The 47,073-nt window shown below is 63.4% G+C and carries 39 protein-coding genes; 16 read left to right on the top strand and 23 right to left on the bottom strand.

What is annotated here, in order from left to right:
- On the top strand, positions 1–198 hold a 198-nt coding region (locus DK261_RS30240), incomplete at its 5' end, for a helix-turn-helix domain-containing protein (protein ID WP_146218565.1).
- Here DK261_RS30240 and DK261_RS30235 read toward each other — a convergent pair.
- From DK261_RS30235 to DK261_RS30200, 8 genes are all read right to left on the bottom strand, one after another.
- Positions 179–547: a glyoxalase superfamily protein gene (locus DK261_RS30235; RefSeq protein WP_009046877.1), complete on the bottom strand. Its 369-nt coding sequence runs from the start codon at positions 545–547 to the stop codon at positions 179–181. The two genes, DK261_RS30240 and DK261_RS30235, sit on opposite strands and share 20 nt — an antisense overlap.
- A 131-nt stretch (positions 548–678) precedes the next feature.
- Entirely contained in the window at positions 679–2,139 is a 1,461-nt protein-coding gene (locus tag DK261_RS30230; protein WP_110177273.1) for an amidohydrolase family protein, read from the bottom strand.
- A gap of 1 nt (position 2,140) precedes the next feature.
- Positions 2,141–3,001 carry a MurR/RpiR family transcriptional regulator gene (locus tag DK261_RS30225; RefSeq protein WP_016704176.1) on the bottom strand — a complete coding sequence of 287 codons (861 nt, stop codon included), beginning with the start codon at positions 2,999–3,001 and terminating at the stop codon, positions 2,141–2,143.
- A gap of 15 nt (positions 3,002–3,016) precedes the next feature.
- Entirely contained in the window at positions 3,017–4,366 is a 1,350-nt protein-coding gene (locus DK261_RS30220; protein ID WP_110177271.1) for a gluconate:H+ symporter, read from the bottom strand.
- Between the two features lie 433 nt (positions 4,367–4,799).
- A complete protein-coding gene (ggt, locus tag DK261_RS30215) occupies positions 4,800–6,467 on the bottom strand; it encodes a gamma-glutamyltransferase (RefSeq protein ID WP_110177268.1) in 1,668 nt (555 codons plus the stop codon).
- Positions 6,468–6,845: 378 nt separating this feature from the next.
- Positions 6,846–7,739: an NAD-dependent epimerase/dehydratase family protein gene (locus tag DK261_RS30210; protein WP_009046871.1), complete on the bottom strand. Its 894-nt coding sequence runs from the start codon at positions 7,737–7,739 to the stop codon at positions 6,846–6,848.
- A 214-nt stretch (positions 7,740–7,953) separates the two neighbouring features.
- Positions 7,954–8,865, bottom strand: a complete 912-nt coding sequence (locus tag DK261_RS30205) for a LysR family transcriptional regulator (protein ID WP_028681613.1) — start codon at positions 8,863–8,865, stop codon at positions 7,954–7,956.
- Positions 8,866–9,038: 173 nt separating this feature from the next.
- Positions 9,039–9,629 carry an NAD(P)H-dependent oxidoreductase gene (locus DK261_RS30200; protein ID WP_009046869.1) on the bottom strand — a complete coding sequence of 197 codons (591 nt, stop codon included), beginning with the start codon at positions 9,627–9,629 and terminating at the stop codon, positions 9,039–9,041.
- 203 nt (positions 9,630–9,832) lie between these two features.
- Between DK261_RS30200 and DK261_RS30195 the strand changes: the two genes are divergently transcribed.
- Positions 9,833–10,147 carry a putative quinol monooxygenase gene (locus DK261_RS30195; protein WP_009046868.1) on the top strand — a complete coding sequence of 105 codons (315 nt, stop codon included), beginning with the start codon at positions 9,833–9,835 and terminating at the stop codon, positions 10,145–10,147.
- Here DK261_RS30195 and DK261_RS30190 read toward each other — a convergent pair.
- Positions 10,137–10,901 carry a sulfite exporter TauE/SafE family protein gene (locus DK261_RS30190; RefSeq protein WP_101281772.1) on the bottom strand — a complete coding sequence of 255 codons (765 nt, stop codon included), beginning with the start codon at positions 10,899–10,901 and terminating at the stop codon, positions 10,137–10,139. The genes DK261_RS30195 and DK261_RS30190 overlap by 11 nt on opposite strands.
- Positions 10,902–11,105: 204 nt before the next feature.
- Here DK261_RS30190 and DK261_RS30185 point away from each other — a divergent pair, with 204 nt between their 5' ends.
- Positions 11,106–11,990, top strand: a complete 885-nt coding sequence (locus DK261_RS30185) for a LysR substrate-binding domain-containing protein (RefSeq protein ID WP_110177266.1) — start codon at positions 11,106–11,108, stop codon at positions 11,988–11,990.
- Positions 11,991–12,096: 106 nt separating this feature from the next.
- On the opposite strand, the gene DK261_RS30180 is transcribed toward DK261_RS30185, so the two are convergent.
- Positions 12,097–13,509: an amino acid permease gene (locus DK261_RS30180; protein WP_162473254.1), complete on the bottom strand. Its 1,413-nt coding sequence runs from the start codon at positions 13,507–13,509 to the stop codon at positions 12,097–12,099.
- A 215-nt stretch (positions 13,510–13,724) separates the two neighbouring features.
- On the bottom strand, positions 13,725–14,975 hold the full coding sequence (gene kynU, locus DK261_RS30175; protein ID WP_110177264.1) for a kynureninase: 1,251 nt from the start codon (positions 14,973–14,975) through the stop codon (positions 13,725–13,727).
- A gap of 186 nt (positions 14,976–15,161) precedes the next feature.
- On the opposite strand from kynU, the gene DK261_RS30170 reads away from it, so the two are divergent.
- Positions 15,162–15,635 carry an Lrp/AsnC family transcriptional regulator gene (locus DK261_RS30170; protein ID WP_009046863.1) on the top strand — a complete coding sequence of 158 codons (474 nt, stop codon included), beginning with the start codon at positions 15,162–15,164 and terminating at the stop codon, positions 15,633–15,635.
- Between the two features lie 26 nt (positions 15,636–15,661).
- On the opposite strand, the gene DK261_RS30165 is transcribed toward DK261_RS30170, so the two are convergent.
- Positions 15,662–16,675 (bottom strand): helix-turn-helix domain-containing protein, encoded by a 1,014-nt coding sequence (locus tag DK261_RS30165; protein ID WP_016704186.1) that lies wholly within the window; start codon positions 16,673–16,675, stop codon positions 15,662–15,664.
- 499 nt (positions 16,676–17,174) lie between these two features.
- On the opposite strand from DK261_RS30165, the gene antA reads away from it, so the two are divergent.
- The 4 genes from antA (at position 17,175) to DK261_RS30145 (ending at position 21,557) form a co-directional block, all read left to right on the top strand.
- On the top strand, positions 17,175–18,560 hold the full coding sequence (gene antA, locus DK261_RS30160; RefSeq protein ID WP_009046861.1) for an anthranilate 1,2-dioxygenase large subunit: 1,386 nt from the start codon (positions 17,175–17,177) through the stop codon (positions 18,558–18,560).
- Positions 18,561–18,562: 2 nt separating this feature from the next.
- Entirely contained in the window at positions 18,563–19,054 is a 492-nt protein-coding gene (gene antB, locus DK261_RS30155) for an anthranilate 1,2-dioxygenase small subunit (protein ID WP_009046860.1), read from the top strand.
- A gap of 12 nt (positions 19,055–19,066) precedes the next feature.
- On the top strand, positions 19,067–20,086 hold the full coding sequence (gene antC, locus DK261_RS30150; RefSeq protein WP_110177262.1) for an anthranilate 1,2-dioxygenase electron transfer component AntC: 1,020 nt from the start codon (positions 19,067–19,069) through the stop codon (positions 20,084–20,086).
- A gap of 73 nt (positions 20,087–20,159) precedes the next feature.
- Positions 20,160–21,557: an amino acid permease gene (locus DK261_RS30145; RefSeq protein WP_009046858.1), complete on the top strand. Its 1,398-nt coding sequence runs from the start codon at positions 20,160–20,162 to the stop codon at positions 21,555–21,557.
- Positions 21,558–21,754: 197 nt separating this feature from the next.
- Here the strand turns inward: DK261_RS30145 and kynA are convergent, their stop codons facing one another.
- Together kynA and kynB are read right to left on the bottom strand one after the other, a co-directional pair.
- Positions 21,755–22,609 (bottom strand): tryptophan 2,3-dioxygenase, encoded by an 855-nt coding sequence (gene kynA, locus DK261_RS30140; RefSeq protein ID WP_016704190.1) that lies wholly within the window; start codon positions 22,607–22,609, stop codon positions 21,755–21,757.
- A 107-nt stretch (positions 22,610–22,716) separates the two neighbouring features.
- The gene (gene kynB, locus DK261_RS30135; RefSeq protein ID WP_009046856.1) at positions 22,717–23,358 is read right to left on the bottom strand and encodes an arylformamidase; all 642 of its coding nucleotides are present in this window, start codon (positions 23,356–23,358) and stop codon (positions 22,717–22,719) included.
- Between the two features lie 266 nt (positions 23,359–23,624).
- On the opposite strand from kynB, the gene DK261_RS30130 reads away from it, so the two are divergent.
- Positions 23,625–23,975 carry a cupin domain-containing protein gene (locus DK261_RS30130; protein WP_007922165.1) on the top strand — a complete coding sequence of 117 codons (351 nt, stop codon included), beginning with the start codon at positions 23,625–23,627 and terminating at the stop codon, positions 23,973–23,975.
- Positions 23,976–24,340: 365 nt separating this feature from the next.
- On the opposite strand, the gene DK261_RS33725 is transcribed toward DK261_RS30130, so the two are convergent.
- From DK261_RS33725 to DK261_RS30115, 3 genes are all read right to left on the bottom strand, one after another.
- The gene (locus DK261_RS33725; protein WP_028681603.1) at positions 24,341–24,907 is read right to left on the bottom strand and encodes a hypothetical protein; all 567 of its coding nucleotides are present in this window, start codon (positions 24,905–24,907) and stop codon (positions 24,341–24,343) included.
- A gap of 367 nt (positions 24,908–25,274) precedes the next feature.
- The gene (mmsB, locus tag DK261_RS30120; protein WP_038630543.1) at positions 25,275–26,162 is read right to left on the bottom strand and encodes a 3-hydroxyisobutyrate dehydrogenase; all 888 of its coding nucleotides are present in this window, start codon (positions 26,160–26,162) and stop codon (positions 25,275–25,277) included.
- 11 nt (positions 26,163–26,173) lie between these two features.
- On the bottom strand, positions 26,174–27,700 hold the full coding sequence (locus DK261_RS30115) for a CoA-acylating methylmalonate-semialdehyde dehydrogenase (protein WP_009046853.1): 1,527 nt from the start codon (positions 27,698–27,700) through the stop codon (positions 26,174–26,176).
- A 153-nt stretch (positions 27,701–27,853) separates the two neighbouring features.
- Here DK261_RS30115 and DK261_RS30110 point away from each other — a divergent pair, with 153 nt between their 5' ends.
- From DK261_RS30110 to DK261_RS30100, 3 genes are all read left to right on the top strand, one after another.
- A complete protein-coding gene (locus DK261_RS30110; protein WP_009046852.1) occupies positions 27,854–28,804 on the top strand; it encodes a LysR family transcriptional regulator in 951 nt (316 codons plus the stop codon).
- Between the two features lie 181 nt (positions 28,805–28,985).
- A complete protein-coding gene (locus DK261_RS30105) occupies positions 28,986–30,149 on the top strand; it encodes a polymorphic toxin type 44 domain-containing protein (RefSeq protein WP_110177260.1) in 1,164 nt (387 codons plus the stop codon).
- A complete protein-coding gene (locus DK261_RS30100; RefSeq protein ID WP_080710473.1) occupies positions 30,130–30,540 on the top strand; it encodes a hypothetical protein in 411 nt (136 codons plus the stop codon). The genes DK261_RS30105 and DK261_RS30100 overlap by 20 nt, the downstream gene beginning before the upstream one ends.
- 100 nt (positions 30,541–30,640) lie before the next feature.
- Here the strand turns inward: DK261_RS30100 and DK261_RS30095 are convergent, their stop codons facing one another.
- From DK261_RS30095 to DK261_RS30085, 3 genes are read right to left on the bottom strand one after another with little or no spacing between them, the layout of a single operon-like run.
- Positions 30,641–31,120: an OmpA family protein gene (locus DK261_RS30095; RefSeq protein WP_151263569.1), complete on the bottom strand. Its 480-nt coding sequence runs from the start codon at positions 31,118–31,120 to the stop codon at positions 30,641–30,643.
- Between the two features lie 28 nt (positions 31,121–31,148).
- A complete protein-coding gene (locus DK261_RS30090) occupies positions 31,149–32,417 on the bottom strand; it encodes a diguanylate cyclase domain-containing protein (protein WP_009046849.1) in 1,269 nt (422 codons plus the stop codon).
- Positions 32,414–32,992: a YfiR family protein gene (locus DK261_RS30085; RefSeq protein ID WP_028681599.1), complete on the bottom strand. Its 579-nt coding sequence runs from the start codon at positions 32,990–32,992 to the stop codon at positions 32,414–32,416. Before DK261_RS30085 ends, DK261_RS30090 begins: the two co-directional genes overlap by 4 nt.
- A gap of 321 nt (positions 32,993–33,313) precedes the next feature.
- Here DK261_RS30085 and DK261_RS30080 point away from each other — a divergent pair, with 321 nt between their 5' ends.
- The 4 genes from DK261_RS30080 (at position 33,314) to DK261_RS30065 (ending at position 37,717) form a co-directional block, all read left to right on the top strand.
- Entirely contained in the window at positions 33,314–34,165 is an 852-nt protein-coding gene (locus DK261_RS30080) for a sugar phosphate isomerase/epimerase (RefSeq protein ID WP_028681598.1), read from the top strand.
- A gap of 12 nt (positions 34,166–34,177) precedes the next feature.
- Positions 34,178–35,236: an isopenicillin N synthase family oxygenase gene (locus DK261_RS30075; protein ID WP_016704198.1), complete on the top strand. Its 1,059-nt coding sequence runs from the start codon at positions 34,178–34,180 to the stop codon at positions 35,234–35,236.
- A 43-nt stretch (positions 35,237–35,279) separates the two neighbouring features.
- On the top strand, positions 35,280–36,077 hold the full coding sequence (locus DK261_RS30070) for an ABC transporter substrate-binding protein (protein ID WP_016704199.1): 798 nt from the start codon (positions 35,280–35,282) through the stop codon (positions 36,075–36,077).
- Between the two features lie 98 nt (positions 36,078–36,175).
- Complete coding sequence (locus DK261_RS30065) at positions 36,176–37,717, top strand: amino acid ABC transporter permease/ATP-binding protein (protein ID WP_110177258.1); 1,542 nt, start codon at positions 36,176–36,178, stop codon at positions 37,715–37,717.
- Positions 37,718–37,746: 29 nt separating this feature from the next.
- Here DK261_RS30065 and recD read toward each other — a convergent pair whose 3' ends face one another.
- The 3 genes from recD to recC are packed head-to-tail and all read right to left on the bottom strand — an operon-like array spanning position 37,747 to position 46,960.
- A complete protein-coding gene (gene recD, locus DK261_RS30060) occupies positions 37,747–39,822 on the bottom strand; it encodes an exodeoxyribonuclease V subunit alpha (RefSeq protein ID WP_028681596.1) in 2,076 nt (691 codons plus the stop codon).
- Entirely contained in the window at positions 39,819–43,511 is a 3,693-nt protein-coding gene (gene recB / locus DK261_RS30055) for an exodeoxyribonuclease V subunit beta (protein ID WP_028681595.1), read from the bottom strand. The genes recD and recB overlap by 4 nt, the downstream gene beginning before the upstream one ends.
- The gene (gene recC, locus DK261_RS30050; RefSeq protein WP_028681594.1) at positions 43,508–46,960 is read right to left on the bottom strand and encodes an exodeoxyribonuclease V subunit gamma; all 3,453 of its coding nucleotides are present in this window, start codon (positions 46,958–46,960) and stop codon (positions 43,508–43,510) included. The genes recB and recC overlap by 4 nt, the downstream gene beginning before the upstream one ends.
- Positions 46,961–47,073: the final 113 nt, after the last annotated feature.

The raw sequence follows: 47,073 nt of genomic DNA, 5'->3' as shown, positions 1-47,073 counted from the left end.
CTGCGCCAGGAACTGGCCGAGCATTACCTGCTGCACAGCGACCTGCCGATCCAGGACATTTCCTATTACCTGGGCTTTACCGAACCACGCTCGTTTCACCGCACGTTCAAGGGCCGGACCGGGATGACGCCGGGGGAATTTCGGCAGCGGCTACAAGATGCAGGATGCAGGGCGCAGGTCAGACGCAGATGGCGTTAGTGAACACCAGCCGGTTACCGAACGGATCGAGCACTGTCATGTCCTGGCTACCCCAGGGCATGGCCTGGATCTGCGGGTGGGCGAAGCGGTAATCCTTGGCCAGCAACTGCTGCTGGAAGGCTTCCAGCTCGTCGGTCTCGATGCGTAACGCGGAGCCCGGCGTGCTGTCGCCGTGGTGCTCCGACAGGTGCAGCACGCACTCCCCGCGCGACACCTGCATATACAGCGGGAAGTTGTCTTCGAAGCGGTGCTGCCAGTCGAGCGTGAAGCCCAGGAAGTCGATATAAAACTCCCGCGCCTTGGCCTCGTCGAAGATCCGCAGGATGGGGGTGGTTTTGCCAAAGCTCATTGCGCGACTCCCTGATGAAAGATGTCCACGGTATAGCAGGTGGATGTCAGCACTTCGGCTAGGCCAAGGCTTTCTTTAATATCATCAGGCCATCACTGTGACGGCGTTCACCTATTCGGCGCCGCGCACCTTCAGCCGTTGAACCCTTCGCGCAAATCCCCTTCCCGCGCCAGGAAGCGCCCTTGCCTGCGGCCATTGGCCTGGCCTTCGGCATAGCTGCGCACGCCGTTGACCCACACGCTCTCGATACCCTCGGCGGCCTGTTGCGGGCTTTTGAAGTCGGCGACATCGCGGACCCGCGCCGGGTCGAACAGCACCAGGTCGGCCCAATACCCTTCGCGGATTTCGCCGCGCTGCTTGAGGCCGAAACGCGCCGCCGACAGGCCGGTCATCTTGTGCACCGCGGTGTGCAGCGGGAACAGGCCGAGGTCGCGGCTGAAGTGCCCGAGCACCCGCGGGAAGGCGCCCCACAACCGTGGATGGGGGAACGGGTCTTCCGGCAGGCCGTCGGAACCGATCATCGACAAGGGGTGGGAAAGGATGCGCCGCACATCGGCCTCATCCATGCCGTAGTACACCGCGCCGGCCGGTTGCAGGCGCCGTGCGGCGTCCAGCAGGGTCGTGCCCCACTCGGCGGCGATGTCCATCAGGTCGCGGCCGCCCAGTTCCGGGTGCGGGGTGGACCAGGTGATGGTGATGCGAAAAGCATCGGTGACCTGCTTGAGGTCGAGGGTCGAGGAACTGGCCGCGTAGGGATAGCAATCGCAGCCCACTGGATGGTCTTTCGCCGCCTGTTCCAGGGACGCCAGCAACTGTGGACTGCGCCCCCAGTTACCCGCCCCCGCGCATTTGAGGTGGGAAATGATCACCGGCGCCTTGGCGTGGCGGCCAATCAGGAACGCCTCGCCCATGGCCTCCAGCACCGGCTCGAATTCACTGCGCAGGTGGGTGGTGTACACCGCACCGAAGGCGCTCAGTTCCTCGGCCAGTTGCAGCACCTCGTCGGTCTCGGCCGAGAAGGCGCTGGCGTAGGCCAGGCCGGTGGATAAGCCCAGGGCACCGTCTTCCAGGCTGGCCCTCAGTTGCTCGCGCATGGCGGCGATTTCATCCGCCGTGGCGGTGCGATACAGGTCGTCCAGGTGGTTGCTGCGCAGCGCCGTGTGGCCGATCAGCGCCGCCACGTTGACCGCCGGTTGCGCGGCGTCCACCGCGTCGCGGTAGTCGCGAAAACGCGGGTAGACGAAGGCCGCCTGGCTGCCCAGCAGGTTCATCGGGTCGGGTGGGTCGGCGCGCAGACTCACCGGCGAGGCACTGATGCCGCAGTTGCCGACGATCACCGTGGTCACGCCCTGGCTGAGCTTGGGCAGCATCTGCGGCTGGCGGATCACCACGGTGTCGTCGTGGGTGTGCACATCGATAAAGCCGGGGGCCAGCACCTGCCCGGCGGCGTCGATTTCTTCAGTGGCGCGGGCGCCTTGCAGGTCGCCGATGCGGGCGATGCGGCCATCGAGCAGGGCGACATCGGCGGGGTAAGCCGGGCGGTCGCTGCCGTCGATCACCAGGGCGTTGCGGATCAGGGTGTCGTAAAGCATGTCAGTCTCCCAGCGGCAGGCAATCGTCGCCGCCGCGGTAATCGTCCAGGGCCAGTTTGATCCGGCGCAGGCGTTCCTGGTTGTCTTCGGGCAGGGCCAGCGCCAGCTCGGTGGCCAGTACATCGATGGCCAGCAGCATGCCGTAGCGCGCGGCCGTGGGTTTGTAGATGAAGGAGGTCTCGGCGCTTTGCAGCGGCAGCAGCACGTCCGCCAGCTGCGCCAGCGGCGAGTCGGCCAGGGTGATGGCGAGCACGCTGGCGCCGTAGCTGCGGGCCAGTTCGACGGTCTCCAGCAATTCGGGGGTGATGCCGGTCAGGGAGCAGGCGATCAGCGCATGTTGCGGGCCCAACGCCGCGGCGGTCACGCGCATCATCACCGGGTCGTGGCAGGCGGCGATGGGGTAGCCGAGGCGCACCAGGCGCACCTGCAATTCGTCGCTGCACAGGGTGGAACAGCCGCCCATGCCGAAGGCGTGAATCATCTGCGCCTTGCCCAGCAAGCGCACCGCGTCGCGAAAACGCGACTCGTCGAACCCCGCCAGATGCTGGTGCAGGGTCGACTCGATATCACCGACGATCTGCCGGTAGAAGCCCGACTGCTCCGGCGCGTCCGCCGGGTCGAGAAAACGGCTGCCGACCCCACTGGCCTGGGCCAGTTGCAGGCGCAGGTCGCGCAGGTCGCGACAGCCCACGCTGCGGGCAAAACGCGACAGGGTGGCGGCGCTGACTTCCGCCTGCTGCGCCAGCTCTTCCAGGCTGGCCGAGGCGGCGAAACCGACGTCATCCAGCATCAAGCGGGCGATGCGGCCCTCGCCGGCGCTGAAGGAATCCTGGCGGGAACGGATCTGGTAGAGGATGTCCATGGACGGCACCTGGGTTCAAAGCAGTTGGGCAAGACCGACGGTCAGGGCGAAGGCGACCACCGAGATCAGGGTCTCCAGCACCGTCCAGGTCTTGAAGGTCTGGGTCACGGTCATATTGAAGTATTCCTTGATCAGCCAAAAGCCGCCGTCGTTGACGTGGGAGAAGATCACCGAGCCGGCGCCGGTGGCCAGCACCAGCAGTTCCGGGTGGGGATAACCCAGGCCGATGGCCACCGGCGCCACCACGCCCGAGGCGGTGGTCATGGCCACGGTGGCCGAACCGGTGGCGATGCGCATCAGCGCGGCGAACAGCCAGCCCATCAGCAGCGGCGACAAATGGAATTCATGGGCCAGGCCGACAATCTGGTCGGTGACCCCGGCGTCTACCAGGATCCGGTTCAGGCCGCCACCGGCGCCCACCAGCAGGGTGATACTGGCGGTCGGCGCCAGGCATTCGTTGGTGAACCTGAGGATCGATTCGCGGTTGAAGCCCTGGGCCAGGCCGAGGGTCCAGAAGCTCAGCAGGGTCGCCAGCAACAGGGCGATCACCGAGTTGCCGATAAACAGCAGGAACTGGTTGAGGCCGCTGCCCGGGGTGGAAATCAGGTTGGCCCAGCCGCCGATCAGCATCAGCACCACCGGCAACAGAATGGTGGCCATGGTGATCGCAAAACTGGGCAGGCGGGTGCGTGGCTCACGGTCGAGGAACTGACGCGCCAGCGGGTTCTCCGCCGGCAGCTGGATACGCGGCACGATGAATTTGGCGTACACGGGGCCGGCGATGATCGCCGTGGGAATGCCGATCAGGATCGCGTACAGCAGGGTCTGCCCCACCGACGCCTGATAGGCCTGCACCGCCAGCATCGCCGCCGGGTGCGGCGGCACCAGGGCATGCACCACCGACAGGCCGGCGACCATCGGCAGGCCGACCATCAGGATCGACACGCCGACACGCTTCGCCACGGTGAAGGCGATCGGCACCAACAACACGAAACCGACCTCGAAGAACAGCGGCAGGCCCACCAGGAAGGCGATGCAGACCATCGCCCAGTGCGCGTTGCGCTCGCCGAAACGGTCGATCAGGGTCCGCGCCACCTGCTCCGCGCCACCGGACTCGGCCATCATCTTGCCGAGCATGGTGCCCAGGGCCACCACCAGGGCGATGTGCCCCAGGGTCTTGCCGACACCCGCCTCGTAGGCCCCGATCACCCCCGACGGCGGCATCCCGGCCGTCAGCGCCAGGCCCACCGAGACCAGGGTGATGACAATGAACGGATTGATCCGGTAACGCGCGATCAGGACGATCAGCGCGATGATGGCGATGGCGGCATAGCCCAGCAGCCAGTAGCCCGATGCAGGTGTCATGCGGTACTCCTCGAAAAAGGGTCACGTCGAATGCTTGTGAAACTCATAAATCATTTCGTGACCGGTTTTTCAAACCGCATGAAAGTAACTTTCGTATAGAGACAAGCTTTGTCGCGGACAGACAAGTCGTGTCGCGAATAATGAAAATCGACGAGGGGTATTTTCATCCGCCGTAGCGGAAGAGATAGAGCTTCTGGGGGGACAGGTGAAGGTTGAGTGCGGTTCTGTAGGAGCGAGGCTTGCCCGCGATGGCGTCGTATCTGACCCACCGCGTGGCCCCAATCGCGAGCAAGCTTCGCTCCTACAGAAGCTTGCTCGTCCCGGGGGTGATACGGCTGACCCATTGTAGGAGCGAGGCTTGCCCGCGATAGCGTCGTCCCTGACTCACCGCGGTGGCCCAATCGCGAGCAAGCTTCGCTCCTACAAAGGCAGGTTATTTGACGACTTTGCCCACGCCACGCCCACGTGGGTCGGAGGCCGTTTCCAGCTGGCTGCCGGTGACCCGGATCGCCTGGATATCGCCCATCTCCCAGCCCTGGTCTTCCAGGGTGTAGCCCATGGCTTTCAGCTCGTCGGCGACCTTGCCGCTGAGCGGTGCGTAGGCGTCGTAGTAGATGGTGTCCTTGGGCAGCAACTGGTGATGCACGCGCTGCGCGGCCACGGCTTTTTCCAGCGGCAGGTTGAAGTCGTAGAGGTTGTTCAGCACCTGGAAGATCGAGGTGAAGATCCGCGACCCGCCTGGCGTGCCCAGCACCAGGGTGACCTTGCCGTCGCGGGTCACCAGGCTCGGGCTCATGGAGGACAGCATGCGCTTGCCCGGCGCGATGGCGTTGGCATCGCCGCCGACCACGCCAAAGGCGTTGGCCACCCCGGGCTTGGCGCTGAAGTCGTCCATTTCGTCGTTGAGCAGGAACCCCGCGCCCTTGACCACCACGCCGCTGCCGTAGTCCCAGTTGAGGGTGTAGGTATTGCTCACCGCGTTGCCATCGGCATCGACGATGGAGAAGTGGGTGGTCTGGTGCCGCTCCAGGCCCGGGCGGACTTTTTCGGTGGGCGAGATGGCTGTCGGGTTGATCTCGGCGGCGCGTTTTTTCAGGTAGGCCAGGTCGATCAGTTGCTTGACCGGCACCTCGGAGAACGCCGGGTCGCCGAGGTAATCGGCGCGGTCGGCGAACACGCGCTTTTCGATTTCCGCCAGCAGGTGGATGTACTTGGCCGAGTTCAGCTCGACGCCCTTGAAGTCCGCCGTGCGCTCTTCCTTGATGGTCATCAGCTGCGCCAGGGCCACACCGCCGGAGCTGGGCGGCGGCGCGGTGTACAGGGTGTTGCCGCGCCAGTTGACCTGCAGCGGCTCACGCCAGGCGACCTTGTAGTCCTGCAGGTCCTGCTTGGTGATCAGGCCTTTGTCGGCCTGCATCTGCGCCACCAGCAGGTCGGCGGTCTTGCCTTCGTAGAATTCCTTGACGCCCTGGTCGGCGATGCGCTCCAGGGTCGCGGCCAGCTCTGGCTGGCGGAAGGTTTCGCCGGATTTCATGCTGCCGAAATAGTCGCCGAAGTTGGTGCTGTCCTTGAACAGCTTCAGCGCATCCTCGCGATACTGATACTGCTTGTCGGCGACCTTGAAGCCGTTTTTCGCATAGCCCACCGCCGGGGTGATCAGCTCGCTCCAGGGCAGCTTGCCGAACTTCTTGTGCGCCTCCCACAGGCCCATCACCGTGCCCGGCACCCCCGCGGCGCGCGCGCCGACCAGGCTGAGGTTCTCGATGACCTCGCCTTTTTCGTTCAGGTACATGTCGCGGGTCGCGGCCTTGGGCGCGGTTTCGCGGTAGTCGAGGAAGTAGGGTTTGCCGTCGATGAACAGGGTCATGAAACCGCCGCCACCAATGTTGCCAGCCTCGGGGTAGGTCACCGCCAGGGTGAAGGCGGTGGCGACCGCGGCATCCACCGCGTTGCCGCCCTTCTTGAGAATCTGCGCCGCGACGTCGGCGCCATACTGGTTCGGCGCGGCGACCGCGCCACCTTCCAGCAACGCGGCGAAGGCCGGCGAGCTGGCGGCGATGGCCGCTGTCAGAGCCAGGGTCTTAAACAGAACAATGCGCATAAGGTCCGTCCTTTTATTGTTTTTTGGCAGGTCGAACGATAGGGGCAAGATCGGGGGCGGAGCAATCGGCAAATAAAAACGGCCGCTTGAAGCGGCCGTCTGGCGAGGGGAGGAGTGACGGTGGCTACGGTGCCGCGCTTGAGGTCGTCACGACCGTACCGGTCGATCGTCCGAACGCGGCCCGAGCCTGCAGCAGCGGCTACAGGATCACGCTGCCCGTGTAGCCGCTGCCGAGCCTGCGAGGCTGCGATCGGCAACGCCGTTGCCGCAAAACCTGAATCCGCGAACTGCCTGGAAAAACGCGCCAGCCGGTTTACGACGGCTACGCCGCCGAGCGCAGCCTCGCTGGCGCTCGACAGCGGCTACAGGGATAGCGAGTCAGACCATCTCGTGGCGAATCCACTCCAGCACCGAGGTGCGCCGCGGTACCCAACCCAGCCGTTCGCGGGCGTTCTTGCCGCGCACGCGGCTGTTGGAGCCCAGGCCGTAGTTGGCCATTTCATAGCCCCACTCGGCTTCGGCGTCGGCCAGCGGCCAGTCCTGCGGCGCGCCGAGGTGCAGGGCCTGGGCCATGGCGGTGGTCATGTCGATGAACGAGGCTTCACCGCTTTCGACGAAGTAGAAGGTGCCCGGGATGTTGCGGGTCAGCGCCAGCAGGTACAGCGCCACCACGTCTTCGATATGCACGTTGGACCAGATGTTCTGCCCCGGACCGACATGCCGCACCACGCCACTGTTGCGCGCCTGCTTGAGCAGCCGCGGCAGCTGCACGCTGTCGCGTTTCACCCCGAGGCTGTGGCCGTAGATCAGGGTATTGCAGAGCACCGCCGAGTTGACCCCGTCCCTGGCCGCGGCCAGCACCAGGTTGTCGATGGCCACGCGCGCGGCCTTGTCGACGGTGGGCTCTGGCAGGTTGTTTTCCTGATAGACGACTTCGCTGACCTTGCCGCCCGAAGCGTCGCCGACAATGCTCGAACCGCTGGTGTGCAGGAAGACTTTATTGGAGCCCTTGAGGGCCGCGATCAGGACTTCCACCGCGCCACGATGGTCGCTGCTGGCGGCGTTGATCACCGCGTCGGCGGCACGCGCCTGTTCGGTCAGCACGGCGCTGTCGTCCAGGCTGCCGAGCACCGGCTTGATGCCCAGGGCAGTGAGTTCGGCGGCCTGTTCGGCGCTGCGCACCAGGCCGGTGACTTGATGGCCAGCCTGGACCAGGCCGGTGGCGATGGAGCCGCCGATAAAACCCGCGGCGCCGGTAACGAATACATTCATGGAGAAACTCCCTGGGTGGATAAGTGATGGCGCCAGTATCGGCGGGCGACTCCTGCCGAAACAGGCAGGCTGGCCCAAATCACTCTTGCGCAGGGATCACGAATCAGGGATCAGCCTTCCCACGGGAATTGATCGCTGCAGGAGCTGGCTTGCCAGCGATGGCATCTGCCCGGGCGGTGCAAGGCAAGCCGGCTCCTCCTACAGCAGAAAGGCCTCAGCCTTCGAACAGCGGGTTGGCGTAATCGGCCAGCTTGCCCTGGATAAAGTCGAGGAAGCACTGGATGCGCAGAGCCAGCTGCGAGTTGCGGTAGTAGACGGCGTTGATCGGCTGGCGATAGCCGCTGTTGAACTCCGAGAGGATCGGCGTGAGGCGCCCGGCGCGGATGTCGTCGATGGTCATGAAGTGCGACAGGCAGGCAATGCCCTGCCCTTCCAGCGCCAGGTGGCGCACCGTCTCACCGCTGGAGGCGCTGATGCCCGGCTGGATCGGCCAGCGGTCGCCGTGCACATGGCGCAACGGCCAGTGGTTGAGGGTTTCGGTCTGGGTGAAACCCAGCAAGGTATGTTCGCTCAGCTCGGCCACGGTGCCGGGTGTGCCGTGCTGCTTCAGGTAGGCGGGGCTGGCGAGGATATGCAGCGGGCTGCAACCGAGCGAGCGCGCATGCAGGGTCGAGTCCGCCAGGGTGCCGATGCGGATCGCGATATCGGTGCTCTGTTCCAGCAGGTCGATGATCAGGTCGTTGCTGTTGAGCTCCAGCTGGATGTCCGGGTACAGGCTACGGAACTCGGCGATGTAGGGCACGATGGCGTGCAGCATGAACGGCGAAGCGGCGTTGATCCGCAGGCGCCCGGATGGGGTCTGCTGGCGGGACGACAGGCGTTCTTCGAGTTCGTCCATCTGGTCGAGGATCAGCTTGGCCTGCTCGAAGAAGTACTTGCCCTCTTCGGTCAGGTCCATGCGCCGCGTGGTGCGGTTGATCAGCGTGGTATCGAGCTTGGCTTCCAGGCGCGACAGGGTGCGGCTGACCGCCGACGGCGTCTGCCCGACCTGCTCGGCCGCCGCGGAAATCGAACCGCATTCGATGACGCAGACGAAGATCTGGAGTTCGTCGGATCTGGCTTTCACGTAAGTCCTCTATCTCGGTTGGGCGCCCTGTAGCCGCTGCCGCAGGCTGCGATAAGGCCGAAGGCCTTCAGCGATCTCACGACCTTGCGCCCCCTTCGGTGGCGATCGCAGCCTGCGGCAGCGGCTACAGGTTCCGCATCGGGCTCGCGGCACGACACCGATAGTAGCCGGATTTACGCGGGGAGGTTGAACACCGCCTTGAGGTGTTCTTCGTAGCGCTGCACATCGGCTTCGATGTTCGGCCGCTTCATCACGTCGACGCAGAGGAAGGTCGGCAGGCCGCGCATGCCGAGGAACTGGTTGGCCTTGTGGAACGGGAAGTACACCGCGTCCACGCCCTTGGCTTCGAAGAAGTCGGTCGGGTCGTCGAAGGCTTGCTGCGGCGCGTTCCAGGTCAGCGACAGCATGTACTGCTTGTCGTGGATCAGGCCGCCGCTGCCGTATTTCTGCGAGGCGTCGGAGCGGGTGCGGCCGTCGCTGGCGTAGAGGCTGCCGTGGCCCTCGGTGAAGACTTCGTCGATGTACTTTTTCACGATCCAGGGCGCGCCCATCCACCAGCCCGGCATCTGGTAGACGATCACGTCGGCCCAGAGGAACTTGGCCACTTCTTCCTTGATGTCGTAGCCCTCGTCGATGTGGGTGACTTTGACGTCCACGCCGCCACGGTCCAGCACCGACACGGCGGCTTCATGCAGGGTCGCGTTGTAGCGGCCATCGGAGTGGGCGAACTTCTTGCCACCGTTGAGCAACAGTACTTTTTTCATGATCCAGCCTCATCAGGGACAACCCTTTGGCGCTGCGCTGCAGGGCCGGGTCGAGAAGATTAAAAACGATGGGGCGGAGAATATCGTTGAAAGACGATATGAATAAGCGCGATCCAGGCAAAAAACATTTGACCAATACGCACGAATAGACGGCGGATTCGTGTCGTAGAATTTTTAAAACTCCCTTACCCAGGAACCGCCCCATGTCCGAACAGCACGGCTTTATCCTCCACGCCAAGACCCGCCCGGAAATGTCCGAGGCCTTCGAAGCGCTGTTTCGCGCCTATGTCGAGCCAAGCCGCGCCGAGCCCGGCTGCATCGAGTACCACATGCTGCGCGACCAGCAGGACCCGAGCCTGTTCATCTTCTACGAGATCTGGGAATCCCAGGCGCACCTGGACGTGCACGCCAACCTGCCGCACATGAAGGCGTTCTTCGACAAGCGCATGGATTACCTGGAACGCGACTTCGATATCCGCCGCATCGACATGCTCAGCCCGTCGTCCGCTAGCCGCTGATCAGCAGGTGAGCACCAAGCAGGCCCAGGCCGCTGAAAAACACCCGTTTGAACAGCACGGCACTGATGCGCTGGCGCAGCACCTGGCCCAACCACATGCCGAGTAACGCCGGGATCAGCGCCAGCAGCGAGGCGCTGAGTTCGCCGCCGCCCAGGGCGCCGCGCCAGTACAGGCCGGCCGCCAGGGCCAGGGTCGAAACGGTGAACGACAGCCCCAGGGCCTGCACCAGTTCGTCCTTGTGCAGCCCCAGCGCCTGCAGATAAGGCACCGCCGGAATCACGAACACCCCGGTGGCCGAGGTGATGACGCCCGTCACCAGGCCACAGGCCGGGCCCAGCCAGGCTTCCATTCGCGGCCGCAGCCGCAGGGTCGGCAGCAGCAAGCCGCTCAGGGCATAGAGCAATAACGCCGCCCCCAGCGCCCGCACCACCCAGCGCCCACCGTCGATCCCCAGCCACAGGCTGCCCAGGCCGGTGCCGATAAAGATCGCCAGCAGCATCGGCCACAAGCGCTTGAGCAAGCCTCGCAAATGCCCGCCAAACGCCAGTTGCCAGACATTGGTCAGGGTCGCCGGAATGATCAGCAAGGCCGCAGCCTGCGTCGGCGCCATAGCCAGGCCGAGCAGGCCCATGGCGATGGTCGGCAGGCCGAGGCCGATCACGCCCTTGATCATGCCGGCCAGGACAAAGGTGCCGATCACCAGCAGGGACAGGAGCAAACCGAGGTTCTGGTAAAACGCGAGGGAAGTGTTCATGGCGCTATCCTGCGCCGGCGGCGGTGGGCTGAAAATCTGCCATATACTGAGGCAGCCTCTTGCTTGGCGAGAGGCTGGAGATTTTCAGTGGCTGTGATGGCCCTATCGCGGGCAAGCCTCGCTCCTACAGGTATTGCACTGTCCTTGTAGGAGCGAGGCTTGCCCGCGATAGCCGCGCAGCGGCGCTTTCAAGGGACCCGCCCCATGCACTTCGACCTGACCGACCTGCGCCTGTACCTGAACATCCTCGACGCCGGCAATATCACCGCCGGCGCCAGCCGCAGCCATTTGTCCCTGGCCGCCGCCAGTGCGCGGATCCGCGCCATGGAGGCCTCCCTGGGCACCGAATTCCTCCAGCGCGGCCGCCGTGGCGTCAGCCCGACACCCGCCGGCAAGGCCCTGGCCCAGCATGCGCGCGGCCTGCTGCAACAGGCCGAACACCTGCGCCAGGACCTGGCCGAATACGCCCGGGGCGTCAAAGGCCAGGTGCGCCTGTTGTGCAACACCACGGCGATCACCGAATACCTGCCGGAGCCGCTGGCGGACTTTCTCTGCGCCCACCCCAACCTGGATATCGACCTGCAGGAACTGCCCAGCCTGCGCATCACCCACGCCCTGCGCCAGGGCGCGGCGGACCTGGGGATAGTGTCCGACGCGGTGGATACCCAGGACCTGCAGACCCAGGCCTTTCGCGACGACCCGCTGGTGCTGGTCCTGCCCGCCCAGCACCCGCTGGCGGACGGTCGGGCGGTGAGTTTCAGCGACAGCCTGCACCACGACTATGTCGGCCTCGCCGCCCACAGCGCCCTGGCCGTGTACCTGGAAGAACAGGCCTTGCACCTGGGACTGCGGATGCCGATCCGCATTCGCGCCGACGGCTTCGACGGGGCGATGCGCATGGTCGCCCGGGGCGCCGGGCTGGCGGTGGTGCCCCGGGCCGCCGTCGAACGCCGGGGGCCGGATGCCTCGCTCACAGTGCTGCCGCTGATGGAGGCCTGGGCGCAACGCAAGTTGCTGCTGTGCGCCCGGAATTTCGAGCAGTTGCCCGCCTATGCCAAGGCCCTCCTAGAAACCCTGGGGCAACTGTAGGAGCAGCCGGTCGACGCTCGATTGCTCGCGATGGCATCCGCCGAAGCACAACGGTGGATGGCCGCTGCGCGGATCGCGAGCAAGCTTCGCTCCTACAGGTTTGGGGTCAGACCTTGGACGGGGTCAGCTCGGCGGCTCGGGGTTTTCTGAAGCAGGCGAAGTAGACCGCCGTCAGGATCGCCAGGAAGGGCACGCCGAACACCAGGGTCATCTTGAAGGCCTCGGTGAAGTAGGTGGTGATCATCACCGCGCCCATCAGCACCAGGCCCAGCAGTGTGCTCCAGGGGAACAGGCGCATGCGGAACGACAGCGGCTGCTCGCCATGGCGCTGGTGGTAACGGCGGAAGCAGTAGTGGGTGAGAAAGATCATGAACCAGGTGAAGATCGCGCCGAACATCGAGATCGCCATCATCAGGGTGAACGAGCTTTCCGGGTACAGCACGTTGATCAGGGTCGCCAGGCCGATGCCGGAACTGGACAGCAGCAAGGCGTTCAGCGGGATGCCGGACTTGCTCAGGGCGCCCATGGACTTCGGTGCATAACCGCCGCGGGACAGGCTGAACATCATGCGCGTGGTGATGTACAGCTGGCTGTTCATCGCCGACAGCGCGGCGATCAGGATCACGAAGTTCATCACCCCGGTGGCGCCGGGAATGCCGATGGTCTGCATCACCGTGACGAACGGGCTCTGCGCTTTGCCGGCCTGGACCCAGGGCACGATGGCCAGCATCAGCGCCAGGGTCAGCAGGTAGAACACCACCAGCCGCACCATGGTCGCGCGAAAGGCCTTTTTCACCGCGCGCTGCGGGTCCTCGGCCTCGCCGGCGGCCACCGCGATCATCTCCACGCTCAGGTAGCTGAAGATCGAGACGATCACCGCGATCCACATGCCCTGCACGCCATTGGGGAAAAAGCCGCCGTGGGCGCTGTAGTTGTGCAGGCCGTAGTCGGCGTTGCCGGAGCCGAACACCACGTACACCGCAAGAATGATGAAGCCGACGATGGCGGCGATCTTGATGGTGGAGAACCAGTACTCGAAGTTGCCGAAGGTTTTCACGCTGATGGCGTTGAGCAGGATCAGCACGCTGGAGAACGAGACGATCCACACCCATTCCGGCACGTGGGCGAACCAGTACTTCATGTACATGGCGATGGCCGTGACCTCGGCGCCGACCGCCAGGACGATGGCCGCCCAGTAGGCGTAGCGCACCAGGAACCCGGCCAGCGGGCTGATGTAGAACTCGGCGTAGGCGCCGAAGGAGCCGGAGGTGGAATGGGCCACGGTCATTTCCGCCAGGCAACCCATCAGCAGCAGGGTGATCAGCGCGCCGATGGCGTAGCTGAGCAGCACGCTGGGGCCGGCGTAACCGATGGCGTAGGCACTGCCCATGAACAGCCCGGTGCCGATTGCCCCGCCGATGGCGATCATGCTCATCTGCCCGGCCGTGAGCTGGCGGCGCAAGCCCTGTTCACGATTGGAAATCGCTGCAAAACCCTTGTTGGTCGTGGTCACGTTCATCAGCCTCTTATTATTGTTTGCACGCGTTGATCGGTGTCGCGAGCCGTCCCTGGCCGGTTCTGGTATCACCCTGTAGCCGCTGGCGCAGCCTGCGATCGAGGCCGCAGGACTCGCATTCCCAGGCGCCGCGGTCTATCCGGCAGACCATGGACTCAGGATTTGCGACGGCTGCGCCGCCGATCGCAGCCTGCGGCAGCGGCTACAGGTAGCGGGTTTCAGGTCACGCTGTGGCGGATCTGGAACTGCGGCTGGGCCCAGGTCTTTTCGTCGAGGATTTCACCGAGGATCTGCACCGCGTCCCAGACTTCGCTGAAGCGGGTGTACAGCGGCGTGAAACCGAAGCGCATGATCCGCGGTTCGCGGTAGTCGCCGATCACGCCCCGGGCGATCAGGGCCTGGATCACCGCATAACCTTCGGGGTGTTCGAAGCTGACATGGCTGCCGCGCTTGTCGTGTTCGCGCGGGGTGACCAGCTTCAGGCCATGGGCCGCGCAGCGCTGCTCCACCAGTTCGATGAACAGATCGGTCAGGGCCAGGGACTTGCGGCGCAGGCTGGCCATGTCGGTCTGTTCGAAGATCTCCAGGCCGCACTCGACCATGGCCAGCGAAGTGATCGGCTGGGTGCCGCACAGGTAGCGGGCGATGCCGCTGCTCGGCCGGTATTGCGCTTCCATGTCGAACTGCCGCGCATGGCCGAACCAGCCGGACAGCGGCTGCTTGACCAGGTCGCAGAGCGCCGGCGAAACCCAGGCGAAGGCCTGGGAACCCGGGCCGCCGTTGAGGTACTTGTAGGTGCAGCCGATGGCGTAGTCGGCGCCGGCCTGCTTCAGGTCCACCGGCACCGCGCCGGCGGAGTGGGCCAGATCCCACAGGCTCAGCGCACCGCATTCATGGGTCAGCGCGGTCACCGCCGGCATGTCGTGCATGTAGCCGGTCTTGTAGTTGACGTGGGTGAGCATGACCACCGCGGTGTCTTCGCCAATGGCCTGGGGCAGCTCCTCGGGGCTGTCCACCAGGCGCAGGGAATAACCCTGCTGCAGCATCTCGGTCAGGCCTTCGGCGATGTACAGGTCAGTGGGAAAGTTGCTGCTCTCGCTGACGATCACCCGCCGCTGCGGCGCCTTGAGCGCCTGCACGCGCAAGGCGGCGCTGAGCACCTTGAACAGGTTGATCGAGGTGGTATCGGTGATCACCACTTCGTTGGCATCGGCGCCGATCAGTTTGGCCAGGCGGTCGCCGAGGCGCTGCGACAGGTCGCGCCAGCCGGCGGTGTTCCAGCTGCGGATCAGGCCATTGCCCCACTCCTCGGCAATCACCTGCTGCGCCCGTTGCAGGGCCGCCACCGGGCGCGCGCCGAGGGAGTTGCCGTCGAGATAGATCACCCCGTCGGGCAGCGCGAACTGGTGGCGCAGCGGTGCCAGCGGGTCCTGTGCGTCGAGGGTCAGGCAGTGGTTTCTTGTTGTCATGGGAGGTCCTGTTTTCACTATGGCGTGCGACAGCGCACGTGACACCCGGGGAGGCATCGGCGGCTGCGCGGTGAAGAAATAATGAACGAAGCCCTGGAGAATTTTCGTGCAAAATGCGCTATGAGAGCGGCACAGCCTCGAAGATTATTCGACTACAACTTAAAAAAACGCGGATAAATGCCAACCATGATTCTCGACTCGACAGACCTGCGAATCCTGCACTTCCTGCAACAGGACGGCCGTATCAGCAACCAGGAGCTGGCGGAGAAAGTCGCCCTCTCGCCCTCGGCCTGCCTGAGGCGCCTGCGCCTGCTGGAGGGCGAAGGCATCATCAGCGGCTATCGCGCGGTACTCAACGCCGAGCGCCTGGGGATCGAGCTGGAGGCCATCGTCCATGTGTCGCTGCGCCAGGACGTGGCGGACTGGCACGAGACCTTTATCAAGAAGGTCCAGCAGTGGCCGGAAGTGGTGACCGCCTATGTGATCACCGGCGCCAGCAACTATGTGCTGCGGGTCCAGGCGCGCAACCTCAAGCACTTCTCGGATTTCATCGTCAATCACCTGAACCGCACGTCCGGGGTCACTGACATCCGCTCGGAAATCGTCCTGCAGAAAATCAAGGAACAGGACGGCCTGCTCGACCTGGTGCTGCGCAAGTAAAACGGCTGGCCTGTGGGGTACAGGCCCTAGAAACCACCCAGGCGCCGCGCATCGTGGCGCTGCAAGGTGACGCTGGGCGACTCGCCGAACAGCTTGCGGTACTCGGCGGAGAACCGCCCCAGATGGCTGAAGCCCCAGCCCAGGGCGATTTCGGAAATGGTCCGCGCCGAGCCGTGTTCGAGGATCTCCTGGCGCACCGCATTGAGCCGGTACTTCTTCAGGTAGACCATCGGCGACAGGGCGAAATACTTCTTGAAGGCCTCGAACAGCTTGAAGCGCGAGACCCCCGCGGCGGCTTCCAGGTCCTCCAGGCACAGCGGCTCTCGGGCGTTGGCGTGAATGTACTGGCGGGCGCGGACCAGGTAGTGGGGCAACTTGACCTCCAGCACCTCGCGCAGCTCCGCCGAGTAGTTGTTCGGCTGGGCCAGGATCAGGCCCTTGATCAAGGAGCTTTCCAGATCGCGAGTGAAGGCCAGCTGTTCGTACAGTTCGCTGCTGCGCTCCAGTTCGGCGATGAAATACCGCGCCATGCGCCACCAGGACGCCGACGCCCCTTCCACCGCATCCATCACCGCCTCGAAGCGCAGCGGCGCTTCCGGTGGCCGTTGCAGCAAGGCCTCCAGCGCTTCGCTCATGGCCGCCCGGGTAATCACCACCTGGACTTTGCGGCAGTCGCCGGAGATCGCCAGCATCTGGCTTTCGTTGGGCGCGATGATCACCCCTTGGTCGCGGTTGGAACGCAGCAGCCGGCCGTCCTTGCTCAACTCCTGATCGCCGCTCAGCGGCAGGCTCAGGCTGTAGCTGCTGAAGCGCTCGGCGTCTTCGATATCGATGGTGACGTCGGTGCCGTATTCGATGGTGCCCAGGGTGGTGGCCCGCGACTTGAACACGTTGGCGCTGTGGTGAAAGCGGATGCGCTCGGGGGTGCTGGTCTCGAGCCGGTGCGGCCCGCAAATGCCGGACATCCAGCTTCTCGCCCCCTCGAGGTCGTAGCGATCGATACGAATATCGCGAAACTGCGAATCAGCCTTGCTATTCATCACGGCGCACCCACGGCAATATTTTTTTGCGCGCTCTGACGGCGCGTCTGATTTGAAGTACTGACCTGCAAGAGCAAGTTTTGCGCCACCGCCCGGGACTGCCAACCGGCTGGATAGCAATCGCCAACTAAGTGGATAGAGCCCATCCACCCGGTGCGCAAAACCCACGCAAGACTGCGCCAAACAGTAGCTCATCGCGACATCGCGGTGCAGCCGTTGATCACCTGGGGCGCCGGCCGTGGGTATTCAGCCCCCAGGTGTTACCCCCCGCGCCCGCAGGAGCGAGGCTTGCCCGCGATGGGTACGGCGCGCTTTGGCGGATGCACCGCGTGATCGTTTATCGCGAGCAAGCTTCGCTCCTACAGAAGCCCTCAGCGCCATTCAATTTTATGGATGGCCTTGGCCGACTAAGCGGATAGCCACCCCTGCCCCGCACTCCCTCTAATGCACCCACTGATTGGCCTGAATAAAACCGCCTCTATAAAAAAGGTACTCACTCATGAGTGGTGCAAGAAACACAGAACAATGGAAAAGCTTCATCGATGGCTGCCTGGACTTTCGTCCGGACGACGGCGTATTCCGCATTGCCCGGGACATGTTCACCGAACCCGAGCTGTTCGACCTGGAGATGGAACTGATCTTCGAGAAGAACTGGATCTACGCCTGCCACGAAAGCGAGCTGGCCAATAACCACGACTTCGTGACCCTGCGCGCCGGGCGCCAGCCGATGATCATCACCCGCGACGGCGAAGGCCGGCTCAACGCGCTGATCAACGCCTGCCAGCACCGCGGCACCACCCTGACCCGGGTCGGCAAGGGCAACCAGTCCACCTTCACCTGCCCGTTCCACGCCTGGTGCTACAAGAGCGACGGGCGCCTGGTGAAGGTCAAGGCGCCGGGGGAATATCCCGAGGGCTTCGACAAGGCCACCCGCGGCCTGAAGAAGGCCCGCATCGACAGCTACAAGGGCTTTGTCTTCATCAGCCTCGACGTCCATGCCGACAACTCCCTGGAGGACTTCCTCGGCGATGCCAAGGTGTTCTTCGACATGATGGTCGCCCAGTCGCCCACCGGTGAACTGGAAGTCCTGCCCGGCAAGTCCGCCTACACCTACGACGGCAACTGGAAACTGCAGAACGAGAACGGCCTCGACGGTTATCACGTGAGCACCGTGCACTACAACTACGTGGCCACGGTGCAGCACCGCCAGCAGGTCAACAGCGAGAACGGCGGCGCCAGCGCCACCCTCGACTACAGCAAGCTCGGCGCCGGCGACGCCAATACCGACGACGGCTGGTTCGCCTTCAACAACGGCCACAGCGTGCTGTTCAGCGACATGCCCAACCCGTCGGTGCGCTCCGGCTACGCCACCATCATGCCGCGGCTGGTGGAAGAGTACGGCCAGGAAAAAGCCGAATGGATGATGCACCGCCTGCGCAACCTCAACATCTACCCGAGCCTGTTCTTCCTCGACCAGATCAGCTCGCAGCTGCGGATCATCCGCCCGCTGGCCTGGAACAAGACCGAGATCATCAGCCAGTGCATCGGGGTCAAGGGCGAGTCCGACGCCGACCGGGAAAACCGCATCCGCCAGTTCGAGGACTTCTTCAACGTCTCGGGCATGGGCACCCCCGACGACCTGGTGGAGTTTCGCGAAGCCCAGCGCGGCTTCCAGGGCCGCCTGGAACGCTGGAGCGATATCTCCCGCGGCAGCCACCGCTGGGCAACCGGGCCGACCCGCAACAGCGAGGCCATCGGCATCCAGCCGGCCATGACCGGTACCGAATTCACCCACGAAGGGCTGTACGTCAACCAGCACCGCAACTGGCAGAAATTCCTCCTCGACGGGCTGGCCAGACAATCCCTGAAACTGCGTGAGGTGTGAACATGAGTGCGCAACTGCAATACCGTATCGAGCAGTTTTTCTATCGCAAGTCCGAGCTGTGCGACGCCCAGGATTGGGACGCCTACCTCGAGCTCTTCGACCCGCAGAGCGAGTTCCACCTGCCGCAGTGGGATTCCGAGCATGTCTACACCACCGACCCGAAACGCGGCATGTCGCTGATCTACTACGCCAACCGCTCGGGCCTGGAAGACCGGGTGTTCCGTATCCGCACCGGCAAGGCCGCCTCGACCATTCCGATGCCGCGCACCCTGCACAACATCAGCAACGTGCGGATCGCCGAGCAGGCCGATGGCAACCTGCAAGTGCGGCTGAACTGGCACACGCTGTTCTATCGCCTGGCCACCGCCGAGCAGTTCTTCGGCCATGCCACCTACAACCTCAAGCCCCACGGCGACAGCTGGCTGATCACCCGCAAGCATGTGCTGCTGCTCAACGACACCATCAACTCGGTGCTCGATTTCTACCACCTCTGACGGAGACCGGGCATGAACCACAAGGTCGCGTTCAGCTTTGCCGATGGCAAGACGCTGTTCTTCCCTGTACACGCCAACGAAATACTGCTCGACGCCGCCCTGCGCAACGGCATCAAGATCCCCCTCGACTGCCGCGAAGGCGTCTGCGGCACCTGCCAGGGCCGCTGCGAATCCGGCACCTACAGCCAGGACTACGTGGACGAGGAAGCCCTCTCCAGCACGGACCTGGAGCAGCGCAAGATGCTCAGTTGCCAGACCCGGGTGCAGTCCGATGCCACCTTCTACTTCGACTTCGATTCCAGCCTGTGCAGCGCCGCAGGCCCCGCACAGCTGGGCGCTACAGTCAGCGAAGTGCGCCAGGTCTCCGACAGCACGGCGATCCTGCAACTGCAGCTCGACCAGGATCAGGCGGCGCTGGACTTCCTGCCGGGGCAGTACGCCCGGCTGTCGGTCCCCGGCACGTCGAGCAAGCGCTCCTACTCGTTCGCCAACCGCTCGGGCAGCCAGCAGCTGCAATTCCTCGTGCGCCTGCTGCCCGACGGGGCCATGAGCAACTACATCCGCGAACGTTGCCAGGTCGGCGACCGTATCGAACTGGAGGCGCCGCTGGGTGCCTTCTACCTGCGCCATATCGTCCGGCCGCTGGTGCTGGTGGCCGGAGGCACCGGGTTGTCGGCGCTGCTGGCGATGCTCGAACAGCTGGTCGCCGACGGCTGCACCCAGCCGGTGCACCTGTACTACGGGGTGCGCAACGTCGCCGACCTGTGCGAAACCGCGCGTATCGAAGCTTATGCCGACCAACTGCCGGGCTTTCGCTACACTGCGGTGATCAGCGAGCCGACGACGGACTGGCCGGGCAAGCGCGGTTACATCGCCGAGCATTTCGACTGCAGCGAACTGCGCGATAGTCCGGTGGACATGTACGTCTGCGGACCGCCACCGATGGTCGAGTCGATCAAGAACTGGTTGCAAGATCAGCAACTTGAGAGCGTTCAGCTGTATTACGAGAAGTTCACCGAGAGTAATATCTGATCCGTCCGCCGTCAGCCGCGATCTGGCCGCGAACACGGACAGATCCGATAACAATGAGAAGAGAGCGTGATTAGTGGATGAAATCCTGAAACCCGGCGAACTCAAGCGTGGCTTGAAGAACCGCCATATCCAGCTGATTGCCCTGGGCGGGGCGATCGGCACCGGACTGTTCCTTGGCTCTGCCGGCGTGCTCAAGTCCGCCGGCCCTTCGATGATCCTCGGTTATGCGATTGCCGGGTTCATCGCCTTCCTGATCATGCGCCAGCTCGGCGAAATGATTGTCGAGGAACCGGTGGCCGGGTCCTTCAGCCACTTCGCGCACAAATACTGGGGCGGTTACTTCGGCTTTCTCGCCGGCTGGAACTACTGGGTGCTCTACGTGCTGGTGGGCATGGCCGAACTCACGGCCGTGGGCAAGTACGTGCAGTTCTGGTGGCCGGAAATCCCCTCCTGGGTCAGCGCGGCGGTGTTCTTCGTGCTGGTCAACCTGATCAACATGATGAACGTGAAGTTCTTCGGCGAAGCCGAGTTCTGGTTCGCCATCATCAAGGTGGTGGCCATCATCGGCATGATCGCCCTGGGCTGCTACATGCTGGCCAGCGGCAGCGGCGGCCCGCAGGCCGCGGTGAGCAACCTGTGGAGCCACGGCGGGTTCTTCCCCAATGGCGGCACCGGCCTGCTGATGGCCATGGCCTTCATCATGTTCTCCTTCGGCGGCCTGGAGCTGGTGGGCATCACCGCCGCCGAGGCCAGCGAGCCACGCAAGGTGATCCCCAAGGCGATCAACCAGGTGGTGTACCGGGTGCTGATCTTCTACGTCGGCGCTCTCACCGTGCTGCTGTCGCTGTACCCCTGGGACCAGTTGCTGCAGACCCTCAACGCTTCCGGCGACTCCTACAGCGGCAGCCCGTTCGTGCAGATCTTTGCCCTGATCGGCAGCGACACCGCGGCGCACATCCTCAACTTCGTGGTCCTGACCGCGGCGCTGTCGGTCTACAACAGCGGCGTGTACTGCAACAGCCGCATGCTCTACGGCCTGGCCGAACAGGGCGACGCGCCCAAGGCGATGATGAAGCTGAACAAACAGGGGGTGCCATTGCTGGCCCTGGGCGTCTCGGCGCTGATCACCCTGCTCTGCGTGGTGGTCAACTACCTGGCGCCGCAGGAAGCGCTGGAGCTGCTGATGGCCCTGGTTGTCGCGTCCCTGATGATCAACTGGGCACTGATCAGCCTGACCCACCTGAAGTTCCGCAAGTCCATGGGCCAGCAAGGCATAGTGCCGTCGTTCAAGACCTTCTGGTTCCCGTTCAGCAACTACCTGTGCCTGGCCTTCATGCTGATGATCGTCAGCGTGATGCTGATGATTCCCGGGATCCGGGTTTCGGTCTACGCGATCCCGGTGTGGGTTGCGCTGATCTGGGTGTTCTACCGCCTGCGGGTGGCCAGGGCTGGTACTCGGGCGGTGGCCTGACAACGGCGGCGCGCCCATCGCGGGCAAGCCTCGCTCCTACAGAAACGGAGCTTGCTCGCGATGAACATCGTTACCGTAGGAGCGAGGCTTGCCCGCGATGAACGATGACACGGTGGCCCTGATTACAACGCCACTGGTTCAGCCAACAAAAAGGCCCGGCATTCGATGAATGCCGGGCCTTTTTGCTGGCCTGCCGCTTACAGCGTCGAGCGCACGCGCCACAGCTCGGGGAACAAGACGGTGTCGAGCATCTTGCGCAGGTAGCCGACGCCTTCGGTGCCGCCGGTGCCGGGCTGGAAGCCGATGATGCGTTCCACCGTGGTCACATGGCGGAAGCGCCACTGGCGGAAGGAATCCTCCAGGTCGATGAATTTCTCCGCCAGCTGGTACAGGTCCCAGTAGCGCGACGGGTCGGTGTAGACCTCGCGCCAGGCGGCTTCCACCGACGCATCATGCTGGGTCGGCACCTGGCTGTTCAGGGCCAGGCGCTCGGGGTCGATGGCCAGCCCGGCCTTGGCCATCAGGCCGATGGCTTCGTCGTACAGCGATGGCGTGGCGATCGCCAGCTCCAGTTCCTCGAGCAGTTCCGGACGATGGGCATGGGGGCGCAGCAAGGTCGCGCTCTTGTTGCCGAGGATGAACTCGATCTCGCGGTACTGGAACGACTGGAAGCCCGACGAGTGCCCCAGGTACGGGCGGATCGACTTGTACTCGGACGGGGTCATGGTCGCCAGCACCGCCCAGGCGTGCACCAGTTGGTCGAAGATCCGCGACACCCGCGCGAGCATCTTGAACGCCGGCGGCAACTGGCCCTGATGCACGTGCTCGCGAGCCGCCTTGAGCTCGTGCAGCATCAGTTTCATCCACAGCTCCGAGGTCTGGTGCTGGATGATGAAGAGCATTTCGTTGTGGTCCGGCGACAAGGGGTGCTGGGCATTGAGGATGCGCCCCAGGTCCAGGTAGTCGCCGTAGCTCATGGAATTGGAAAAATTCAGTTCGGCGTTATGCCAGCCATCGGGCGGCGGGTTGCTCGAATAGGGACATTGACTCATCGCGTGGGCTCCTCATGTCAGGTCGCGGCTGATCGATCACCCGGCGCCAGTCTTGATCGAGGGCGCGCGGGGTCGAAGCTTTGTTGTTGTAAATACTATTGTAGGAATTATCGCGGCAAAGGCCGCAGGATGGCGCGCACCGGGCTCGCATCCAGATGAGCGAAACGCAGGGGCAACGCGATCAGTTCGTAGTCGCCTTCGGCCACCTCGTCGAGCACGATACCTTCGAGAATCGCCAGGCCATGGCGGGCCACGGCGTTATGAGCGTCCATGGTTTTCGATTGCTGCGGATCGAGGGACGGGGTGTCGATGCCGATCAGGCGCACGCCGTGGCTGGCCAGCAGCTCGACGGTTTCCTTGGCCACGGCGCTGAAGTCCGGATCCCAGGTGCTCAACGGCGCCTGGCGATAGGTGCGCAGCAGCACCCGCTCGGGCAGGTTGTCGAGGTGACCTTCCAGGTGTCGGGGCAATACCAGCGGGCCGCAGCCCAGGCAATGCACGACCCGGCACGGGCCGAGGTAGACATCCAGCGGCACCTCGCCGATCGGCGCGCCATCGGCGCTGTAATGCAGCGGCGCGTCGACATGGGCCCCGGTGTGCGGCGACAGGGTGATGCGCCCGACATTCACCGGGCACTCGGGTCCGTACTGCCAGACCCGCTCTTCCTGGAACGGCGTGTCGCCAGGCCAGGTCGGGGTCGCGGTACTCAGGGGCGGGCTGATGTCCCACCAGCTTGGGGTTGTATTCATAGCGCTGCTCTCGGCCACTTCGACCTGAATCATACGAGCGATGCCCGTGAAGATTCTTGCGAAATGCTCCGGCGACCGCGGAATCTTTCGCAAGAACTGCAAGGAAATCACTGATTCACGCTCGGAAATTTCAATGCAAACCGCGGCAACACTTCGCGGGCGGCTACTGCGTTTCTGGGCACCCCGATGTCGAGTACAGACAACTGATGGGGCGCCGGGCGCTATAGGGTGCGACTTCAGTTCTCAGCCAAGACCCCGGAGTCCTCATGACCGCGACTGCCCCCATCACCGTTCTGCGCGACACTCACCCGCTGCCGGTGCTCGATGCCTGCAAATGGGAAAAACTCGAAGGCGACCCGCACACCGTCAACCTCAACGCCTACACCAGCGAAGACGGCAGCAAGATCATGGGCACCTGGATCTGCACGCCCGGCAAATGGCGCGTGGACTACGTGAAATGGGAGTACTGCCATTTCCAGGAAGGTTACTGCGTGATCACCCCGGACGGCATGGACCCGATCCACCTGCGCGCCGGCGATATCTTCGTGGTCGAACCCGGGATGAAAGGCACCTGGGAAGTGGTCGAGACCGTGCGCAAGTATTTCGTTTTCGCCTGACGCCCGAAAATGCGGGCCGCAGTTTTGCAAACTGCCTGATCGGCCCGGCGAAGGACTTTCCACAAAACTTCAAGAGGCGCTCATATCATTGAAGAGCGCCTCTTTTTTATAAAAACACAGTAATAAGGCGCACGCCCGCCATGCACTTCCCGGCTTAATGATATTGGCCAACCAGAAGTTCACTCATCTCATGCCCAGCGAATACAGACAGCCCACTTAAACTTCCAACAAGCTTGCTTAAACAAAAAAACCAAGCAGACGACCCACACTTAAAACTTTAGAAACTCTATTAATCCAACGACTAAAAAGGGGACGTCTCAACGTCCCCTTTTGCACATCCAGGTGCCTGGCGGTGTATCGGGCACTTAGTCTTTGGCTTTCGAGATTTTCCATGAGCCGGTATTGCCGTCCCGATTCAGATAGGGGGTCGTCGATACCGCATATTTGACGCCCTCGCCACTGGCATGCCCACAGGTATCCAGGAACCCGCCGCGCACGTCGTTGTAGCCATTCAGGAAGTGCACGACATCCCCCTCTCTCACCTTGAAATCCTTGGGATCTGAGGTATCGGCGAAGATTCGCCAGTGCAGGGTATCCGCCGGCCGCGACTCCTTGAGGGCTGTGACCACGTTATAGATCGACGGTTTTGTCGCGTGGCCATTGGTGTCCAGATAGCCACCCTCGTTCTTGTAGAGGTTCCACAGCAGAATCACATCGCAACTTTCAACCTCGGTTCCTACTGCCTTGCCTGTCGCAGACTCGATGACCCAGGTGCCAGTACCCGGGCCGCGATGAGGAGTGGTTGCGGTGACTACGCCGTAAAGGCTGTTCGGGGCGGTCGCATGATTACAAGTATCGAGATAACCGCCGTCCCAATTACTGTAACCATTCTTGATATGAACTTTGTCTCCGTATCTCAGAACATCTGCCATGGTCTATCTCCCTGATATAACCTTATATACATGCCATATCCATGACATGTCGTCATTCGACAGAGATGCTGTCGACACAAATCACCTTAGCTATCAATCCCGATACTGCCAGGGCATGTCTTATACATTGTCGCGATAAAGCCACTTGCGAATACTTCATCGCCTACTGTGCAGATATTACGGGCGATATTCGGCTGTAAGACTGTCATGAACCGATGAATTGATTTTTCTGAACAAGCGCAATTGCCGAGGACGGCGCACTCGATCCCGGCCTGTGCCAGCGGGCTACAGGGGAGCGAGGTCCATTGAAGTAAGAGAGATGGTAAAAAACCGGGAGCCCGCCCGACGCGGGCTCCCGGAAAAACCCCTATTGGGGCTTGCGATAGCTGTTGACGATAGCCGAGAAGTCCATGCCCCCTTCCCCGCGCTGGCTCATGGCCTGGTACAGCTGCTGCGCCACGGCGCCCAGCACTACCGGCTGATGCGCCTGGCGGGCGGCCTCGGTGGCCAGGCCCAGGTCCTTGAGCATCAGTTCGGCGCCGAAGCCGCCGGTGTAGCCGCGAGCGGCCGGTGCGGTTTCGATCACCCCGGGCCAGGGGTTGTAGGTGTCGGAACTCCAGCAGCGCCCGGTGGAGCTGTTGATGATGCCCGCCAGCACCTTGGTGTCGATGCCCAGGGCATCGCCCAGGGCCATGGCCTCGCTGACGCCGATCATCGAAATGCCCAGCAGCAGGTTGTTGCAGATCTTGGCGATCTGCCCGGTCCCCACTTCACCACAGTGCACGATATTGCGGCCCATTTGCGCCAGCACCGGCTGCAGGGTGGCGAACAGTTCGGCGCTGGCGCCGACCATGAAGGTCAGGGTGCCCGCCGCCGCGCCGCCGGTACCGCCGGATACCGGCGCATCGGCCACGGCCACGCCTTGCTTGGCGGCGGCCGCGGCCACGTCGCGGGCGGTCTGCGGGTCGATGGTGCTGCAATCCACCGCCGGCGTGCCACGGGCGATACCCGCCAGCACCCCATCGTCACCCAGCCAGACGCTGCGCACATGGGGCGCGGCCGGCAGCATGGTGATCACCAGCTCGCTGTCTTCGGCGGCGGCGCGCGGCGAGGTACTGATACTGCCACCCAGTTCGGCCAGTTCGTTGAGCACGGCCTGGTTCAGGTCGAACAGGTTCAACTGATGCCCGGCCTTGAGCAGGTTGCGCGCCATGGGTGCGCCCATGTTGCCCAGACCGATGAATGCGATTTTCATGAGCCGACTCCTCAACGCAAATGGATGGTGGTGTTCACGCCATCGTTGACGCTGTCATCGTCGAACCAGCGACTGGTGACGGTCTTGGTCTGGGTATAGAACTGCACCACTTGTTTGCCATAGGGCCCCAGATCGCCCAGTTTGGAACCACGGGAACCGGTGAAGCTGAAGAACGGTACCGGCACCGGGATCGGGATGTTGATCCCGACCTGGCCGACATCGATTTCGCTCTGGAACTTGCGGGCCGCTGCGCCACTCTGGGTGAACAGGCCAGTGCCGTTGCCGAAGGGGTTGCTGTTGACCAGGGCGATGGCCTGGTCGAGGGTGTCCACTTCCAGCACCACCAGCACCGGGCCGAAGATTTCCTGAGTGTAGATCTGCATGTCGGTGGTCACCCCGGAGAACAGGGTCGGGCCGACGAAGTTGCCCTGCTCGAAACCCGGCACCTTGACGTCGCGACCGTCCAGCTCCAGCTTGGCGCCTTCCTTGATGCCGCTTTCGATCAGGCTCAGCACACGCTCCTTGGCGCGCTTGGAAATCAGCGGCCCGACATCGGTGCCCGGCTCGCTGCCGGCATTCACCTTGAGTTTCTGCGCCAGCGCCTTGAGGTCCGGCAGCCATTGTTTCGCCGCGCCCACCAGGACCACCACCGAGGTGGCCATGCAACGCTGGCCGGCCGCGCCGAACCCGGCACCGACCAGGGCATTGAGCGCCTGTTCGCGATTGGCGTCAGGCAGCACTACGGCGTGATTCTTCGCGCCCATCATCGACTGCACGCGCTTGCCGTGCTTGCCCGCCAGGTCGTAGACGTGAGTGCCCACCGCAGTGGAGCCGACGAACGACACCGCCTTGATGTGCGGGTGGGTGCACAGCTTGTCCACCACGTCCTTGCCGCCATGCACCACGTTGAGCACGCCCGGCGGAATCCCGGCTTCCAGCGCCAGCTCCACCAGCAGCATGGTCGACAGCGGGTCCTGCTCCGAAGGCTTGAGGACGAAGGTGTTGCCGCAGGCGATGGCCATCGGGAACATCCACAGCGGAATCATCGCCGGGAAGTTGAACGGGGTGATCCCGGCGCAGACGCCGATCGGCTGGCGCAGGGTGTAGGTATCGACGCCGCCGGCGACGTTCTCGGCGAACTCGCCCATCTGCAGGCTGCCGATCGAGCAGGCATGCTCGACCACTTCCAGGCCGCGGAAGATGTCGCCTTCGGCATCGGCGATGGTTTTGCCCTGTTCGGCGCTGAGCACCTGGGCAATGCGCTTGGAGTGTTCGCGGATCAGCGCCTGCAGCTTGAGCATGATGCGCATCCGCGCGCCGATCGGGGTCAGCTTCCAGGTCTGGAAGGCGCGCTGCGCGGCTTCGATGGCGGCGTCGACTTCATCCGCCGTGGCAAAAGGCACCTTGGCCAGCACCTGCTGGGTGGCCGGGTTGGTGATGTCGTGCCATTCGCTGGTCCGGGATTCGACCCACTGGCCGTCGATCAGCAGCTTGACCTGCTGCAAGGTGGTGCCGTCGGACTTGAGGGATGCGTTCATACGGGTCTCCTGACTTCTTGAGGTTCTTATGCAGGGAGCCAAGGCGTGGGACCGCCTTGAAATGAGGCGTGCGTCGCGAGTTGGTTGTCGGACTGTTTTTGGAGTATAGATGTGCAAACTTCTAATAAGAACGCACATAAAAGCCGGTCCATCATGCAAAAAAACATCACATCCCTCGGCTCGCTGAACTGGGACGACCTGAAGTTTTTCCTCGAAGTGGCCCGCACCCGCAAGGCCAGCAGCGCGGCCAAGCGCCTGGCGGTGGACTACACCACGGTGTCGCGGCGCATCGGCTCGCTGGAAGTCGCGCTGGGCACCCTGCTGTTCGAAAAGTCCCGGACCAACGGCTTTGTCCTGACCGCCGAGGGCCAGCGCCTGCTGGGTTATGCCGAGTCGATCGAAAGCACCCTGCACATGGCCTGCGAACAGGTCTCGGGCTCGGGCGTGGCCCTGTCCGGCCATGTGCGCATGGGCTGCACCGAGGGTTTCGGCAGCTTTTTCATCACCCCGCAGCTGAGCCATTTCGTCGACGCCTACCCGGCGATCTCGGTGGACATCCTGCCGCTGCCGCACTTCATCAGCCTGTCCAAGCGCGAAGCCGACATCGTCATCGCCCTGGAGCGCCCGGAGCATGGTCCCTATGTCTGCTGCAAGCTCTGCGACTACCGCCTGCAGCTCTATGCGACCCAGGAATACCTCGACCAGCATCCACCGATCCGCCGCCCGGCGGACTTGAGCGAGCATCAATTCATCAGCTACGTGGACGACCTGGCGTTCAGCTCGGAGCTCTTGTACCTGGCCAATGTACTGCCCGGCGCCAGCGCCAACCTGCGCAGCACCAGCGTGATCGCCCAGTACGTGGCGGCGCAGCAAGGGCGCTCGCTGGCGATCCTGCCGTGCTTCCTGGCCGCCCAGGACCCACGCCTGCTGCCAGTGCTGCCGGAGGAAATAGACATCACCCGACAGTTCTGGATGTACTGCCGCGAAGACCTGCGCAAGCTCAAGCGGATCACCCTGCTGTGGGACTACATCCGCAACGTGACCGAGCAGAATCAGGACCTGCTGATGGGGCAGAGCCGGGCGATGGTGTTTGCCGACTCATAGTCCTGCAGGAAGATCCGCTGGCCTTGCCAATGTTTTGCGACAGGGATTGATCGTAATTAGCAGGCCCCGACAGACTCTCCAACCAAGTTCAGAATCGTCCTAAAGCCTTAGCCATCGCCACTTGCTAGGTTCGCGAAGCTCGACAAAGAGCCTCGCGGATCAGCTAATGCAAGGACGATAAATGCTCTCTTCTGCTCGCCTGGGCGACAAACACGTCTGTCCTCTTCCCGGTCACGGCACTACTCCTATTGCTTGCGCTTCTGCTGACATCAACATCAACTTCATGGGAGCAGCCCGAGTCGGTGACACTTGCGGTTGTGGCGCGGTCATCACCACGGGGTTTCCCTCGATCATCCTGAATGGTCGTCCCATGGCCCATTTAGGGAGCCCGACCAGTCACGGTGGGACAATCATTACGGGGTCGGGTGATACCTTCGGTGGCTTTGTCATGGGGCCTGTTCCCGATGCGGCAATCATCAACTTCGCCATACTCGGAGTGTTCCGCCCGGACGGCTCGGTAGACGATGAAAAGATGGCGACCTTGCTGGCCGACCCGAGACTGACCGAGAAGGCGACTGCTGCAAATGCTTTGGTCGATCCCAATGCGGCCTCTAAGGCGCCCGAAGAGAAGCCAGAGCCGAACGATGGGCCAGAAGGCTGTACCCACCCGAACATGATGGAGAAGCTGGCGAGCTACATCGCAGATGAGATGAATAGCAACATCCACCACTCCTCCGTCTTGAAGATGAAAGAGCTGCTCAGCTATGACGTTGCGGAAGAGACCCGCAAGCAAATGGCCCTGCCGTGGTATGCCCAAGTCGGAAATACCAGCCCTCAAGCTATCGGCGCTTCAAACATCGCGGCAGCTATGGCCCTTTGGACTGAACGAGTGGGCCAGGGTTGTGATTGGGACCACAAACCGAAGATTCATGCAAAATTTGGCAGGTATCGCCACAGGCAAGGCAAGTACGACTACTTCTACGATATTTGGTCGAACATTCACTACGGCTATGTTGGTATGGCTGGAGGACTCACTGAAGGCGTCCTTCTGGATGGCGCTGGGGTCGAGCAGATTGTTTCAGATCAATTACGACGGTGGGGAGAGCAGATAACCGTCGCCAAAGAAGAGCAAAGGCTCAAAGGACCTCATGCCACAGAAGGCGTAGAAGGGATGCGCGCCTGGGACGACGTCCCGGATCGGATTTCAATTAGTATCGGCATGAAACTCTACAACGAGTATCCAAACGGGGGCATCACGGCAAAAATGATCATGGACGAAGTGCTTGCAGTTACACCGGAAGAATGGGGAGATGGCGCCAGTGTCCATGTCTGCGAAAAATATTAAAGCCCGATATGTTATTGGGGCGCTCGTTGTTTTCCCATTGTTGTTCTGGTACATGGCGACCCCCGTCGTCCGTGTCCATTACTCTAAAGAAGGTACAGACGAACTTCGGCTAATCTGGAACACGCAGCACAGCATTCATAAAGAAGGAATGCTTCCAGGGCAAGCCACTTATGACACTGGGCATATTTTCCCCAATGAGAAGTTCTTCATGAACTTCGACTGGTGGAATAAGAAGACTCTGCGGAGATGCATAAACATCACGCCAAAATGGGGGAGCGCGATAGACATTTACCTTGATGGCGCAGGTCGCATCGACACTGTTAAAACCGCCCCGGATGTTATTGCTCGTTTGAAACGATGTGAGGGTGATTCTGATCCTTTCCGGTCCTAAAGTGCCCTACCAAGACCACCATGTGGGATTACATCCTCAGCGTGACTGAACAGAATCAGGGCCTGCTGATGGGGCAGACCCAGGCAATGGTGTTCGCCTATTAGTCGGCGATGACCACGATCGAGACGCGACGGTTTTCGGTACGCCCGGCCACCGTGCTATTGGAGGCTACCGGTTCGCTGCTGCCGAGGCCGCGCAGCTGGATGTTTTCTTCACGCATGCCCGTGGCCACCAGCACCTTGCTCACGCTTTTCGCCCGACGCAGGGACAGTTGCTGGTTATAGGTTTCCCTGCCGGAGGCATCGGTGTGGCCATCGACCCGGACCTTGTCGATGTGCACGCTGACCAGGGCCTTGCCGATGCGCTCGACGATCTCGGTACTGGCGGCATTCAGAGTCTCGATATCGCTGCCGAACAGCACCTTGCCGGACAGGCCGAAGGCCCAACCTTCATCCGTCAGCTCAAAGCCCTCCTGCTTGAGCACCGCCACTTGTTGCGGGGTCAGCCCCTTGGGCGGCACGCTCTGGCAGCCGGTCAATGAAAGCAGCGCCAGCAACAGGCCGGCGGTGAAAAGTCGCATGAAAGGTCGAGTCAATGAAAACAAAGAATTAGCTCCTGGATTGAACGTGAACGACGGGGGGCTCCGACCCCGCGGTGTGTTGCCCGCCTCGAGAGACACGCTTGGCCTGATACATCGCCGCATCGGCGGCGTTGAGCAGAGCACCCGGGGTGGTGCCATGATCAGGGTAGACGGCAATCCCGATACTGAGCGACGTCAGCACCGAAGTACTGCCTGGCAAGGCGATCGGCAGCTCCATGCTGGCGATGATTTTTTCGGCGATGCGCTCGGCGTCCTCGATGCGGTGCAGCGGGGTCAGCAGAATGGCGAACTCGTCGCCCCCCAGGCGCGCCACCAGGTCTTCCTCGCGCAACTGCGCCCGCACCCGCGATGCCACCGCCATCAGCACCGCGTCGCCGGCGGCGTGACCGAAGTTGTCGTTGATGCCCTTGAAGCGGTCGCTGTCGAGAAACAGCACCGCGACCCGTTCATTGAGCTTGCTGGCGCTGCGCAGCGCGCGGATCAGCCGGCCCTCGAAAAACGCCCGGTTCGGCAACCCGGTCAGGCTGTCGTGGCTGGCCTGGTGGGCCAGGGTTTCGTTTTCACTCTGCAAATGGGTTTGCCAGGCCTCCAGCTCATCGAGCAGGGCATTGAAGTCGTTGCCCAGGTTATCCAGCTCGGCAATCTTTGCCGGCGGTACCCGCACGTCGAAGGCCCGCTCGCGGCGCGCGGCATGCGCCACATCGGCCAGGCTGCGCAGCGGCCCGGTAATGCCGCGCAACTGACGGCGCGCCAGGTACAGCGCCACCCAGGCGCTCACCGCGATGCACAGGACAATCCCCACCAACCCACTGAGCAGGAAGCGCAACAGGCTGCCGCCGTGCCCGGTCAAGGCAACACTGCCGATCTCCTGGCCCTGATACATGATCGGCACCGTGATGGGCTTCTCGAGAAAGGCGCGGGCGATCTGCATTTGCAGGTCGCTCAGCAAACCGGTTTCCGGACGCTCCCAGTGGGCCAGCACACGGCCCCGGGCATCGAGCACCTGGGCCTCGGCCACTTCTTCGGTGGAGGCGATCAGGGCCAGGGCTTCGGTCGCCGCGGCGCTGTCGTTGAACACCACCGCCGCTTCGACCGTGTAGTTGATCGAACGCGCGATCAGGTGCAGGTTGTGATCGGCATACACCCGCAATGCCAACACCCCGAGCAGGGTCAGGGACAGGCTGGCCATGGAAATGGCCAGCAGGGCGACAATCAGATGCCCGCGGCCAATGACCGAACGCAAGGTAGGGCGAACAGGCGATTTGAAGAGACTCATGGCGCCGCCGGTCGACGACGGGAGAGTTGCAGCACGCTCGGATGAATCCGCACACCACTGCGGGCCACTGAATCCAGGTTGACCTCGAATGACACCTGGTTGTCTCTGACACGCAGGCAGAACAGACTGCCCACCGTGCACTGGTCGCCGCCTTCGCTGATGCTCAGCACCGGATGACCGGCCAGGGAAGTGAACAGGCGGGCACGCTGGTCATCGGTCAGCTTACCGATGTACACCGAGTCGCACTCGCTGACGATGGCTGGGTTGTCGGCCAGCAAGCGCCGCACCAGGACCGGGCGGCCGGTGGCCTGGGTCGTGCCCTTGACCAGATCGTCGGTGTATTCGGTCGGCCCCACCACGCACAGGCGCAGCTGTGCCGGCTCCACCGGCCAGCGCGCATAGCTGAGAATGCCCAGCACCACCTGAGTTACTGCCTTGGCGCGCTGGTCTGCCAGGCTGACAGCCGCAGGCTCGGGTTGCGCGACGGCAAAAGTGCTCAGCAGACAGACCAGGGTGGACAGCAATACCTGCCTCCAGCCCAAAAAGCGCTCTGTCGCCGAGACAGCCACGTTCATGCAGGGATTCTCTTTGATCGTCATACAATGATGCCGCAACGATAGCACAGCAGGGGAACCCCCCGCGAGGCTCCCAGGCATGGGTAGCAGGCTATTGGTTTAGAAAAAAATGAAGTAACGATTTGAGCCTTCCTATTCTTCATGCCTGCATCGCCTGCTTAAGATCGGCGCCAGAGAGTGAGCCATCCAGGCCCCCTCGGTGAGATCGGATCCGCAGAGATCCGGCTCAAGGAATGTCTTTTGCTACTGCCCAGTATCGCCGCCTCGGCCACACGCCGCTGCGGTGCCATGAGTAGCCCAAGACATCTTTGAGGTTAGCCGATGCAACTGGAAATATTCCGCACACTCTGGGGCTATACCGCCAGCAAGGCCCAGGCACTCGACGAACTGCTGGCCGCCGGCTTCGACGGTATGGAAGCCCGCCTGCCTTTGCAAGCTCGTGAACGCGGCGAATTCGGCACTTTCCTGCGGGACAATCGCCTCGGCTATATCTGCACCGTTTTTACCGCCTACGACGTCCTGCCCAAACAGTCGGCCACGTTCCAGGAACACCTGCTGGACCTGGACCGCAAACTCGCCTGGGCCGCCGAGCTGGCACCGCGCTTCGTCAATGTCCTGGCCGGCAACGATCGCTGGCCCCTGGCGCAACAAGTCGAGTTCTTCGGCCAGGCCATGGAACTGGCGCGCAAGCATGGCCAGTTCTGCAGCCTCGAGACTCACCGTGCCCGCTCGCTGTTCAACCCCTGGGTCACCCTGGATCTGATCCGGCAATTGCCCGATCTGCGCTTCACCAGCGATATCAGCCATTGGGTCGTCACCTGCGAACGCCTGCTGGACGATCCTTTCGATGACCTGGCCCCCTTCGTCGAGCGCGTTCACCACATCCAGGCCCGGGTCGGTTATGACCAGGGGCCGCAAGTCCCGCACCCCGCCGCCCCGGAATATGCCCGTGAACTGGCGTTCCACCAGCAACACTGGGAGGCCGTCTGGCATTCGCAAAAGGCCCGTGGCTACCAGGTCAGCACCCTGACCCCGGAGTTCGGCGCCGACGGCTACCTGCATCACCTGCCCTTCACCAACGTGCCGGTGGCCGACCTCTGGTCGCTGAACCAGTGGATGGCCAGGACCGAGCGCGAACACTTCGACCGCTTCACCCACTCAACCCGTCCGTGAGGTTCTTGCGTCATGCCCGAGAAGATCGACAACACCCCGGCCAAGGCCAACTTCAAGCACATCCCGGTGGTGGACATCGCCGGCCTGTTCAGCATCGAGCTGGAACACCGGCTGGCCGTCGCCGAGCAGCTGGGAGCAGCCGCCAGCGAAGTGGGCTTTCTCTATATCACCAGCCATGGCATCGACCCGCAGTTGATCGCCGATTTGCGTCAAGCCGCCAGGGACTATTTCGCCCAGCCCCTGGACACCAAGATGCAGCACTACATCGGCACCTCGAAAAGCCACAAGGGTTTCGTCCCCGAAGGCGAGGAGGTGTATTCCAAGGGCAAGCCGGATCACAAGGAGGCCTTCGACATCGGCTTCGAAGTACCGGCCGACGATCCCCTGGTCCTGGCCAACACGCCGCTGCTGGGGCCGAACGAATGGCCGGCGCTGCCCGGTTTCAAGGAGGCGGTACAGGCCTATTACGCGGCCATCTTCGCCCTCGGCAGGCGCCTGTTCAGCGGGTTTGCCCTGGCCCTGGGCCTGGAAGAAAACTACTTCGACGCCCTGGTCACCCGCCCGCCTTCCAAGCTGCGCCTGATCCACTACCCCTTCGATGACGCGGCCCAGGATGCCCCCGGCATCGGCGCCCACACCGACTACGAGTGCTTCACCATCCTGCTGGCCGACAAGCCGGGCCTGGAGGTGATGAACAACCTGGGCCAGTGGATCGACGCCCCGCCCATTGCCGACGCCTTCGTGGTGAACATCGGCGACATGCTGGAAGTGATGACCGCCGGCGCCTTTGTCGCCACCGCCCACCGGGTGCGCACGGTCAGCGAGGAGCGCTACTCGTTCCCGCTGTTCTACGCCTGCGACTTCCACACCCTGATCAAGCCTTTGCCGCAGTTCGCCAAGGCCTCGGACGACTATGAGCAGATCGCCATCGGCGAACACATGTATGGCCAGGCCCTGCAGACCTATCAGTACCTGCGCAAACGCGTGGAGAACGGCGAGATCCGCTTGCCGGAAAAAGCCCGCAAGCCTTCGAGCTTCGGCCACCTGAAACATCAGTCGCAAGCGTCCTGACACCCCTTTCGCCCTGTGCTTCCATCCCCTGGAGAGACCCACGATGCTTAACAAAAACAACGTTGCTCGCCTGACCCTGCTCACCGCCGGCCTGTTGTGCGCCACTGCCGGCCTGGCCTCGACCGCGACACCCGGCCAGTTGAAGATCGGCATGGAAATCACCTACCCGCCGTTCGAGTCCTATGACAGCGAGAAGAACGTGGTCGGCTCCGACCCGGAACTGGCCCACGCCCTGGCCAGGCATCTGAACGCCAAGGCCGAGTTCGTCGACACCAAGTTCCCCAGCCTGATTCTTGGCCTCAATGCCGGTCGCTACGACGCGATCATTTCCGGCATGTACATCACCCCGGAGCGGCAGACCCAGGCCATGACCATCGCCTATGCGAAAACCGGCGCGGCGATCATGGCGTCCAAGGACAGCGGCCTGAATCCGCAAACCCCTGAAGACCTGTGCGGCCTGAAAGTCGGCCTGGAACAGGGCACCACCTGGGTCGGCCAGTTGCAGAAGCTCTCCAGCGACTACTGCGTGCCGAACAACAAGGGCGCGATCAGCGTCAGCGAATACCCCTCGGCACCTGAAGTGACCCAGGCCCTGCTGTCGAAGAACATCCAGGCCCAGGTGGAAATCGCCGGGGCGGCGAAGATGATCGCCGAACGCACCAAGGGCCGGGTGGTCGTCACCAGCCAGCACCTGATCTATCAGCAGACCCTCGGCATCTTCGTCAAGAAAGGCAACGACGCCACCTACAAGGCGCTGCAGGAAGCCTTCGCCGAGAGCCGCAGGAACGGCGAATATGCCGCGATCCTCGGCAAATACAACCTCGAACCCGTGACTGACTGACAAGCCACTGCGGCGCATGGATGCGCCCGTGACCGGCCCCTGATCGAGCGCACGACGCCCGTCCTGATGCCTGCGATCCGAAGCCGCCTGAGGTATTTATGCAATTCGACTGGTCCTACTTCTTCTCCCTGTTTTCCCTGCCCAGCTTCTGGCACGCCTGCGTCACCGTGGTCCAGCTCAGCGCCCTGGCCTGGTTCATCGGCATGCTGCTGGGCTTTCTCCTGGCGTCGGCCAAACTCTCCAGCGCCGCCTGGCTCAGAACCCCGGCAGCGCTGTACATCTGGTTCTTTCGCAGCATCCCGCTGCTGGTGCTGGTGGTCTTCGTCTACAACCTGCCCCAGCTGTTTCCGGCCACCGGCTCGGTGCTGTCCAACCCCTTCTACTCGGGGCTGTTCGCCCTGGTGGTGACCGAAGCGGCGTACATGGCGGAAATCCACCGCGGCGGGCTGATCTCGGTGGCCAAGGGGCAGAAGGAAGCCGGTCGTGCGTTGGGGATCGGCCTGGTCGGCCTGCAACGGCTGATCGTCATCCCCCAGGCCTTCCGCATTTCCTTGCCGACCCTGATCAACGAGTACATCACCGTGGTCAAGCTGACCTCGCTGATCTCGGTGATCTCCCTGACCGAACTGCTCACCGTCGGCCAGCGCCTGTATGCGCAGAACTTCCTGGTGATGGAGACCCTGGCCGCGGTGGCGGTGTACTACGTGCTGATCGTCACCCTGTTCGCCTGGCTGCTGCAGCGCCTGGAACGCCATCTGGACCTGAACCTGCGCACGCCACAAACCCTGGACGACGCCGGCACCGAGTGGCTCCGGCAGCAGGCGCAACCGCTGCACGCCCGCCCGCGTCCAACAGCGGTGGCCGGCAGCGCCCCGGCCCTGCAGCTGCAAAACATCCACAAGCGCTACGGCGATCATCAGGTGCTCAAGGGCGTCGACCTGAACGTCGCCAGCGGCCAGGTGATTTCCATCATCGGTCCGTCCGGCTCGGGCAAGACCTCGCTGATCCGTACCATCAACGGCCTGGAGCGCATCGACCAGGGCGAGATCGTGCTGTTCGGCAACAGCTTCATCAGCGCCGGCGACAACCTCAACAGCCCGCAGGTGCGCGAGGGCGTGCGGCACATCGGCATGGTCTTCCAGAACTTCAACCTGTTCCCCCATCGCTGCATCCTCGACAACATCTGCCTGGCGCCGCGTTACCACGGCAGCAGCAAGGCCTTGAGCGCGCAGCAGGCCTACGCCTTGCTGGACAAGGTCGGCCTGCTGGCCCACGCCCACAAGTACCCGCACCAGCTGTCCGGCGGCCAGCAGCAGCGCGTGGCGATTGCCCGGGCCCTGGCGATGGAGCCGCAGATCATGCTCTTCGACGAGCCGACCTCGGCCCTCGACCCGGAGCTGGTGGGCGATGTGTTGAATGTGATTCGTGACCTGGCCAGAGAAGGCATGACCATGTTGATCGTCACCCACGAGATGGACTTCGCCCTGTCGATTTCCGATCGAGTGATCTTTATGGAGGGCGGCAATATCCAGCTGGACGCCAGCCCGCGGGCGATCCGCGAAGAAGAAGCCGGAGAGCGGGTCAGGCGCTTCATGGGGCTCGAGCAGCCCAGCGCAACGGCGCTGGCCGCGGCGCTCTGATCGCGTGCTGAGCGCCAGCGGCCCGGCGCTCAACCCAGGTCGAGCATCAACCCGCTCAGGCGCTTGACCTTGCGCCGCACCGCCTCCTCGAACACCCCGGCCCGCGGCTCGATCAGGCTGAACCAGTCCTTGGCCCGGGTGATGCCGGTGTAGATCAGCTCCTTGGTCAGCACCGGGTTCAGCGCCTCGGGCAGGATCAGCGCGGTGTGGGCGAATTCCGAGCCCTGAGATTTGTGCACGGTCATGGCGTACACGGTTTCCACATCATTGAGCCGGCTCGGCAGCACGAAACGCACGCCACCCTGGCCGTCGTTGCGCGGGAAGGCCACCCGCAGCACCCGCCGCCCGTCCTGCGCGCCTTCGTGCTCGGGCAGCTTCAAGGCAATGCCGATATCGCCGTTCATCAGGCCCAGGCCGTAATCGTTGCGGGTCATCAGCACCGGACGACCTTCGTACCACTGCTGATCGCTCTCGATCAGCCGCGCCTTGAACAGGGCGGCGGTGATCCGCTGGTTCAAGCCCTCGACACCCCAAGGCCCCTTGCGCACCGCGCAGAGCAACTGGAACTGGTCGAAGGCCTGCAGCACATCGCGGGCCCAGGCGGTCCAGCGCGGATCTTCCAGCGCGGTATCGGCAGGCGGGCGCTGGCCGCGCAGCAGGCTCAGGTAATGCCGGTAACCCTGTGGCCCGTCACCGTGGCCCTCCAGCAGCAAGCGCTCCAGGGCGCGATCCTGTTCGCCCTTGAGGCTCAAGCCATACAGGTCGGCGTGGCTGCGGGCGGCCAACAGGCGGCGCGCTTCCTCGGCCTGCTGCTGGTTGACCCAGCGTGCCAACTGGCCGATACCGCTGCCTTCGCCGAAACGCCGGGAGTGACGCAGCATCACCACCTGTTGGGCCAGCGGGTGAGTACCGGCGTTATCTTCCTGCAGACCGCTGTCCGCCAATTGTTCACCGCTGACGGCCTCTAGCCAGTTGCGGGTCTGCGGGCTGTACCAGCCGGCCTCGGCATCGCGGCAAAGATCGCCAAGCACCGCACCGGCTTCCACCGAGGCCAATTGATCCTTGTCGCCGAGTAACACCAGGCGCGCGTGCACCGGCAACGCATCGAGCAGATTGGCCATCATCTCCAGGTCGATCATCGAGGCTTCGTCGACCACCAGCACATCCAGCGGCAAGCGGTTGCCGGCGTGATGGCGGAAGTGCCGGGTGCCCGGACGGTTGCCCAGCAGCCGGTGCACCGTGGTCACGTCGCTGGGGATCTTCTCGCGCACGCTGTCGTCCACCGACAGGGAACGCACTTGCAGGCTGATGGATTCGGTCAGGCGCGCCGCCGCCTTGCCGGTGGGCGCCGCAAGGCGGATACGCAAAGGCTTGCCGGCTTCGACAGCTGGTGCCTGGAGCAAGGCCAGCAGGCGCACCACGGTCGTGGTTTTACCGGTACCGGGCCCGCCGGTAATGATGCTGAAGGCGCCACGGGTGGCCAGCGCACAGGCGAGTTTCTGCCAGTCGACCGGCCCCGTCGCCCTGGCCGCCCCGAACAGGCCGCCGAGGCGCTCGACCAGGTCCGCGGGGGTTTCCTCCTGCACCGCCAGGCGCTGGCGCAAGGCATTGTCAATGCGCCGCTCATAGGCCCAGTAGCGGCGCAGATACAGGCGTTTGCCCGACAACACCAAAGGCCGCTGGCGAGCCTGCTCGCTCTGGTCGGCCGCCAGCGCCACCAGGCGACTGGCCGCCAGGGCCTTGCACCAGTGCGCCCCCTCTAGCGTCGCCAGCACCTGCGACGGCAGTACCGCCGCGGTGCTTTGCAAATCGCCTTCCGGCGGCAGGGACAGGGCGAAATCCGGCTCCTTGAGGGTTTCGAACAGGTCCAGGCAGACATGACCATGGCCCAGTTGATGGCTGGTCAACGCCGCGGCCATCAGCACCAGCGGATCGCCTTGCGGCTCCAGTTCATGCAGGAAGCCTACGAAAGCCTTGTCCAGGGCGCGCAGCCAGCCGCGCTCGACCCAACGGTCGAGCAACAGCAGCAGATCGGCAGCCCGTACCAGGGGCGCCAGGTCGGGCTGGGGCTGGGGTTCCAGCGGCGTCAGCAGGTCCTCGATCACAGCAATACTCCCTGTTCCCACGCCGGCTCGGCCTTGGGCTGCTCAGGCTTGCCCTGGAACAAGCGGTCCAGGCGCTCGATCAGCTCACGGGGCGGCCGGGTGAAAAACACGCCGCGGCTGGCCGAGCCCGTGCCGCGCAAGAACAGATACAGGGCGCCGCCCATGTGCCGGTCGTAATCGTAGTCCGCCAGGCGCGCGCGCAACTGGCGATGCAGGGCCAGCAGGTACAGCACGTATTGCAGGTCGTAACGGTTGTCGAGAATCGATTGTTCCATGGCCTGCTCGGTATAGGCGGCGTCATCCACGCCCAGCCAGTTGGATTTGTAGTCGGCCACGTAATAGCGCCCTTCATGCTCGAAGGTCAGGTCGATAAAGCCCTTGAACATGCCGTTGAGCAGGACCGGTTCGGCGGTCACCCGCGGCACGCCTTGATGGGTGTACTGGCGCACCAGTTCGTCGAGCTTGAGCACGTCGACCTTGTGGCTGGCGAACCAGAATTCCATCTCGACCCGGTATTGGCTCAACTGCGCGAGCACCACCGGTGGCCGCCCCGCCCCGGCAGGCAAAGGCAGTTGCAACAGGTGCCGCAACCAATCGCTCAGGGTCCGAATCCAGCCTTCCCAACCGCGGCGATTACAGCGCCGACCGATGGCATCCTCGATAGCAACGGGGTCGGCGACAAACCCCTCGTCACCGGCCCACTCCAGCAGGCCATGGAGGAAGGTCCCCGGGTTCGGTCCACGGGGGAAGCGATGGATATCCGCGCCGCTGGCCACGACTTCACGTGGGGCATCGGGGTCGAGGCGCTCGTCGTCGAAGAGTTTCTGCGCCTGCGGGCTTTCCGGCGCCTCGGTATTGCCGGCGCCCAGGCTGTCACTGATACGCAGGGCACTATAGGAAGCGATCCACCAGTTTTCCGCGGCGCGCCGCTTGGGAGCCAGGGGCGCCAACAGGGTGGCGTCGTTGCGTGGCGGATGGAAACGGCTGTCGGTGGCGCTGGGCATTTCCCCGACACTCATGGCCTCGCAGCCTTGCTGCAGGTCTTGCAGCCAGCGCGCCAGGCCACTGGACTCGTTCAACAGCGCACCGCCGCCCAACAGGTAACCCAAGGCAGAAAGGTGCAATACCGAGCTGTTGTGGTTGCCGCGCTTGAGGTCGGCGACACCCAGCCAGCAGGCATGCTGGGCACGGGTCAGAGCCACGTAGAGCAGGCGCAGGTCCTCGGCCAGACGCTCGTCGTCGGCCTGGGCAATCAGCTCCGGGGTCGGTCGCAGCGTCACCTGGGCCTTGCCCGATTCGTCGTGGTAATGCAGCGGCAGGCGACTGCCATCCACCGGCTTGGCCGAACAGATGAACGGCAGGAACACCAGCGGGTACTCCAGGCCCTTGGACTTGTGGATGGTCACCACCTTGACCAGCTGTTCGTCGCTTTCCAGGCGCAGGATCTGTTCTTCGCCAGCCTGCCCGGACAAGGCCAGGTGCTCGGCCAGATGGCGGATCAGCGCTTGTTCGCCATCCAGTTCGGCAGCCGCCTGCTGCAACAGCTCGGACAAGTGCAGCAGGTTGGTCAGCACCCGTTCGCCATCGCTGCGGGCGATCAACGCCTGGGGCAACTGGAAGTCATGCAACAGGCGCCGCAGCATCGGCAGCACACCCTGGGTGCGCCAGATCAGGCGATAACCGCGGAACTGCATGACCCGGCTCTCCCAGGCCAATTCGTCCTGGTTCAGGCGCTCCAGCTCCACCAGCGGCAGGTTCAGGGTGATGGAGGCCAGCGCGGCGCGCAACGGGCGCTCGATATCCGGCTCGGCACAGGCCTTGAGCCAGGCCAGCAGGTCGTGGGCTTCCTGGGCGGCGAATACCGAGTCCTTGTCCGACAGGTACACGCTGCGCACCCCGCGCGCAGCCAGCTCACCGCGCACGGCCTGAGCCTCCTTGCCATCGCGGACCAGAATGGCGATGTCCGCCGGCAGCAGTCCCGTGAAGGGCTGGCCGTCGCGGACGAAGCCGGCGCTGGCCTGCTGTCCGCCGTTGAGCAAGACGACAATTTCGCTGGCACAGGCCGCCGCCAGTTGCTGCCGGTACAGCGCACCGGAAATGGCTTGCTCCGTGGGCAGGTGCCAGATATTCAGTGCCGGCACCACCTGCCCTTCTCTCTGTAACTGCTCTTTGCGCCCCTGGGATGCCACCGACAGGAACGGCACCGGGTTCTCTCCGTTTTTCTCCCGGAACAGGAACGCGCCGCGCCCTTGCTCACGGGATTCGGCACGCTCGAATACGTGGTTCACCGCCTTGACCATGGCATGGCTGGAACGGAAGTTGGTGCCCAGGGTATGCAAGCGGCCGCTGGTGGCCTGGCGAGCGCGCAGGTAGGTGTAAATGTCCGCGCCACGGAAGGCGTAGATCGCCTGCTTGGGGTCGCCGATCAGGAACAGGCCGGTCTCGGGATTGTTGTCCTCGATGCGGTAGATGCTTTCGAAAATCCGGTACTGCACCGGATCGGTATCCTGGAATTCGTCGATCAGGGCTACCGGGAACTGCTCGCGAATCAGCGTCGCCAGCCGCTCGCCACCCTCGGCCTGCAACGCGGCGTCGAGGCGCAGCAGCATGTCGTCGAAGCCCATCTCGGCCCGCCGGCGTTTTTCCTCTTCGAAACGCGCACCGACCCAGCGCGCGGCGTGTTGCAACACCGCGGCGTCGGGGCTCGGCAAGGCATCGAGCGCGGCCTTGAGCCCGACCATGGCCTCCAGTGCGGGATGATCCGGCGCATCGCCCTTCCAGGCCTCGGCCATGCCTTCGGGGGTCAGGCGGCTGAAGCCGGTGCCGATATCCAGTTGCTCTATGGCCTCGTCTTCGGCCCAGGCGGTGATCTTTTCGAACCAGGGCTCGAAGTAACGCGCCTGCATCTTGCGGCCATCGACCGCCTTGCTGGCGACGCCCTGCAAGCAGATCTCCCGCAGCTGCGCGGCCCATTGCAACCAGGGTGCCTTGAGCTGCACCAGGGCGGCGCGTCGTTCCAAAAGACAAGCTTCGATCAGTTGAGCCGGAGTCTGCTCCTGATCCACTTCACGCTCGCTGCCAAACAGCGCACGCACCCTTGGCAGCAAGGCCGCGGGTCCACCCCAGTTGGCCCGTACCCAGTTCAGTGCATCGCCCTGCATCGGGTAGCAAAACAGGCGCCAGTAATCGCGCAGCACTTCACCCAGAAGATCGCTGTGGTCGGTTTCCAGGGTCTGGGTAAACAGGCTGCCGCTGTCGAACGCGTGCTCGCGCAACATGCGCTGGCACCAACTGTGGATGGTCGAGACCGCGGCCTCATCCATCCATTGCGCGGCGATATCCAGGCGGCTGGCGCAACCCGGCCATTGCTCGGCGGCGAACTGATCGCGCAACTCGGCAATCAGCGCGTCGGGCGCGGTGGTTTCCTCGCGGAAGAAGCGCGCAGCTTCAGCCAGGCGGGTGCGAATCCGTTCACGCAGCTCCTTGGTCGCCGCGTCGGTGAAGGTCACCACCAGAATCTGCGGTGGCAGCAACTCGCGACCGAACCCAGCCAGTTCGCCGCCGTGTCCCAGCACCAGGCGCAGGTAGAGCGCCGAGATGGTAAAAGTCTTGCCAGTACCGGCGCTGGCTTCGATCAGTTGGCTGCCCCGTAGCGGGAACGCCAGGGCCAAAGGTGCTTGCCGGGTCATGCGTCTGCCTCCCCATTGGCCGCGGAGCGCCAGGGCGCCTGCAACAGTGGGCGGTACAGCGCCTCAACCCAGCCGCTGAAGGTTTCATCGGCGATCAACGCGTTGTAGTCCGGGTACTGGCGCGCCAGGGCCGGGCTTTCCCGACGCTCGCCATCGCTGGTCTGGCCGTCGCCTTCATAAGCTTTGCGCGCCGCGGCTTCGGCCTTGCCCGGGTCGCTCTGGCCCAGCCAGGCAAAAGCGGTTTTCACGGCTACCGGCAGCGGCTGGCACATGCCCGCCTGCCAGGCCAGCAACAGATCGCCCAGGCTTTGCAGTGCCGATTCGCGATCCAGAGGTGGCAGCAATAAGGTGTCGTCGCTGGCCACCAGCGCGGTGGTCAAGACATAACCACTGGCACAGGCCACCAGGTGATTGACCCAGGGACGAGTCAAGCGGTGCCACTTGCGGGTCTTGAGTGAGCCAATGCTGTTGGGGATAGTGGTGACCGACAGCAACCCACCATCGCTGCGTTGGTGCAGGCCGCTCAACCAGCCTTCGAGTTTCACCTCATTGAGTTCCAGGGTAATCGGCAAGGCGCTGGTGACGGGGGTTGGCCATAGCTCCAGCAATTGCCGATAGCGCATCAACAGATCCGGCAAGGGCTCGATCAGTTCTCTTTGCAGGCTCTCGCCAAAACCGGCCATGGGCAGCAAACCGCTGGCCTGCAGCCGCTGCGCCTGGGCCTGCAAGGCCTGGTCCGGATCATCGGCACTGTTCAACGCCGCCTCCAGCAGGCTGTCGCTCAGGCTGTAGCGTTGCAACGCGTCGAGCACAAAAGGCTCTTCGTCGGCCAAGGGCGCGTCGGCCGCCTCGAAGAACACCTTGAGGCGCTGGCTGAAGAAGTGCCGCACCGGGTTGCGCAGGAAGTCCTGCAATTGCCCCAGGCTTAAAGGCTCTTCCTGGACATAGGGCGCCAGAGGCTCGAGCGCTTGAGGAGACGCTTGGGTCTGGTGCAACAGCTGCCACTCACGGGCATAACTGAACAGTCCATCGCCCTCATGGAAATAGCGGGCACTGAAAGGTTGCAACGGATGCTCCTGGGTCATGGCGTGGAGCAGGTCGTCCTGGTCATTCGCCAGCTTCCAGCCACTGGCCAGGTGATCGCGCAACTGGCCGATCAGCACCGAAGCCGGGCGTTCGCTGTTGTCGCGAATGCTGCGACCGACCCAACTGACATACAGTTGATCCCGCGCCGAAAGCAGCGCCTCCAGCAACAGGTAACGGTCGTCTTCACGCCGCGAACGGTCGCCGGGGCGGTAGTCGCTGCCCATCAGGTCGAAGTCCAGCGGCGGTTGTGCCCGCGGGTAGTCGCCGTCGTTCATCCCCAGCAGGCATACCAGCTTGAATGGAATCGCGCGCATCGGCATCAGCGTGCAGAAGTTCACCGCACCGGCCAGGAAGCGCTGGGACAAACGCCCCTGGTCCAGGCCGGCCAGCCAGGCCTCGCGGACCACAGTCAGCGGCAGCTCATCGCACAGGCCGACCGACTCGCAGGTTTCCAGCCAGGTTTCGCGCAAGTCTTCGAGTTGGCTCAGCAGGTAGTCGTCATGCTCGGTACTGGCCAGGAAGAACTGCTGTGTGAGGGCTTGCAGGCGCTCGCCCCACTGCGGCGGCGAAGCCGGCAAGGTGAGGTTCTGATACGCCGTCTCCAGTGCATCGAGCAAGGCCACCAGCGGCCCGATCAGTGCCGCGTCCAGGCCACCGATTTCATCGTAAGGCTCGATTCCCTCACAGGCATCGGAGCGTCCCACGGCGTAGCCCAGCAACATGCGGCGCAGGCCGAAACGCCAGCTGTTCTGCTCCAGTTCTTCCGGCAGTCCCAGGTCGGCCCGTTGTTCGGCGTTCATGCCCCAGCGGATGCCGGCACCTTCGATCCAGCGATGCAAGGTCGGCAGATCGGCTTCGTCTACACCAAAGCGGGCGCGTAATGCCGGGACATCCAGCAGGTCGAGGATTTCGCTGACGGGGAAACGGCTGTCCGGCAGCTTGAGCAGATGCTCCACGGCAATCAGCAATGGGTCGCGGCCACGCTGGCCCTGGTCTGTCAGGGTGAATGGAATGAAACGCCGATCGTCACGCTCCAGCTGACCGAAGACCGCGCGAATATGCGGCGCGTAACTGTCGATGTCCGGGACCATCACGATCACATCTCGCGGACGTAATTCGGGGTCCTCACTGAAGCGCGCGAGCAGTTGGTCGTGGAGAATTTCCACTTCGCGCTGGGCACTGTGGGCAATGTGAAAACGGATCGACTTGTCCTGTTGCAGATCGATCGCCGGCCATAATTGGCGAGTCTCCTCCAACGGGCGTAATTCGAGAATATCGTCCTGCAGCTGGTTCAGCAGGGTCTGCGGCTGGCTCTCGCTGAACAGGTCGATACGACCGTCGCGAAAGGCTGAGCGATAGCTGTTGGGATCGTCGTAGCTGTCGAGCAGGTTGATGTAGTCACGACCCTGTTTACCCCAGGCGGCGAGCAGCGGATGGGCATGCTGATGCAGGGTCTGTGGGTCGAGCACCGCGGGCATTTCCGCCTTGCGCGCCTGACGTTTGTATTGATGGCGCAACAGGTCCTTGTCGGCGACGATATCTGCCCAATGGTGACGACAGGGGTTGTGCACACACAGCAAAACCTGACTGAAGCGGGCCAATCCAGCCAGGGCTTCAAGGGCTTGTGCCGGCAGGGAGGAAATCCCGAAAACGATCACTCGCGAGGGCAACCCTTGTGGCGCCTTTTCCAGGTTGAGAATACGTTCGATGAAACGTTGGTGAACGCCGGCGCGACTCTGCGCCATACCCTCTTCCCCCACATCCAGCAACAACGCACGCCACAGTTCGGCCTGCCAGCAGTTGGCGGGGGTCAGGGCCTTGGGCTCGCCTCGAGCACTGCGTAGTTGGTGACGTCCTGCTGCCCAGTCTTCCAGCCAGTCGGCGCGATAAACCTGATATTGGTCGAACAGGTCAGCCAGGCGCTCGGCCAATTGATAGCGCTTGCGCAGATCCGTGTCGTGAGTGAGGAAACGTCGTAGCGGTTCGAAGTGCGGCTGATCGATCAGCTCGGGCAAGAGTCGCATCAGGCGCCAGGTCAGCGGGGCTTTATCCAGCAGGGATTTGGGCGGGATTTCATCGCGTCCCAGCACCATGCGATAGAGCTGCCACATGAAACTGCCGGGAAGTTGCACGTCGATGGCGGCGGCGATGCCGCAGCCGCCCATGTCGTCTTCCTCGGGATCCTCAGCCAGTGCCAGCTTCAGCCATTGGGCAATGCCGTTGCTCTGGACCAGGGCGATCTCATTCTCCAGAGGCGCCAAGGGATAACGCCGCATCCAGCTGACCACCAGGCTGCGCAATTCGTCCAGGCGGTTACCGTGAACCACCATAAAACCAGCGCTGAGGGACATGGCGTCCGGCATAAGGGCTTCCTTGGAAAATGCAAAAGCTAGGGCCGAACCTTAGCACTGTCGCGCAGCGGTGACAGCTGAGAGGACCAACGTGAGTGTTGCGGGGGATGAGGCATTTTTTGTCG

This window comes from Pseudomonas sp. RW409 (assembly GCF_003184125.1).
GTDB lineage: Bacteria > Pseudomonadota > Gammaproteobacteria > Pseudomonadales > Pseudomonadaceae > Aquipseudomonas > Aquipseudomonas chlororaphis_I.
This window is presented reverse-complemented; position numbering and strand designations above follow the sequence as displayed.

Excerpts from the sequence above, each read along its gene's own strand:
- kynA (WP_016704190.1), bottom strand. The coding sequence starts at position 22,609 with ATGAGTCAATGTCCCTATTCGAGCAACCCGCCGCCCGATGGCTGGCAT.
- DK261_RS30080 (WP_028681598.1), top strand. The coding sequence starts at position 33,314 with ATGCAACTGGAAATATTCCGCACACTCTGGGGCTATACCGCCAGCAAG.
- DK261_RS30190 (WP_101281772.1), bottom strand. The coding sequence starts at position 10,901 with ATGAACACTTCCCTCGCGTTTTACCAGAACCTCGGTTTGCTCCTGTCC.
- DK261_RS30090 (WP_009046849.1), bottom strand. The coding sequence starts at position 32,417 with ATGAGTCTCTTCAAATCGCCTGTTCGCCCTACCTTGCGTTCGGTCATT.
- DK261_RS30235 (WP_009046877.1), bottom strand. The coding sequence starts at position 547 with ATGAGCTTTGGCAAAACCACCCCCATCCTGCGGATCTTCGACGAGGCC.
- DK261_RS30180 (WP_162473254.1), bottom strand. The coding sequence starts at position 13,509 with ATGAACGTGACCACGACCAACAAGGGTTTTGCAGCGATTTCCAATCGT.
- DK261_RS30070 (WP_016704199.1), top strand. The coding sequence starts at position 35,280 with ATGCTTAACAAAAACAACGTTGCTCGCCTGACCCTGCTCACCGCCGGC.
- DK261_RS30110 (WP_009046852.1), top strand. The coding sequence starts at position 27,854 with ATGCAAAAAAACATCACATCCCTCGGCTCGCTGAACTGGGACGACCTG.
- DK261_RS30195 (WP_009046868.1), top strand. The coding sequence starts at position 9,833 with ATGTCCGAACAGCACGGCTTTATCCTCCACGCCAAGACCCGCCCGGAA.
- DK261_RS30065 (WP_110177258.1), top strand. The coding sequence starts at position 36,176 with ATGCAATTCGACTGGTCCTACTTCTTCTCCCTGTTTTCCCTGCCCAGC.
- DK261_RS30105 (WP_110177260.1), top strand. The coding sequence starts at position 28,986 with ATGCTCTCTTCTGCTCGCCTGGGCGACAAACACGTCTGTCCTCTTCCC.
- ggt (WP_110177268.1), bottom strand. The coding sequence starts at position 6,467 with ATGCGCATTGTTCTGTTTAAGACCCTGGCTCTGACAGCGGCCATCGCC.
- DK261_RS30185 (WP_110177266.1), top strand. The coding sequence starts at position 11,106 with ATGCACTTCGACCTGACCGACCTGCGCCTGTACCTGAACATCCTCGAC.
- DK261_RS30225 (WP_016704176.1), bottom strand. The coding sequence starts at position 3,001 with ATGGACATCCTCTACCAGATCCGTTCCCGCCAGGATTCCTTCAGCGCC.
- kynU (WP_110177264.1), bottom strand. The coding sequence starts at position 14,975 with ATGACAACAAGAAACCACTGCCTGACCCTCGACGCACAGGACCCGCTG.
- antA (WP_009046861.1), top strand. The coding sequence starts at position 17,175 with ATGAGTGGTGCAAGAAACACAGAACAATGGAAAAGCTTCATCGATGGC.
- DK261_RS30115 (WP_009046853.1), bottom strand. The coding sequence starts at position 27,700 with ATGAACGCATCCCTCAAGTCCGACGGCACCACCTTGCAGCAGGTCAAG.
- DK261_RS30165 (WP_016704186.1), bottom strand. The coding sequence starts at position 16,675 with ATGAATAGCAAGGCTGATTCGCAGTTTCGCGATATTCGTATCGATCGC.
- DK261_RS30170 (WP_009046863.1), top strand. The coding sequence starts at position 15,162 with ATGATTCTCGACTCGACAGACCTGCGAATCCTGCACTTCCTGCAACAG.
- DK261_RS30130 (WP_007922165.1), top strand. The coding sequence starts at position 23,625 with ATGACCGCGACTGCCCCCATCACCGTTCTGCGCGACACTCACCCGCTG.
- mmsB (WP_038630543.1), bottom strand. The coding sequence starts at position 26,162 with ATGAAAATCGCATTCATCGGTCTGGGCAACATGGGCGCACCCATGGCG.
- DK261_RS33725 (WP_028681603.1), bottom strand. The coding sequence starts at position 24,907 with ATGGCAGATGTTCTGAGATACGGAGACAAAGTTCATATCAAGAATGGT.
- DK261_RS30100 (WP_080710473.1), top strand. The coding sequence starts at position 30,130 with ATGTCTGCGAAAAATATTAAAGCCCGATATGTTATTGGGGCGCTCGTT.
- DK261_RS30210 (WP_009046871.1), bottom strand. The coding sequence starts at position 7,739 with ATGAATGTATTCGTTACCGGCGCCGCGGGTTTTATCGGCGGCTCCATC.
- DK261_RS30230 (WP_110177273.1), bottom strand. The coding sequence starts at position 2,139 with ATGCTTTACGACACCCTGATCCGCAACGCCCTGGTGATCGACGGCAGC.
- antC (WP_110177262.1), top strand. The coding sequence starts at position 19,067 with ATGAACCACAAGGTCGCGTTCAGCTTTGCCGATGGCAAGACGCTGTTC.
- antB (WP_009046860.1), top strand. The coding sequence starts at position 18,563 with ATGAGTGCGCAACTGCAATACCGTATCGAGCAGTTTTTCTATCGCAAG.
- DK261_RS30075 (WP_016704198.1), top strand. The coding sequence starts at position 34,178 with ATGCCCGAGAAGATCGACAACACCCCGGCCAAGGCCAACTTCAAGCAC.
- kynB (WP_009046856.1), bottom strand. The coding sequence starts at position 23,358 with ATGAATACAACCCCAAGCTGGTGGGACATCAGCCCGCCCCTGAGTACC.
- DK261_RS30200 (WP_009046869.1), bottom strand. The coding sequence starts at position 9,629 with ATGAAAAAAGTACTGTTGCTCAACGGTGGCAAGAAGTTCGCCCACTCC.
- recB (WP_028681595.1), bottom strand. The coding sequence starts at position 43,511 with ATGACCCGGCAAGCACCTTTGGCCCTGGCGTTCCCGCTACGGGGCAGC.
- DK261_RS30085 (WP_028681599.1), bottom strand. The coding sequence starts at position 32,992 with ATGAACGTGGCTGTCTCGGCGACAGAGCGCTTTTTGGGCTGGAGGCAG.
- DK261_RS30220 (WP_110177271.1), bottom strand. The coding sequence starts at position 4,366 with ATGACACCTGCATCGGGCTACTGGCTGCTGGGCTATGCCGCCATCGCC.
- DK261_RS30095 (WP_151263569.1), bottom strand. The coding sequence starts at position 31,120 with ATGCGACTTTTCACCGCCGGCCTGTTGCTGGCGCTGCTTTCATTGACC.
- recC (WP_028681594.1), bottom strand. The coding sequence starts at position 46,960 with ATGCCGGACGCCATGTCCCTCAGCGCTGGTTTTATGGTGGTTCACGGT.